Origin of the sequence: [Mycobacterium] fortunisiensis (assembly GCF_019050325.1) — a bacterium.
Taxonomy (GTDB): domain Bacteria; phylum Actinomycetota; class Actinomycetes; order Mycobacteriales; family Mycobacteriaceae; genus Mycobacterium; species Mycobacterium fortunisiensis.
The window spans coordinates 1-56,424 of the sequence record NZ_VOMB01000023.1 but is presented as its reverse complement, the minus strand read 5'-3'; the positions used below and the strand labels follow the sequence as shown (position 1 = coordinate 56,424).

Genomic DNA, 56,424 nt, shown 5'->3' with positions numbered 1-56,424 from the left:
GCCCGACGCCGTCGCCGAATTCGTCGGCGACATCTACGACCTGGCCTGCCGCCGACCCGAACACGTGCGCATGGTGACCTGGGCCCAACTGGAGGGGTTCACCCTCGATCGGCCAGAGTTCGAGGGCGCGCCGCCCGACGCCCAGGCGGTGGCTGCCATCGAAGCGGCCCAGGCCGATGGCTATATCGACCCGGCCTGGGATCCCACCGACCTCATCGTGTTGCTCTTCGGTATCGGGCTGGCCTGGGCGCACCTGCCGCATCCGGATGCCGTCACCGACGATCCGGTCGTCCTGGCCACGCGCCGGGCGGCCGCCGTCGAGGCCGCTGCCCGGGTGGTGGCTCACCAGAGGTAGGGCAGCAGCCGGTAGCGGACCGTGCGGGCGTATTCGTCGTAGCCGTCGAGCTCGGCGCGCAGCATCTTCTCCTCGTCGGCGATGCGGGCGCCGAAAATCGGGACGGCTGCCACGGATGCCAACAGGCCCCAGTACGAGCCCAGCGCCGGTGGCGTCCCGAACATCATCATCACCGCGCCGAAGTACATCGGGTGCCGAACCAGACCGTAGAGACCCGTCGAGACAAGCGGTTGTTCGTCCTCCACCTGGATGCTGGCGCCGGCGAAGCTGTTCTGGAAGACCACCGCCTGCGCGAGGACGAGCCCGACCGCCACCAGGATGTTGCCGAGGACGACGACTGCCACCGGCACACTCGACCAGCCGAACCGGTGGTCGAGGGCGCTGAGGACGAACGCCGCGAAGGCCGAGCCCGTGATCGCCCAGATGATGATCTTCTGCACGATCCTGGTTTCGGCGGTCGGGCCGGCATGCAGCCGGCGCTGCAGGGCGGCGGGGTCCCTGACCGCGAGATAGATGCTCGGGGCCAGGGTGGTGGCCATGAACACCGCGATGAAAACCCAGGCCTGCCAATAGTGGAACGTGCCGGCCGGCCAGAACAGCGCCACGGCGAACAGTGCCAGGCCGAGCACGCCCGACGCGATCGTTTGAAGTGCGAGTTTCATCAGCTGCCTCCTGTTCGTTTCACACCGCGTCTCGGTTGCGGTAGATCCAGCCTGCGATGCCCGCCAAAACCGTTGCCGCAATGAGCATCACCAGCAGCGCCAGGGCGGGGAAGTCCTTGGGCACGGTGGTCTGGCCCACCGGGGACAGGTCGAGGAGCCACTGCGGCAAGCGCAGCAGCGCCCCCAGGTACAGCGCGGTGATCACGAACGTCACCGTCAGCCAGGCCAGCCACGGCGCCCGCAGCGCCACGCCCAGCGCCGCGATCGAGGCCACCACGGCGAGGGCAGGAAGGTACGCCAGGGCGGCCACGGTCAGGCGCAGCACCGTGCCCGGCTCGCCCAGCGTCAGCCCGGCACCCAGGCCGTTGCCCAGGCCCGCGCAGAACATCAGGACCGTCGCGCCGGCCAGCGCACCGCACACCGCGCCCAGCAGCCAGCGCCACCGTGACACCGCACCGGCCAGCACCGGCTCGCCCAGCCGGTTCTGCTCGTCGGCGTACACCCGCAGCACTGCCGATGCGACGTAGGCGGTGGCCGCCGCGGCCAGGAACTGCGTCATCGTGGTGTAGACGCCGTCGTTGCCCGTCGCGGCCAGCACCCGGGCGATCACCTCGTTGGTCTCGGCGGCATCCATCAGCGATTTCGTCATCGAACCGAACACCAGCCCGGCCACGAAAAGCCCTACCGCCCAACCGATCGTCTGGCCGCGCTGCAGCGCCAAGTGCAGCCGCAGCGGTCCGCTGATGGCGGCCGCGTCGGGTTTGTCGCCGGCCGACGCGATGGTGCCGGCGTCATATTGCCGACGGCTTTCCAGCACCGCGGCCAGCACCATCAATCCCACGGTCAGGGCCACCAGCAGGCCCAGCGGCCACCACCGCACCGCGACGAACGGCCGCATCTGTTGCGCCCAGGCGATCGGGGAGAACCAACTCAGGATGCTGCCGGAGTTGTCGATGACGTCACCGGCGCCGCGCACCAGTGCGGCCACCGCCAGCCCCGCCATCGCCGCGCCGGTCGCGGTGCGGGCCTGCCGCCACAACTGGGCGGTGACCGCGGCGAGCGCGCCGAACACCATCGCCACCGCGGTGATGCCAACACACATCGCGGCGGTGTCGACCACCGCGAATCCGCACGACGCCATCGCCAAAGTCATGGCCAGAGCCAGCACTGCGTTCAGTCCGCCGACCAGGATCAGGGCCGCGGAGGTCCGGGCGTAACGGCCCACCACCGACGACAGCACGAGCTCGGTCGCACCGGACTCCTCCTCGGCCCGGGTGTGACGAATCACGGTGAGAACGGCCAGGATCGATGTGGCGATCACGAGTGTGAACGTCAGCTCGTTGGCCATCATCACGCCCAGATCGGTCTCGTTGACGCCGAACATCGGGCCACCGAGCATCATCCCGGCCGGCGTCTTGAGCAGGTTGACCCGAGCCAGCCGTTGTTCCTCCCCCGGATAGGCCAACCGAATGGCGTTGGGGGCGTACACCATCGTCAACGTCAGTACTGCGAGCCATACGCTGAGCCGGACCCGGTCGCGGCGCAGCGCCAGGCGCAGCAATGCGCCGGTGCCGGTGAACGGTGCGGTGACCGGCCGGGGTGTGGCCCTCAGCGTGGTCATCGGCCGGCCCCCTGGTATTCGCGCAGGAACATGTCCTCCAGCGAGGCCGGGGCCACGGTGAGGTCGTCGATCCCGAGATCGGTCAGGTGTTCCAGGGCGAACTCCAGATCGGTACGATCCACCGAGAAGCTCACTGCGCCATCGTGGCTGGTGAAGTCATGCACGTACGGGGTGTCGCGCAGGGCGTGGCCGTCGGCGCGGGTGCGTGCGCTGACCTTGGTGCGCATCAGATGCCGCAGCTCGGACAGGGTGCCGGAGCGCACCGTGCGTCCGGACCGGATGATCGTCACGTTGTCGCACAGCTTCTCCACCTCGGCCAGGATGTGACTGGACAGCAGCACCGCGGCGCCCTGGGCGGACACCTCGCCCACGCATTGCTGAAAAGCCTGTTCCATCAACGGGTCCAGACCGGAGGTCGGCTCGTCGAGGATGTAGAGCTCGGCGTGGCAGCTGAACGCCGCGACGATGGCGACCTTCTGCCGATTTCCCTTCGAGTAGGTGCGGGCCTTCTTGTGCGGGTCCAGTTCGAACCGTTCGATCAACGCGTCGCGGCGGTTGGTGTCCACGCCATTGCCGCGCAGCCGGCACAGGAAATCGATGGCCTGCATGCCGGTCAGATTGGGCCACAACGTGACGTCGCCGGGCACATAGGCGATTCGGCGATGCAGGGCCACCGCGTCGTGCCACGGGTCGCCGCCGAGCAGGCGCACGGTTCCGCTGTCGGCGCGCAGCAGGCCCAGCAACACCCGGATGGCGGTGGACTTTCCGGCTCCGTTGGGGCCGAGGAAGCCGGTGACATCGCCGGGGGACACCGTCAGGTTCAGCCCGTCGAGGGCTTTGGTCCGGCCGAAAGATTTTGACAGTCCTCGGATTTCGACGGAGTGGTTCACGCTGGCTCCTTGGTGTCGGGGTGGGTGAACGGGATGCCCTCTTCGCGCTGGTGCAGGAATGCGTCGTACATGGTCGAGTCGGTCATCAGCCCCTGGGAATACACCTCCAGCGCGGGCAGCATCATGTCCTCGCCGTAGTCACGCAGCACCCGGCGCAGATCGGTCGGGTCCTCGTGCATCTGCAGATAGAGCAGGAATGACCCACCGCCGGAGATCGCCAGGAACTTGGCCCGTGCCTCGGGGTCTCGGCTGGGCTTGAGCACGCCAGTGCGCACACCTTCGGCGAGGTACTCCTTGGCGTTGTCGACCATGGTGCGCCAGAACGTCTTGGCCAGCTCGCTACCGGATTGCATGCTGCGGACCAGGTAGGCCATCAGCGGGGCGTACGACTCGATCTCGGCCATCTGGGCCAGCCAGGTCGCGGGGTCGGTGCTCTGCATCGACTCGGTCTTGGATTCGCGCACCACCTCGGCCACGTAGGCGTCGCAGGCTTTGCGCAGTCCTTCCTTGGAACCGAAGTGGTGGATCACCAGGGCCGCGCTCACTCCGGCGGCTTCGGCGATGGTGCGCAGCCCCACGCTGAAGCCGTGTTGGCCGTACTGCTCGATCGCGGCGTCGCGGATCCGGGCAATGGCCGTTCGATCATCGACTGAACGCATGTTTAATACACTAAACGTGCGTTCAGCTCGCGGTCAAGGGGGTCACCAGACCTGCCGAACAGACGCAAAACTGCCCATTTTCCCGCGAAAATGGGCAGTTTTATGTCTGCTGGCGAAAGAAAATCAGTCGCGGGCGGCGGCCAACAACCCGTCGCCCAGCGGGATCAGCACGGGGGTCAGCCGCTCGTCCTCGGCGATCAGCCGGGCAGCTTCGCGCACGGCGTTGACCTCGGCGTCGTTGGCCGAGGCGTCCCCGGCCCGGCCGCCGAGGGCGGCGCGATGCAGCACGATCGCCCCGCCGGGGCGCAGCAAGCGCACGCCTTCGGCCACGAACTGCGGCTGATCAACCGGCTCGGCATCGATGAACACCAGGTCATAGGACTCGTCGGCCAGCCGGGTGAGCACCTCCTGGGCGCGACCGCTGATCAGCCGGGTCCGCCCCGGGCCGACCCCGGCCTCGCTGAAACCCTGCTTGGCGATGCGCTGATGCTCCGGTTCGACGTCGATCGTCGTCAGCACGCCGTCGTCACTCATCCCGGACAACAGCCACAACCCGCTGACGCCGGCCCCGGTGCCGACCTCCACGACCGCCCGGCCGCCGGTGAGGCGCGCGAGCACACTCAGCAACGCCCCGACCGCGGGAGTGACGGCACCGGCGCCGATGTCGTCGGCCCGTTCCCGCGCTGCCGCGACGATCTCATCCTCGGAGATCGAGCGTTCGGCATGCGTGACGATCGCCTCGGCGCGACCGGGGTTGGAGCTGGCCATGCCCGCAGCGTAGGCCAGAGGTCAGTGGCTCGGTTGCGACACGCCCGGGGGTGGCGTTGATCACGGGGGTAAAAATTCGCTGGTCCACCCAGGTAACCCGGCGTATCGTCGGGTTTCTCAGGGAAAGTTCAGATTGCTCATATACCTGGCACACCGGGATCGGGAACGGTATCTCGCATGGAACATGGCGCCCGCTGGCGCACCGCCCAGCACAACCCGGACAGCAATCGGAATATCGAAGACGTCAGTCGTGTTGAGCACAACGAAAACTGCGATCAGGAGGATCCTACGAGCGCACACATCGTGACCTCGAGCCCCGCAACCCAGGCCGCCCCGGTGACCATGGCGCATCTGGAGCAATTCACCGCAGGTGAATGGGTTGAACCATCCGATGAGCCGACCGGCACCGCGGTATTCGACGCCACCGGCGATCAGGCCACCATGCCGTCCTGGGACGAGTTGGTGCGCCAACACGCCGACCGGGTCTACCGGCTGGCCTACCGGCTCTCGGGCAACCAGCACGATGCCGAGGACCTCACCCAGGAAACGTTCATCCGGGTGTTCCGCTCGGTACAGAACTATCAGCCGGGAACCTTCGAGGGCTGGCTGCACCGCATCACCACCAACCTGTTCCTGGACATGGTGCGGCGCCGCAGCCGCATCCGGATGGAGGCGCTGCCCGAGGACTATGACCGGGTGCCCGCCGAGGACCCGAACCCCGAGCAGATCTACCACGATTCGCGACTGGGCGCCGATTTGCAGGCCGCCCTGGATTCACTGGCGCCCGAATTCCGCGCCGCCGTGGTCCTGTGCGACATCGAGGGTCTGTCCTACGAGGAGATCGGCGCCACCCTCGGCGTGAAGCTCGGCACCGTCCGGAGCCGGATCCACCGCGGTCGCCAGGCGTTGCGCGACTATCTGGCGAAGAACTCGCCGGAGACCGCCAAGACCGCCTGAGTGGTGGTTGGTGTTCGGCGCGCCCGGTCGCGCTACATTCGGTGCAGGACAGGTGCGCGTTTCGAGAGGAGCTGGGTGATGGTCGACCCGGGACATGTGTTCCGTCGGGCATTCTCCTGGCTGCCTGCGCAGTTCGCCTCCCAGAGCGACGCTCCGGTCGGCGCACCCCGCCAGTTCCGCTCCACCGAACACCTCTCGATCGAGGCCATCGCGGCCTTCGTCGACGGTGAGCTGCGGATGAGCGCACATCTGCGCGCCGCGCACCACCTGTCCCTGTGTCCCGATTGCGCGGCCGAAGTCGACGCTCAGGGCCAGGCGCGGGCGGCGTTGCGGGATTCCTGCCCGATAGCCATTCCGAACTCGCTGCTGGGGTTGTTGTCGCAGATACCGCACCACAGCCCGGAACCGTCGGCGGAGGCCGACGACGAGCCCCAGTTGGCTGATGGCCCGCCGCGGAATCGGCGTAAGCGCCGGTAGGCTGGACCACCAAGGCGATCAGTGACCGGCGCCGGCCTCCCTGGCTGGGGCAGGCGCTCCGATAGAGAGTGATACTCCGGTGACCAATCACGACCAGTCCGACGAGAGCGGCCGTCTGGAGCCGCGCCCTGTCGAGCGGCCACCCGTCGATCAGTTGTCGCAGCGCACCTTCGGCCGCCCCGCGGGTGTCGATGGTTCGTTCCAGGACGCCGACAAGTACCAGGACCAGGGCGAATACGCCCCCCACGATCAACCACCGGACCCAGTGCTGGCCGAGGCCTTCGGCCGCCCGGCCGGGGCCGGTGCCACACTGCAGCGCCATCCCACCGACGCCGGCGCCCTGGACACCGAGCGGATGCTCGACGACGAGTTCGACGACGATCCCTGGCGCGACCCGGGCGCCATGCCGACGCTGGGAACACCCGCCCAGGCCCCCGCGGCCCCGGCGGTGGTGGCCGCACCGGTCGGCAAGCTCGGTGCGCGCGAGGTGCTGTTCGGCGGCCGGGTGTCGTGGCTGTCGCTGCTGATCCTGTTCCTGATCGCCGGCTTCGTCGCCTTCATCGGTGGCTGGGTCGGGCAGAAGACCGCCGGCACCGTGCAGGCCTTCACCACCTCGAAGGTGACGCTGGAGACCGGTGACCTGCCGTCCCCGGACGCCGGCCGGTTCGCCACGGTCGCCGCGGCGGTCGAGGACTCGGTGGTGACGATCGAGGCCAAGAGCAAGACCGAGGGCTCCCAGGGCTCCGGTGTGGTGATCGACGGCAAGGGCTACATCGTCACCAACAACCACGTCATCTCCGATGCCGCCGGTAAGCCCGCGGACTACAAGATCACCGTGGTGTTCAACGACGGACACGAAGAGCCGGCCAACCTCGTGGGCCGCGACCCGAAGACCGATCTGGCCGTGCTCAAGGTCGACAACGTCGACAACCTCACGGTGGCGCGACTCGGCGACTCCGAGAAACTGCGTGTCGGCGAGGAAGTGATCGCCGCCGGCGCCCCGCTCGGCCTGCGCAGCACGGTCACCCACGGCATCATCAGCGCGCTGCACCGGCCGGTGCCGCTGTCGGGCGAGGGCTCCGACACCGACACCGTGATCGACGGTGTGCAGACCGATGCCTCGATCAACCACGGCAACTCGGGTGGACCCCTGATCAACATGTCCTCCGAGGTGATCGGGATCAACACGGCCGGAAAGTCCCTCTCCGACAGCGCCAGCGGCCTGGGCTTCGCGATCCCGGTCAACGAGGTCAAGCAGGTGGTCGAGACCCTGATCAAGGAGGGCAAGGTGGCACACCCGACCTTGCTGCTCAGTGCCGTGACGGTGAGCAACAGCGACGCCTCGGGCGCCCAGGTCCGCAACGTCAACGCCGGTGGCCCCGCCGACAAGGCCGGGATCCTGGAGAACGATGTGGTGATCAAGGTCGGTGACCGCGAGGTCGCCGACGCCGATGAGATGGTGGTCGCGGTGCGTCAGCTCCACATCGGGCAGGAGGCGCCGATCGAGGTGCTCCGCGACGGTCGGCCCATGACATTGATGATCACGCCGATCGGCGACGATCAAAAAGCGCAGTAACGATGTTCGCGAACATCGGGTGGGGCGAGATGCTGGTCCTGGTCATCGCCGGCCTGGTGATCCTGGGGCCCGAGCGTCTGCCCGGTGCGATCCGGTGGACTTCCGGGGCGTTGCGGCAGGCCCGCGACTACGTCAGCGGTGCCACCAGTCAACTACGCCAGGATCTGGGACCGGAGTTCGATGATCTGCGTGAGCCGCTGGCGGAGTTGCAGAAGTTGCGGGGTATGACCCCGCGCGCCGCGATCACCAAGCACCTGCTCGACGGCGACGATTCGTTCCTCACCGGTGCGTTCGAGGATCGCAAGCCACCGCAGCAGCCGTCGGTACCGGGCAACCCCGCGGTGAAGCCGGTGGGTGAGACCAGTGCCAAGCCGGCGGGGCCCACATTCGATCCCGACGCCACGTAGCGCTCGGGTCAGCGGCGCGTGGTGTCCAGACCCAGTGACATCCCGGCCAGGCCGCGTTTGCGGGCCGACAATCCCTCGGCGATCTTGCGCAGCTCGGCGCCGGCCGGGGAATCCGGTGCCGACAGCACCAGCGGGACCCCGGAGTCGCCGGCCGTCACGAGCGCCGGATCCAGCGGGACCTGACCCAGCAACGGCACCTCGGCGCCGACCGAGCGGGTCAGGGAATCGGCCACCTGCTGGCCACCGCCCTCGCCGAACAGCTGCATGACCGTGCCGTCGGGCATCAGCAGGCCCGACATGTTCTCCACCACGCCGGCGATGCGCTGACGGGTCTGCAGGGCGATCGCGCCGGCCCGCTCGGCCACCTCGGCGGCAGCCATTTGCGGAGTGGTGACCACCAGGATCTCCGCACCCGGGATCAGCTGGGCCACCGAGATGGCGATGTCGCCGGTGCCGGGCGGCAGATCGAGCAGTAGCACGTCCAGATCGCCCCAGTAGACATCGGCCAGGAACTGCTGCAGCGCGCGGTGCAACATCGGCCCGCGCCACACCACAGGCGTGTTGCCCTGGGTGAACATCGCGATCGAGATGACCTTCACGTCGTGGGCGATCGGCGGCAGGATCATCGAGTCGACCTGGGTGGGCCGGTCGACGGTGCCCATCATCCGCGGCACCGAATGACCGTAGATGTCGGCGTCCAGTAGCCCGACCGACAGCCCGCGGGCTGCCATCGCGGCGGCCAGGTTGACCGTGACGCTGGATTTGCCGACGCCGCCCTTGCCGGAGGCCACCGCGTACACCCGGGTCAGGGAGTTGGGCTGGGCGAACGGGATCACGGGTTCGCGGGAATCACCCCGCAGCAGTTTGCGCAACTCGGCCCGCTGCTCGTCGTCCATCACATCCAGGCTGACCTTGACGGCACCGGTGCCGGGAACGTCGGTTACCGCGGCCGACACCAGCTCGGCGATTTCGTTCTTCTTCGGGCAGGCCGCGGTGGTCAGGTAGATCTCGACGTGCACGGCGTGGTCGGCCTCGATCGAGATGTTCTTGACCATGCCGAGTTCGGTGATCGGTCGCCGTAATTCGGGGTCGATCACCTTGGCCAGCGCAGCGCGAACTGCGGATTGCAGCTCAGGGGCAGATTCGGACATCACCGCCGAGTCTACGGCGGCGGCGCAGCTGTCTGGATCCAGGCCGGGCTCAGGCTGGGCCGGGGGCCGGCCCGGGGGCGGGACCCGCACCGAGAACCGGAGCCGGCGGAGCCGCCTCGACCGGCGGGCCCATCGGTGCCGGTGCCGGTGCCGGAGCTGGTGCCGGACCGAGGACGGGTGCCGGTGCTGGTGCCGCCTCGATCGGCGGGCCCACCGGAGCCGGAGGTGCCCCGAACGGCGGAGCGGGTGGCGGCGGCGGACCCAGGGGTGCAGGCGGAGGCGCCTGCTCACCCAGACAGAACACCACGCAGGCGGGTTGACGTGGCTGTTCCCACGGCGGAACCCACGGCGGCGGGGCGGCCGGGGTCTGCGGCGTGATCGCTTGAGCCGGCCCGGGCAGCGGCCCCAGGACCTGCCCGGGAGCAAAGCCGGGAACGTTCTGGGTGCCGGTGGAATTGCGGTTGAGCAGCGGAATCAGCGCCAGCGGATCGCCGGCGGGCAGTCCGGTGGCATCGGCGGGCAGTCCGGGGCCGAGGCCCTCGGGATTGTCGAGATGGGAATCGCCGATCGGCGGAATCGATCCGGTGATCGGGGGCAGGTCCACCGGCACCACGCCGGTGGCATATGCCGCGGCCCAGCCGAGCACGTTGCGGGCGTAGGCGACGGAGTTGTTGTACCGCAGGATGGCCATCATGACCTGGGACTGGTCCCGCAGGTTGAGCCCGCCGCTGCACAGATAGCGGGCCGCCGCCAGCGCCGAGTCGAACACGTTCTGCACATCGGCCTTGCCGTCGCCGTCGCCGTCGGAGGCATAGCGGGCCCAGGTCCCGGGCAGGAACTGCATCGGCCCCATGGCCCGGGCATAGGTGACCCGCCCGGCCTGCGCGTTCTGCACGATCACCTCGTTGCCCGGCAGGGTGCCGTCCAGCGCCGGTCCGTAGATCGGGCGCACGGCGGTGCCGCGGGCATCGGTGGCGCCGCCGTTGGCGTGCCCCGATTCGATCCGGCCGATACCGGCCAGCAGGTTCCAGCTGATTCCGCAGTCTGGATACGCCGCTGCCATCATCCGCTCGGCGGTCCGGTAGGCCTTCAGTGACGTTCCCGGAATGCCAAGGGCGCCAGGGGTATTGACGACGAACGCGGGCGGGGGAGCCGAGATCGTGCCGATCGCGGCGATGCGGAATTTGGTGGGTGGTTTGGTGGCGGTGACCACCGCGGGACCCGACCGGTCGATCTGGGGTTCGACGGCGGCCAGCGGGGTGACCGCCGGATCGGTGGGGGCGCTGCGCGGCGCGGCGGACCCGGCGCCGGCCACCAGCACGATGGGGGCGAGCACCGCGACACCGAGCGCGGGGGAGCGCACGAAATCACTGACGCGGCGCCGAGCGGTCCGGAACACCGCTCCTCCCCCTACGCGCACGTACCCGTCCTTAGGTCAGTTTTGGCCAAATACCATGTGGTGAACCAAGTCACCATACATAGTCCAGGTTTCCGTTGTTGCGACAATGCTCGACAGCGCGATCAACCCCCGCGTTTGGACCGGCGTTCAGACCCGTCGGCTTTGCTCGGGGCGGCCCGGTCGCCGTCCGGCGCAGAGCCCAGGTCGGTGATCAGTTCACGCAGTTCCTCCAGCTCGCGGCGCAGGTAGTCGCGGGTCACCACCTCGCCGACCGCCAGCCGCAGCGAGGCCAGTTCGCGGGCCAGGAACTCGGTGTCGGCCTTGGTCTGTTCAGCCCGGCGCCGGTCCTCCTCCAGCGAGACCCGGTCCCGGTTCTCCTGGCGGTTCTGGGCCAGCAGGATCAGCGGGGCGGCGTAGGCGGCCTGCGTGGAGAAGGCCAGGTTGAGCAGGATGAACGGGTACGGGTCCCACTGGAAGGCGAAAACCCCGATGTTGAGCGCGATCCAGACCACCACCACGATCGTCTGGATGGCCAGATAGCGCCCGGTGCCCAGGAACCGCGCGATCCGCTCGCTGAAGGCGCCCACCGCCTCGACGTCGAAGCGCAGCCCGAAGCCACGGGTCGCGCGCGGGGTGTCCAGCCGCTGACGCGCCGACGATTCGCTCATGAACCCACCGCCGGGAGGTCGGGCTCGTCGCGTTCACGCCAGTCGTCGGGCAGCATGTGGTCGAGTACGTCATCGACGGACACCGCGCCCAGCAGGTGGTTCTCCTCGTCGACCACCGGGCCGCACACCAGGTTGTACGCCGCGAAGTAGCGGGTGACCGCGGCCAGCGAGTCGGCCGGGCTGAGGCTGGGCAGGTCGGTGTCGACGATGCCGCTGACCAGTGTGGCGGGGGGTTCGCGCAGCATCCGCTGCAGGTGGACGCAGCCCAGGTAATGCCCGGTCGGGGTGGCGCTGGGCGGCCGGGTGACGAACGCCATCGAGGCCAGCGCCGGGGTGAGGTCCGGATCGCGCATCCGCGCCAGTGCCTCGGCCACCGTGGTGTCGGGTGCCAGGACCACCGGCTCGCTGGTCATCAGACCACCGGCGGTGTCGGGCGAGTGCGCCAGCAGGCGCCGGACGTCCTCGGAGTCCTCGGGGTCCATCTTGCGCAGCAGGGTTTCGGCGTCGGCCGGGGTCATCGAACCGAGCACGTCGGCGGCGTCGTCGGGATCCATCGCCTCCAGCACGTCGGCGGCCCGTTCGGTGTTCAGTTGACGCAGCACCGCGGCCTGTTCCTCTTCGGGTAGTTCCTGCAACACGTCGGCGAGGCGCTCGTCGTCGAAGGCCCGGTACAACTCGTAGCGCCGCTTGACCGGCAGTTCGCGCAACGCCTCGGCCACCTCGATCGGGCGCTGCCCCTCGAACTGCTCCAGCAGCGAGGCCACGCCCTGGTCGGGCATCGCCAGCCCGGACGGGGTGAGGCCGTGTACGTTCTGCCAGTCCACGACATGGATGTTGGTGCGCCGTCCCAGACGTCGTTGCGGGCGCACCGCCACCCGGGTGACCACCCAGTCGCGGGTCCGGGTCTGTTCGATGCCCATATCGACTACCACGACGTCGATTCCGGCCAGCTGCGGTAGATCGGGATCATCGACCCGCACCCGGGTTTCCAGCACCTGGCCCAGCACCAACACCTCGCCGGGCCGCTGGGCGAACCGGCGCAGCGACACGCTGCCGGTGGCCAGCGTCACCGAGCCGGGCTCGATCGCGGTGACCCGCAGGATGGGCACGAAAATCCTTCGCCGGGTGAGCAATTCGACGACCAGGCCGAGAACCCGCGGCTGCTGACGGACGATGCTGATGCTGATCACCACATCGCGGACGCGGCCGATGGACTCCCCATCGGGGCCCAGCACCACCATCCCCGCCAGCCGGGCCGCGTAGACCCTGTTCACCGCCGCCATGAGTCAAAGGGTAGAGACTGTGGGGGTGGAGAACACGTATCGACCCCGGAGAACCTGCCTCTCGGTTCCGGGAAGCAGCCTGAAGATGATCGAGAAGGCCAAGGCACTGCCCGCCGATGAGGTGTTCCTCGACCTGGAGGACGCGGTCGCGGCCGAGGCCAAGGAAACCGCCCGCGCACAGGTGGCGGCCGCACTGGCCGGTGACGGGTGGGGCGGCCAGCTGCGCGGGGTCCGGGTCAATGACTGGACCACCCCATGGACCTATGCCGATGTCATCGAGGTGGTCTCCACCGCAGGAGCCGCGCTGGACATCATCGTGTTGCCCAAGGTGACCGAGGTGGCCCACATCCAGGCCCTGGATCTGTTGCTCAGCCAGTTGGAAACCACCTGCGGCCTCGAACCCGGCGGCATCGGTATCGAGGCGCAGATTGAGAATGCCCAGGGGCTGACCAACGTCGACGCGATCGCGGCGGGCCCGCGGGTGCAGGCGTTGGTGTTGGGGCCCGGCGACATGGCGGCGAGCCTGAACATGCGCACGCTGGAGGTCGGCGGCCAGCCCGAGGGCTACGACCTCGGCGATGCCCACCACCACGTGCTGATGCGGATTCTGATCGCGGCGCGCAACCGCGGCATCAACGTGATCGACGGGCCCTACGTGAAGGTGCGTGACGTGGACGGGTTCCGTCGGGTGGCGGGCCGCTCGGCGGCGTTGGGCTACGACGGCAAATGGGTGTTGCACCCGGACCAGATCGCGGCGGGCAACGAGATCTTCAGTCCGCGCCAGGCCGATTACGATCACGCCGAGTTGATCCTGGATGCCTACGAATGGCACACCTCGCACGCCGGTGGTGCCCGGGGAGCGGTGATGCTGGGCGACGAGATGATCGACGAGGCCAGCCGCAAGATGGCGCTGGTGGTCGCGGGGAAGGGGCGGGCGGCCGGGATGCGTCGGCTGGCCGAGCCGTTCCGTCCGCCGGCCTAGACCGTGGCGTCGGACCCAGAGTTGCCCGGTCTGCCTGCGCCGCACCGTAATTCGGTGCGCCACGGGTCAGGCCGCGAACAGCGCGGCGACGAAGAGCAGTAACCAGCCGCCGTTGAGCACGATCCCGATCGCGCCGACGACGATGCCGGCGACCGCCAGACCGTGACCCTGCTCGCCGCGCTGTTTGATCTGGCCGAGGGCGGCGATGCCGAGACCGACGCCGACGAACGCCGCGAGCAACCCGAGCGCGCACATGAACAGCAGCGGCAGCGACAGGATCGAGGCCACCAGCGAACCGATCGCCAGGTTGTTCGTGACGGCGCCCGGTGCCGTGTGATAGCCGACGGGATAGGGCCCGGGCATCCCGAAGCCGGGCGGCGGCGGATAGCCCGGGGGCGGTGGGAAACCCGGCGGCGGGAAGCCCGGCGGCGGTGGGGGATAGCCGGGATCGGCGCCGAACGACGGCAGATAACCCGGCGGGGGCGGGTAGTCCTGTGGGAAGTCGGCGGGGTAGTCGACCGCGGGTGGATAGGGGTCACTGACCTGCCCGTCCAGCGGCGCGAACTCGTATGACGGTTGCGCCGGACCGCTTTGCGGCCGATCCTGAGACTGTTCGATGGACGGCGCTTCGTAGCCGCCGGATGACGGTTCCGACGGCGCGGCGCCGGATGGCGGCGTTTCGCCCGCGTTGCCGTCCGCGTTTGTCATGCTGATCAACTTAGCGCAGGGCGTTGCGGTAACGAGAGCAGCCGCCGAGCAGGCGGCGGAGGAGAGTGAAGGTCGATGACGAGTCCATTTCAGTCCGGTCAGACGCCGGGTGCCGCTGCCGCTGCGCGCGGCGCGTTGCCGACCCCGCCGAAAGGCTGGCCGATCGGGTCCTACCCGACGTACGCGGAGGCCCAGCGTGCCGTCGACCACCTGTCCGACCAACAGTTTCCGGTGCAGCAGGTGACGATCGTCGGGGTGGATCTCATGCAGGTGGAGCGCGTCACCGGACGGCTCAGCTGGCCCAAGGTGCTCGGCGGTGGTGTGCTGTCCGGGGCCTGGCTGGGTCTGTTCATCGGTCTGATCCTGGGCTTCTTCAGCCCCAATCCGTGGAGTGCACTGCTCACCGGTTTGATCGCCGGTGTCTTCTTCGGTCTGATCACCTCGGCGATCCCGTACGCGATGGCTCGCGGCACAAGAGATTTCAGTTCGACGATGCAGCTGGTCGCCGGTCGTTACGACGTGCTGTGCGATCCGCAGAGTGCTGAGCAGGGCCGGGATCTGCTGGCGCGCTTGACGATCTGACCCGCCACCCTGCCGGTGGCCGAGATCGGCAGGTCACGATTGGGACGCGCGCGGCCCGGCACTGTTGCACATACCTGCGCATGGCTCTACGGTTTGCGCGCGGGTGGTTCCCCGCCGGAGTCGCCGCGGCGGCGACTCCGCACCTCGACGGGAGGCAGAGCGGTGCGGGCTCGGCGGCTGTGTGCTGCGGCAGTGGCCGCGTTGACGACGGCCTCGGTGGTGTCGGCCTGTGGCAGCGACGGCGACGGGATCGTCATCAACTACTACACCCCGGCCAACGAGATGGCGACTTTCACCGCGGTGGCCAAGCGCTGCAATGCCGAACTCGGCGGCCGCTTCACCATCAAACAGGTGAGTTTGCCCAAGGGCGCCGACGACCAACGGCTGCAGCTGGCCCGCAGGTTGACCGGCAACGACAAGACTCTCGACGTCATGGCGCTCGACGTGGTCTGGACCGCCGAGTTCGCCGAGGCCGGCTGGGCCGTCCCGCTGTCGGAGGACCCGGCCGGCGCCGCCGAATCCGATGCCCGGGACAACACCCTGCCCGGCCCGCTGGAGACCGCCCGCTGGAACGGTGAGCTGTACGCATCGCCGATCACCACGAACACCCAATTGCTGTGGTACCGCGCTGATTTGATGGAGGAGCCGCCGTCCACCTGGGACGCCATGGTCAGTACGGCGACCCGGCTGCACGCCGCGGGCAAACCCAGTTGGATTGCGGTGCAGGCGAAGCAGTACGAGGGCCTGGTGGTGTGGTTCAACTCGCTGCTGGCCAGCGCCGGCGGCCAGGTGCTGTCCGACGACGGCAAGACTGTCACGCTCACCGACACCCCGGAGCATCGCGCCGCGACCGTCAAGGCATTGCAGATCATCAAATCGGTTGCTACCGCGCCCGGAGCCGACCCGTCGGTCACCCAGACCGATGAGGCCACGGCCCGGCTCGCGCTGGAGCAGGGCAAGGCGGCGCTGGAGGTCAACTGGCCGTTCGTGCTGCCGTCGCTCCTGGAGAACGCCGTCAAGGGCGGGGTGAACTTCCTGCCGCTCGACCAGCGGGCCGATCTCGTCGATGCGATCAACGATCTGGGCACGTTCTCACCGACCGACGAGCAGTTCCAGTCCGCGTATGAGGCGAGCAAAGAAGTGTTCGGGTTCGCCCACTATCCGGGTGTGCGCGAGGGGGAACCGGCCAAGGTGACCCTGGGCGGGCTAAACCTGGCCGTGGCCAGCACCAGCCGGCACAAGGCCGAGGCCTTCGAGGCGATCCGGTGTCTGCGCAACGTCGAGAACCAGCGCTACACCTCGGTGGAGGGCGGGTTGCCCGCGGTGCGTGAATCGCTGTACGACGATCCGGCGTTCCAGGCGAAGTACCCGCAGTACGCCATCATCCGTGAGCAGCTGACCAACGCCGCGGTCCGTCCCGCGACCCCGGTGTATCAGGCTGTGTCCACCCGCATTTCGGCCACCCTGGCGCCGATCACCGACATCGACCCGGAGCGCACCGCCGATGAGCTGACCGAGCAGGTACAGAAGGCCATCGACGGCAAAGGGCTGATCCCATGACCCCGCTCGGTCCGATCACCGACAACCGCAGATCCGAACGCAGGCTGGCGTTCGCACTCATCGCGCCCGCGGTGATCCTGATGATGGCGGTGACGGCCTACCCGATCGGCTACGCGGTCTGGCTGAGCCTGCAGCGCTACAACCTGGCCGCGCCCGACGACACCGCCTTCGTCGGATTCGCCAATTACCAGACGATCCTCACCGACCGGTACTGGTGGACGGCGTTCGCGGTGACGCTGGGGATCACCGTCGTCTCGGTGGCCATCGAGTTCGTGCTCGGCATGGCGCTGGCACTGGTCATGCACCGCACGATCTTCGGTAGGGGCGTGGTGCGCACCGCGGTGCTGATCCCGTACGGCATCGTGACCGTGGCGGCCTCCTACAGCTGGTATTACGCCTGGACGCCGGGCACCGGCTATCTGGCCAACCTGCTGCCCGACGGGAGCGCCCCGCTCACCGAGCAACTGCCCTCGCTGGCGATCATCGTGCTGGCCGAAGTGTGGAAGACCACGCCGTTCATGGCGCTGCTGCTGTTGGCCGGTCTGGCCCTGGTGCCGCAAGACCTGCTGAACGCCGCCCAGGTGGACGGGGCCGGCGCCTGGACGCGGCTGGTCAAAGTGATTCTGCCGCTGATCAAACCGGCCATCCTGGTGGCGTTGCTGTTCCGTACGCTCGACGCGTTCCGGATCTTCGACAACATCTACGTGCTGACCGGGGGAGCCAACAACACCGGCTCGGTGTCGATCTTGGGCTACGACAACCTGTTCAAGGCCTTCAACCTCGGACTGGGTTCGGCCATCAGCGTGTTGATCTTCCTGTCGGTGGCCGTCATCGCGTTCGTCTTCATCACGATCTTCGGTGCCTCGGCGCCCGGTGCAGACGTGGAGAGGACCTGAGCATGGCTGAGCGGGTGAGTGCGCAACGTGCGACCGGGTGGACGGTCGTCAACATCCTGGTGGTGCTGTACGCGTTGCTGCCGGTGTTGTGGATCCTGTCGCTGTCGCTCAAGCCGACGTCGAGCGTGAAGGACGGCAAGCTGATTCCGGCAGAGATCACGTTCGAGAACTACAAGGGCATCTTCACCGGCAACATCTTCACCTCGGCACTGATCAACTCGATCGGCATCGGGTTGATCACCACGGTGATCGCGGTGGTGATCGGCGGGATGGCCGCCTATGCGGTGGCGCGGCTGGACTTCCCGGGTAAGAAGTTGCTGGTCGGGGTGGCCCTGTTGATCGCGATGTTTCCGCAGATCTCGTTGGTGACACCGATTTTCAACCTGTGGCGCAGCGTCGGGTTGTTCGACACCTGGCCGGGCCTGATCATTCCCTACATCACCTTCGCGCTGCCGCTGGCGATCTACACGCTCTCGGCGTTCTTCCGGGAGATCCCGTGGGACCTGGAGAAGGCCGCCAAGATGGACGGGGCCACCCCGGCGCAGGCGTTCCGCCGCGTGATCGCCCCGCTGGCGGCCCCGGGTATCGTCACCGCCGCCATCCTGGTGTTCATCTTCGCGTGGAACGACCTGCTGCTGGCGCTGTCGCTGACCGCGACCCAGCGTGCGATCACCGCTCCGGTGGCCATCGCGAACTTCACCGGCAGTTCGCAATTCGAGGAGCCGACGGGTTCGATCGCCGCGGGTGCCATGGTGATCACGATCCCGATCATCATCTTTGTTCTGATCTTCCAGCGGCGGATCGTCGCTGGCCTGACATCCGGTGCGGTAAAGGGGTAATTGGATGGCCGAGATTGTGTTGGACCGGGTGACCAAGAGTTACCCCGACGGCGCAGGGGGAGTCAGGCAGGCCGTCAAGGAATTCTCGATGACGATCGCCGACGGGGAGTTCATCATCCTGGTCGGACCGTCGGGCTGCGGTAAGTCCACGACGCTGAACATGATTGCCGGGCTTGAGGACATCTCGTCGGGCGAGCTGCGGATCGGTGGCGAGCGGGTCAACGACAAGGCGCCCAAGGACCGCGACATCGCGATGGTGTTCCAGTCCTACGCGCTCTATCCGCACATGACCGTGCGGCAGAACATCGCCTTCCCGCTCACCCTCGCCAAACTCAAGAAGGACGAGATCGCGGCCAAGGTCGAAGAGACCGCCAAAATCCTGGATCTGAGCGAGCTGCTGGACCGTAAGCCCGCGCAGCTGTCCGGCGGGCAGCGTCAGCGGGTGGCGATGGGCCGGGCAATCGTGCGGCGCCCCAAGGCATTCCTGATGGATGAGCCGTTGAGCAACCTGGACGCCAAACTGCGGGTGCAGATGCGGGCCGAGATCGCGCGGCTGCAGAGCCGGCTGGGCACCACCACGGTCTACGTGACGCACGACCAGACCGAGGCGATGACACTGGGCGACCGGGTGGTGGTGTTGCTGGCCGGTGAGATCCAGCAGATCGGCACACCCGACGAGCTCTACAACAATCCGGCGAACCTGTTCGTGGCGGGCTTCATCGGATCACCGGCGATGAACTTCTTCCCGGCCACGTTCACCGATGTGGGGGTCCGGCTGCCGTTCGGCGAGGTCACTTTGACCCCGCAGGTGCATGAGCTGCTGGCCCGTCAACCCAAGCCGGACAACATCATTGTCGGCATCCGACCGGAACATCTGGAAGACGCGGCGTTGCTCGACGGGTACGCCCGCATCCGCGCGCTGAGCTTCGGAGTGCGCGCCGAATTCGTCGAGTCGCTCGGGGCCGACAAGTACGTGCACTTCACCGTCGAGGGCGCCGGCGCCGAAGCGGCTCAACTCGCCGAGCTGGCCGCCGATTCCGGGACCGGTGTCAACGAGTTCGTGGCGCGGGTGTCGGCGGAATCGGCGGCGGCCGACGGCCAGCAGATCCAGTTGGCGTTCGACACCGCCAAGTTGGCCATCTTCGATGCCGAAACCGGGGTGAACCTGACCCGTGTCGAGCCGCTTGAGCCCGAAGCCGCGCCCGAGCCCGAGCCCGAGGCCGAAGCCGCGTCCGCGTCTGACACCGACTCGCCCGCAGAACCGACAGAACAGTGATCGACGTCCTGGCTGCGGTCCGTGCCCAGGTGTCCGAGCACTTCGCCGCGGCGGGGATCACCGCCGAACCGGTCAGCGCCAGCGTCACTTTCCTGGGCACCGAGCGTATCGACGTGCTGCGGTTCGGGCCGGATCTCGGTGCCGAGGCGGGCGGCGGGACCGGCCCGGACCTCTATCACTATGTGACACTGGGCTGTTCGCGGCACCCGATGTTCGATCCGACGGAGCTGGTCTCCGATCCGATCCACGGCCCGCGGGCGGAGGTGGTGCTGTCGCTGCGCGGACCCACCCCGGGTGGGCTGGCTCGTTCCCTGGCGGTGCTGGCCGCCGCCCCCGCGGTGGAAGGGCTGGTGCTGGAGGCCGACGCCCTCATCGACCTCGAGACGCCACTGTTCGACGCCGCGCCGTTCAGCGCATTCCTGTTGGGGCCCAGCGATATCGGAGAGGTGAGCCTGCCCGAGCCGTTGTCCGCGGTGACGGTGCTGTCGGCCACGCCGATCACCGCCACCGAGGCCGCTTGGGTGCGGCTCAAGGGTGCCGATGCGATGCGGGAGGCGTGGCAGGCCGACGGGGTCGACGTGCTCGATCCGACCCGGCGGGCGGCCAGCCCGAGCTGATTGCGGCTAGAGCCAATCGTTGTGGCGGAACGTGCGGTACAGCACGAAGCAGACCGTGGCCATCAGCAGCAGCACCGCGGGATAGCCCCAGGTCCACGCTAATTCGGGCATGTGCTCGAAGTTCATCCCGTAGATCCCGGCCATGGCGGTCGGCACGGCGGCGATCGCCACCCACGCCGAGATCTTGCGCATGTCCACGTTCTGCTGCATCGCGACCTTGCCGAGCGCGGCCTGCACCAGCGAGCTGAGCATCTCGTCGTAGCTGGTGACCCGGTCGGAGGCCTGCACGTTGTGGTCGTGCACGTCGCGCATGTACCGGCGCACCTCCACGGAGATCAGGTCGTTGTGGTCGCTGAGCAGGCGGGCCAGCGCCAGGGTCAGCGGGGCCACCGCGCGGCGCATCTCGACCACCTCGCGCTTGAGCAGGTAGATGGACTCGATGTTGGTGCGGGTGCGCGGGGAGAAGATGTCCTCCTCCATGGCGTCGATGTCGGTTTCCATCAGGTCGGTGACGTCGAGGTAGCTGTCCACCACGTGGTCGGCGATCGCGTGCATCACCGCGAACGGCCCCAGCTTGAGGATCGCCGGTGCGGAATCGAGCCGCCTGCGCACGCCGGCGAGTCCGCCGTGTTCGCCGTGGCGCACCGTGACCACGAAGTCCGGGCCGACGAAGATCATGATCTCCCCGGTCTCGACGATTTCGCGGGCCAGCGCCACCGACTCGTGTTCGACGTAGGTGATGGTCTTGAGGACCAGGAACAGGGTGGTGTCGTAGCGCTCCAGCTTGGGGCGCTGATGCGCGTGCACGGCGTCTTCCACTGCCAGCTCGTGCAGGCCGAAAACGTCTGCCACCGCCTGCATCTGGAACTCGTCGGGTTCGTGCAGGCCGATCCAGACGAACGCCTTCTGCCCCGCCCGCTGCAATTCGCGGACCTTGTTCAGCGCTGCGGCGTGGGTGTACTTGCCGGGGAGCCGGTCACCGCCGCAGTACACACCGCAATCGACCATGGCCTGTGCCACCGGAACGTGGATCGACTTGGGGTCAGGTGGTGTGGGCCGGGTGCGGGTGGTGGGGCGCAGGCCCGGCGGCAGGGCGCGGAATGAGGGCATGGACTGCGACCTTCCTTTGCGGCGACCTTACCGATGCGGCACCTATGCGGTGTGCTCCCAACCTGATCAGCGCACATCGAATGCTACGCGAAGTTACTGTTGCGTAACGCTCACGGCTGGGGAACCCGACCCGGTGAGATTGGGGCTTGAAGTACCCTTGCGCGGTGTCGGAAAGTACAGTCGTGTCCTCGCCCGAGCGCTCGGAGCGCACCCCGCAAGTTGTCATCGATGACGCCGAGATCTTCGATGCTCATGAAGGCGGAAAACTCTCGGTCGAGTTGAAGGCGCCGCTGGACACCCAGCGGGCGTTGTCGATTGCCTATACCCCGGGCGTGGCCCAGGTCAGCCGGGCCATCGCCACCGATCACACCCTGGCGGCCAAGTACACCTGGGCCAATCGGTTGGTGGCGGTGGTCAGCGACGGCAGTGCGGTGTTGGGCCTGGGTGACATCGGCCCGGCCGCGTCGCTGCCGGTGATGGAAGGCAAGAGTGCGCTGTTCAAGACGTTCGGCGGGTTGAACTCGATCCCGATCGTGCTCGACACCAAGGATCCTGATGAGATCGTCGAGACCCTGATCCGGCTGCGTCCGACGTTCGGCGCGGTGAACCTGGAGGACATCTCGGCACCGCGCTGCTTCGAGATCGAGCGCCGGGTCATCGAGGCGCTGGATTGCCCGGTGATGCACGACGATCAGCACGGCACCGCGATCGTGGTGCTCGCCGCGCTGATCGGTGCCACCAAGGCGCTCCAGCGTGACATCCATTCCCTGCGGGTGGTGATCTCCGGTGCCGGCGCGGCGGGGGTGGCATGTGCCAACATTCTGCTGAACAAGGGCATCAACGACGTCGTCGTGCTTGATTCGCAGGGCATCGTGCACACCGGCCGCGACAACCTCAACAGTTTCAAGGCCGAGTTGGCCGGGCGCACCAATCCGCGCAAGCTCACCGGTGGGGTGGCCGAGGCGCTACAGGGTGCTGATGTATTCCTCGGGGTGTCGGCCGGTGTGGTGCCCGAGGAGCTCATCGCCACGATGGCGCCGAACTGCATCGTGTTCGCGTTGTCGAACCCGGATCCGGAGATCCATCCGGATGCGGCGCGTAAGTACGCCGCGGTGGTGGCGACCGGGCGCAGCGACTTTCCCAATCAGATCAACAATGTGCTGGCCTTCCCGGGGGTGTTCCGCGGTGCCCTCGATGCGGGTGCGCGGCGTATCACCGAGGCGATGAAGGTGGCCGCGGCCGAGGCGATCTTCTCGGTGGTCGGTGACGATCTCGCGGTCGATCACATCGTGCCCAGCGCGCTGGACCCGCGGGTCGGCCCAGCGGTGGCAGCCGCAGTCGCGGCGGCGTCTGAATCCTGAGTTCACGCATGCGCCGCACCCTGGCGTTGGCGCTGGTGGTGCTGTCTGCCCTGGTGACAGCCGGGTGCGGCGGCCATTCGGGCCCGGCTGCGGTGACGGTCGGGGCGGGGCCGACGCCGGAGTCGGCGCTGCTCGGCCATCTGTACGCGGCCGCGCTGCGCTACTACGGCACCCCGGCGGCGGTCAGCGACAGCGATGGCTCGCTGGGGGTACTGGATTCCGGGTCGATCACCGTGCAACCGGGATTCACCGGCCGGTTCCTGACCGCCTTGAACCCGGGTGCCACGGCCCGGTCGGACGAGCAGGTCTACCGGGATCTGGTGGCGGCACTGCCCGAGGGCGTTGCGGCCGGTGACTACACCATGTCGGCGCAGGACAAACCGGTACTGGTGGTCACCGAGGCCACCGCGTCGAAGTGGGGCGGTACCGATCTGAGCGTGGTGCGCCGGCATTGCGCAGAGGTCCGCCCGGGCGCACTGGCCACGGCACAGGTTCCCACACAGATCGGTCTGTGCGAGCCGGCCGCGCCTCGTACGTTCCCCGACCGCAAGAGCCTGTTCGCGGCACTGAATGCCGGGACCGTCAATGCGGCCTGGGCGACGACGGCTGATCCGGCCATCCCGTCGGAGCTGACCGTGCTGTCGGACAAGACCGCATTGGTCCGCGGCGAGAACGTGGTGCCGCTGTACCGCCGCAACACGCTCGACGAACGTCAGGTGCTGGCGCTCAACGAGATCGCCGGGGTGCTCGACACCGGTTCGTTGGCCGACATGCGCCGCCAGGTTGCCGAGGGCGCCGATCCCGGTGCGGTGGCCGACGAGTTCCTGCAGGCCAACCCCCTCGGCCACTGACCTCCCCCTGGCACCGTGATCGTGCGTGTCTGCTGCCCGCCACGCCGCAAATCAGCGGCAATCTGCGCACGCTCGCGGCCCACGAGTGCGCGTCAGCGCGGCATGGCCCGCCCGACCACCGAGGCGAACAGCCGCTGGTATCCCGAGCCGGTGATCCGCACGATCACGTCGAGGATCTTGGCGTCGGGCCCGACCAGCACGCGTGCCTTGTCCTTGCGCACCGCTTCCAGGATGATCTTCGCCGCGCGCTGCGGCGTGGTGTTGGCCAGCTTCTTGTCGAAGGCCTCCGCGAGTGCCTTCTGGTCGAGCCCCTCGGCCGCGGTGGAGTTGCGCGCGATGGCGGTCTTGATGCCGCCGGGGTGCACGCACGTCACCTTGACCGGATGCTTGGCCATCGCCATCTCCTGGCGCAGCGCCTCGGTGAAGCCGCGCACGGCGAACTTGGCCGAGTTGTAGGCGGCCTGGCCGGGGACCGAGAAGATGCCGAACAGGCTGGAGACGTTGACGATGTGACCGTCGCCGGAGGCGATCAGGTGCGGCAGGAACGCCTTGGTGCCGTTGACGACGCCCCAGTAGTCGACGTCCATCACCCGCTCGATGTCCTTGAACTGGCTGACCTCGACATCGCCGGTGAACGCGATGCCGGCGTTGTTGTAGATCTGGTTGACCTTGCCGAAATGTTCTTTGACGGCGTCGGCGTAGAGCAGGAACGCCTCGCGTTCGGTGACGTCGAGCCGGTCGGCTTTCACCTCGGCGCCGATCGCCTTGAGCCGCTCCTCGGTGACTGCCAGGCCCTCGGTGTCGACGTCGCTGATCGCCAGTTTGGCGCCCGAGCGTCCGAGTTCGATGGCCAGTGCCTGTCCGATGCCTGATCCGGCGCCCGTGACGACGGCGACTTTTCCGGCGAAGCCTTCCATGCCCACTCCCTTGTGTGTCGTTCGACTTGTGTCGAGATTAGCCGGTACCCGCGGTTCCGTCTGAGCCGGCCGGTGTGGTCGCGGTGGGCTAGGACGCTGCCGCGGCCGTCGGTCGCCACACCTCGGCCAGGGCGTCCAGCGGGATGTCGAGGGCGTCGCTCAAACCGATGATGGTGCCGAATGCGGGGGAGGGCAGCCGACCGGTTTCGATCTTGCGCAGCGTCTCGGGGGAGATGCCGGCGCAGTGTGCGACGTCGTCGAGGGTGCGGTCACCGCGTGCGCTGCGCAACGCCGCGCCGAGCCGGCGACCCGCGGCGATCTGGGCGGGCGTGAGCGGGGTGCGGACCACGACACCACGGTAGCGTCGGTATTTATATACCGCTAGGGTTGGTATTTAAATACCGCACCGAAAGGGCCGGACGTGATCGAACTGAAGACCGCTGCCGAGATCGAGAAGATGCGGGTCACCGGCCGCTTCGTGGCCGAGGTGCTCACCACGTTGAGTGGGCTCGCCGACGTCGGGGTCAACCTGCTCGACCTCGAACACCATGCCCGCACCATGGTCACGCAACGCGGCGCCGAGTCGTGCTACTGGGACTACGACCCGTCGTTCGGCCGCGGCCCGTTCCGCAACGTCATCTGCCTGTCGGTGAATGACGCTGTGCTGCACGGTCTTCCACACGACTACCGGATGTGCGACGGTGACGTGCTGAGCATGGACTTCGCGGTGTCCGTCGACGGCTGGGTGGCCGACGCGGCGCGCACCGTGATCGTCGGGACGCCCGCGGCCGCCGACGTGCGCCTGGTCCGCGCCACCGAGGAGGCCCTGACCGCGGGGACCGCGGCGGCCCGGCCGGGCAACCGTTTGGGCGACATCTCGGCTGCCATCGGAGCCGTCGCCGCCGATTACGGCTACCCGGTCAACGTCGAGTTCGGCGGCCACGGACTGGGCCGCACCATGCACGAGGATCCGCACGTGCCGAACCGGGGCACACCCGGCCGCGGCATGAAGCTGCGCGCGGGGATGACGCTGGCGCTGGAACCCTGGCTTGCCGCCGGCACCGACCGCATCGTCTACGACCCGGACGGCTGGACCATCCGGTCAGCCGACGGCTCGCGCACCGCCCACACCGAGAACACCGTGGCGATCACCGAGACGGGCCCGCTGGTGTTGACCGGCTGAGCGTCGCTGACACCCATCAGTACTCGGGCCGCAGCAGCCAGGTGGCGACGACGCTGATGGCCGCGGTGGCCACCAGATACCCGCACGCCAACCAGGGCGAGCCGCCGCCGACGGCGATCAGCGCGGTGAGGATCATCGGGGTCAGTCCCGACGCGTACACCCCGGAGAGCTGGTAGACCGTCGAGAGTCCGGTGTAACGGGTGCGGGTCGGGAACAGCGACGCGTACAGCGTGCCCTGGGCGCCGTAGAACCACGCGTGAATGATGCCGAACGCCAACACCATTCCGATCGCGTACGCCGTGATGCTGCCGGTGTTGAACAGTGCGAAGGCCGGGAACACCGCCAGGCCGTAGGCGGCGATGCCGGTGCCGTACACCGCACGTGGACTGAACCGGTCGGCCAGCCACCCCGACACCGGCAGCAGGGCGGCCATCAGCAGCGCCGCGACGGTGACGACGATCAGCACCGGCACCTTGTCCAGGTGCAGGGTGGTGGTGGCGTAGGCGATGGTGAACACGCCCCAGGTGTTGTATGCCGCGCCCTCGCCCCAGCGTGACAGCAGCCCGAGCACGGTCGTCCGCAACGTCGGAGGCCGGAAGATCTCCTTGACGGGGACTGCCGCACGGGCGTCGTCACGGCGGATCTTCTCGAACGCGGGCGTCTCGGCCACCCGGAACCGCACCACGACACCGAAGATCACCAACGCGATGCTGAACAGGAACGCGATGCGCGAGCCGTAGGCCAGGAACGCCTCGGGCGAGAGCCACAGTTGCAGGAGCACGAACACGCCGGTGCCCAACGCCAGACCCAGCGCCAGCCCAATCTGCGGAATGCTGCCGAACAGCCCACGTCGCCCCCGCGGGCTGTGTTCGACGGCCAGCAGCACCGCGCCGGCCCACTCACCGCCGAGCGCGAAGCCCTGCACGATGCGCAGCAGCAGTAACAGGATGGGGGCCAGCACGCCGATCTGCGCCGCGGTGGGCAGCAGCCCCATGAGCGCGGTGGCACCACCCATCAGCAGCATCGTCAGCGCCAGGGTGCGTTTGCGGCCGATGCGATCCCCGACGTGCCCGAAGACGAAACCGCCGATGGGTCGCACCAGGAAACCGACGGCGAACGTCGCGAAGGCCAGCATGGTTCCGACGAACGAGCTCTGGTCGGGGAAGAACGCATGGTTGAACACCAGGCTGGCCGCTGTGGCGTAGAGGAAGAAGTCGTACCACTCGATCGTGGTGCCGACGACGCTGGCGAGGACGGCGGTACGTACGGTCTGGCCAGGGGCAGCCGTCGCCTCATCGGCAACCAGCTCCGGTGCGATAGTCACCCTAGTTGAGTAGTTGCCCTACGGCCGGGGGACCACCATTGCGCGCGCTGTGAGTCAAACCCGGGCCGCGAGCGTGCGCAGAATGCTGACGTACACCGGCGTGCTTACCGGCAGACGCGCACGCTCGCGCGGCTGGGTTACCCGAAGGCCAGGTCGATGATCTCCTGCTGCTCGACAGCGTGCACCTTCGACGAACCCGAGGACGGCGCCGACATCGCGCGCCGCGAGATCCGCTTGATCGGGTTGAAGTACTCCGGCAGCACCTCGGGCAGCGTCAGCCCGATCGAGGGCCAGGCCCCCTGGTTGGCCGGTTCCTCCTGCACCCAGAACTTCTCGGTGGCATTCGGGTAGCGGTCCAGCGTCTCGGCCAGCCGGCGCCGTGGCAGCGGGGCCAGCTGTTCCAGCCGCACGATCGCCACGTCCTCGCGGTTGTCCTTGTTCTTGCGGGCCACCAGGTCGTAGTAGATCTTGCCGCTGCACAGCAGGACCCGGGTGACCTTGCTGCGGTCGCCGTCGCCGTCGGTGTAGGTGGGCTCCTCCAGTACCGAGCGGAACTTCTGCTCGGTGAAGTCCCGGATATCGCTGACCGCGGCCTTGTTGCGCAGCATCGACTTCGGCGTGAACACGATCAGCGGACGCTGGATCCCGTCCATGCCGTGCCGGCGCAACAGGTGGAAGTAGTTCGCCGGGGTGGACGGCACCGCGATGGTCATCGACCCCTCGGCCCACAGCTGCAGGAACCGCTCGATACGTCCCGAGGTGTGGTCGGGCCCCTGGCCCTCGTGGCCGTGCGGCAACAGCAGCACCACGTCGGAGAGCTGGCCCCACTTGGCCTCACCGGAGCTGATGAACTCGTCGATGATCGACTGGGCACCGTTGACGAAGTCGCCGAACTGGGCTTCCCACAACACCATTGCGTCCGGATTGCCCACCGAGTAGCCGTATTCGAAGCCGACTGCGGCGAACTCCGACAGCGCGGAGTTGTACACCAGGAACTTGCCGCCGGTGGCGGTGCCCTCGGTGGTGGTGGCCAGCAGCTGCAGCGGGGTGAACTCCTCGCCGGTCTTGCGGTCGACGATCACGGCGTGCCGCTGGGTGAAGGTGCCGCGCTGGGTGTCCTGGCCGGACAGCCGCACCAGCTTGCCCTCGGCGATCAGCGACCCGAGCGCCAGCAACTCGGCGAACGCCCAGTCGATCTTGCCCTCGTAGGCCATCTCGCGACGCTTCTCCAGCACCGGCTTGACGCGCGGGTGCACGGTGAAGCCCTCGGGGATGGCCAGGTGGGCGTCACCGATGCGGGCCAGCAGCGACTTGTCCACCGCGGTGGCCAACCGTTGCGGGATCTGCTGGTCGGCCTCCACCGATTCGCTGGGTTCGGCCGCGTGCTTCTCCAGCTCACGCACCTCGTTGAACACCCGCTCCAGTTGACCCTGGTAGTCGCGCAGGGCGTCCTCGGCCTCTTTCATCGAGATGTCGCCGCGGCCGATCAGGGCTTCGGTGTAGGCCTTGCGGGAGCCGCGCTTGGTGTCGATGACGTCGTACATGTAGGGCTGGGTCATCGACGGGTCGTCGCCCTCGTTGTGACCGCGGCGGCGGTAGCACAGCATGTCGATGACGACGTCCTTCTTGAACGCCTGGCGGAAGTCCACCGCCAGCCGCGCCACCCAGGCGCAGGCTTCCGGGTCGTCGCCGTTGACGTGGAAGATCGGCGCGCCGATCATCTTGGCGACGTCGGTGCAGTACTCGCTGGAGCGCGAATCCGTTGGCGCCGTGGTGAACCCGATCTGGTTGTTGACCACGATGTGGATGGTGCCGCCGGTGCGGTAGCCGTCCAGCAGGGCCAGGTTCAGCGTCTCGGCCACCACACCCTGGCCGGCGAAGGCCGCGTCGCCGTGCAGCATCAGCGGGACGACGGGGTATTCGCCGGAGCCGTCGGCGTCGCGGCCGGGGTCCAGCAGATCCTGCTTGGCCCGAACCAGGCCCTCGAGCACCGGGTCGACAGCTTCGAGGTGGCTGGGGTTGGCGGTCAGCGACACCTCGATGTCGTTGTCGCCGAACATCTGGATGTAGGTGCCCGACGCCCCGAGGTGGTATTTCACGTCGCCGGAGCCGTGGGCTTGGCTCGGATTGAGGTTGCCCTCGAACTCGGTGAAGATCTGGCTGTAGGGCTTGCCGACGATGTTGGCCAGCACGTTGAGCCGGCCGCGGTGCGGCATGCCGATGACCACCTCGTCGAGCGCATGCTCGGCGCACTGGTCGATCACGGCGTCCATCATCGGGATCACGGTTTCGGCGCCTTCCAGCGAGAACCGTTTCTGCCCGACGTATTTGGTCTGCAGGAAGGTCTCGAAGGCCTCGGCCGCATTGAGCTTGCTCAGGATGTACTTCTGCTCGGCGACCGTGGGCTTGTCGTGCTTGACCTCGACGTGTTCCTGGATCCAGCGCTGCTGTTCGGGTTCGAGGATGTGGGTGTACTCCACCCCGATGTGGCGACAGTAGGCGTCGCGCAGTACTGAGAGCACGTCGCGCAGCTTCATGTACTGCTTGCCGGAGAACCCGTCGACCTTGAATTCCCGGTCGAGGTCCCACAGTGTCAGCCCGTGGGTGTTGACGTCGAGGTCGGGGTGACTGCGGAAGCGGGTGTTGTCCAACCGCAGGGGATCGATGTCGGCCATCAGGTGGCCGCGGTTGCGGTAGGCGGCGATGAGCTCGATCACCCGCGCGTTCTTGTCGGCGATCGAGTCCGGGTTGTCGGTGCGCCAGCGCACCGGCTCGTAGGGGATGCCGAGTTCGCGGAAGATCTCGTCGAAGAACTCGTCGTCGAGCAGTAGCTGGTGGATGGTGCGCAGAAAGTCGCCGGACTCCGCGCCCTGGATGATGCGGTGGTCGTAGGTGGAGGTGAGCGTGATCAGCTTGCCGATGCCCAACTCGGCGATGCGTTCCTCACTGGAGCCCTGGAACTCCGCCGGGTACTCCATGGCGCCGGCGCCGATGATGGCGCCCTGGCCCTGCATGAGCCGCGGCACCGAGTGCACGGTGCCGATCGTGCCCGGGTTGGTCAGCGAGATCGTCACGCCGGAGAAATCCTCGGCGGTCAGTTTGCCGTCGCGGGCCCGCCGCACGATGTCCTCGTAGGCGGCGATGAACTGACCGAAACGCATTGTCTCGCAGCGCTTGATGGCGGCCACGACCAGTGAGCGGCTGCCGTCCTTGCCGGGCAGGTCGATGGCCAGGCCCAGGTTCGTGTGGGCCGGGGTGATGGCGGCGGGCTTCCCGTTGACCTCGGCGAAGTACCGGTTCATGTTCGGGAACTTCTTGACCGCCTGCACGATGGCGTAGCCGAGCAGGTGGGTGAAGCTGACCTTGCCGCCGCGGGTGCGCTTGAGGTGGTTGTTGATGACGACGCGGTTGTCGATCATCAGCCTGGCCGGGATGGCCCGCACGCTCGTGGCGGTGGGGACCTCCAGCGAGGCATTCATGTTCTTGACCACGGCCGCAGCGGCGCCGCGCAGCACCTGCGACTCGTCGCCCTCGGCGAGGGTGGGGCCCGACTTGGCCGACTTGGCCGACTGCGCCGGCTTTGCCGGTGCGGCCTTGGTGGGTGCCGGAGCGGCCGGGGCGGGAGTTGCTGCCGGCGGGGCCGCGGGAGCGGTCGGGGTGGCGGCCGGGGCCGAAGCCTGACCGTTGGCGACGGTGTTGTCGGTGGTCGGTTCCGGGGAGTAGTCGACCAGAAATTCGTGCCAACTCGGATCCACCGAAGAGGGATCCTCGCGGAACTTGCGATACATCTCCTCGACCAACCACTCGTTCTGACCGAATGGTGAAGGTGAACTGCTCACGGCAGACACTCGCCTCGATTCTTGTGTTCGGCGAGCCGCCACAAGGAGGCTTGCCGCTTGTGTTCTTCGTGTGGGCGGCTGATCCCGCTCGACCGCCTCATAAAGGCTATCGCCTTTCGGCGTTGCCCGAGGTCGGCATCGGCCTCAGGACCGAGCGGGCGGCAGCACATGCAACGTTGCAGGCCACCGCGGCGGGGGCGCACCGAACGCCTTGCGGGCGTTGGCGACGATCTTCTTACCCATCAGCCGGTTGCCGATCGCGCCGATGACAGCGCCGATGCCCACCGGTAGCAACTTTCCGAAGGCCATCGCGCCGCGTTTGAGCGTATACCGCCTGGCGAAGTACTTGACCAGCCGGGAGTTCAGCTGCGAGACCGCCGGCAACGGCAGTGTCGCCGCGCCGTCGGAAAGCCACGCTCCGCTGGTGCGCCCGGTGCCGAGCAACTCGCCGATGGCTTGCTTGCTGTCGTCTCCGACCAGGACGGAGAGCACCAGCGCGCGGCGTCGCTCCCGGTGCTCGGCAGGCACGCCGTACACCTCGGCGAGTGCCAGCACGAACAGCGAGGTGGCTTCCAGGAACACCGCCGTCTCGCCGGCCAGGGCCGACAGCGCCATCAGGGTGCCGATGCCCGGGAACGCGGCAGCGGCGCCGACGGCGGCGCCGCTGGCCATCACCGCGGCCAGGTAGCGCTTCTCCAGCCGGGTCACGATCTCGGCCGGGGTGGCATCGGGTTGCCGACTGCGCAACCGGTCCACATAGGCCTTGACCGCGGGGGCCTGCACGCGTGAACTCCCGGCGATGATGGCCGAGAGCGCCTTGGCGGCGGCACTGGGATTTTCGGTCTCCTCGACCGTGGCCGGCAATTGGGCCTTGGACCGCGCACGCACTTCGGGGCCTCCCAGGTGTGAACCCATCGTTGACTGCCAGGCTAACCCGTGACCTGACGTGGATGGAACGAACGAGGCCCCGCCGCCGGTGCCCGAGGGTGACCGCCGTCACGGTTCCCGGCCGCGCGGCGCGCCGGGAACAAAAAACCGATGTGCGGGGCTGTTCTGCTTCATGGCAACATCGCCCGTCGTGGACGAGACGATTTCGGGGACGGAAACATCGGGAGCGGCGCCGAGCCGGCTCCGGATGATTCTCGTGCCGGGCGCCCTGATCGCGCTGGGTCCGCTCACGATCGACATGTATCTGCCCGCCCTGCCGAAGATCGCCGACGAGCTCTCGGTCTCCTCGTCGGTGTCGCAGCTGACGCTCACCGGCACCCTGGCCGGCCTGGCGCTGGGCCAGCTGATCGTCGGGCCGCTGTCGGATTCGCTGGGGCGCCGGCGCCCGTTGATGGCCGGGATCGTGCTGCACATGGCGGCGTCGGTGCTGTGCGTGTTGGCACCCGACATCCTCACCCTCGGGGTGGCCCGCGCGCTGCAGGGGATGGGTGCGGCGGCGGCCTCGGTGGTGGCCGTGGCCGTGGTGGGTGATCTGTTCACCGGAACGATGGCGGCCACCGTGATGTCGCGGCTGATGCTGGTGCTCGGGGTGGCCCCGGTGCTGGCGCCGTCCCTGGGTGCGGCGGTGCTGCTGTACGGATCCTGGCATTGGGTGTTCGTCGCGCTGGTGCTGGTGGCCGGTGCCCTGTTGGCGATGGCCGCACTCGCGCTGCCGGAAACCCTGCCGGTGTCACACCGGCGCCCGTTGGCGGTGCGCGGCATCGTCGGCACCTACGTCGAGCTGCTGGGCGACGCGCGGTTCGTGATCCTGGTGCTGGTGGCCGCGTTGGGCATGTCCGGGCTCTTCGCCTACATCTCGGCGGCACCGTTCGTGCTGCAGGGCCGCTACGGCTTGGACCAGCAGGCGTTCGCCCTGGTGTTCGCCGCCGGCGCGATCGCGCTGATCGGCTCCACACAGTTCAATGTGGTGCTGCTGCGCCGGTTCGCCCCGCAGGCGATCACCGTCGCGGCGTTGACCTGGTCGCTGCTGGCCTCGCTGGTGTTCGTCGGGCTGACCATCGCGCAGGTGGGCGGTCTGTACGGGTTCGTGGTGCCGGTGCTGGCGATCCTGGCCGGAATGGGGCTGGTGATTCCCAACGCTCCGGCGATCGCGTTGTCACGCCATCCCGACGCGGCCGGGACCGCGGCTGCGCTGTTGGGCGCCGCTCAGTTCGGGCTCGGTGCCGCGGTGGCCCCGGCTGTCGGGGCGATGGGCAACGGCGCGCTGGCGCTGGCCGCGGTGATGACGACGGGTATGACGATCGCGCTGATGGCGCTGCTGCTGGTGGGGCGTCGTAACGGCGACGAGGCAGCCCGCGAAGAACCAGACGACTCGGCAGACGGCGTCCTGCAGGTGGTTGCCGAGTCGGCTTGATCCGGCCCGGGGTAGCGTCGGCTGGGCCCGCCATCATCCCTGCACAGTCGAACCCGAGGCCCTACCCACACATTCGCCATGTCCCCAGCGTCGAACGCCCGCACCCCGATCCGCGACGGCACTGTGCCTGCGCGCGTGGAGAATCCGTGGCCCGCGCTGTGGGCCATGATGGTCGGCTTCTTCACGATCCTGGTCGACGCGACGATCGTGGCGGTCGCGAATCCGACGATCATGGATGTCCTGGGTGCCGACTACGACGGCGTGATCTGGGTGACCAGTGCCTACCTGCTGGCGTATGCGGTGCCGTTGCTGGTGGCGGGTCGGCTCGGCGATGTGTACGGACCCAAGAATCTCTACCTGGGTGGGCTGGCCGTGTTCACCGCCGCCTCGTTGTGGTGCGGTCTGGCCGGCAGCATCGGGATGCTCATCGCGGCCCGCGTGGTGCAGGGTATCGGTGCGGGGTTGTTGACGCCCCAGACGTTGTCGACCATCACCCGGATCTTCCCGCCCGAGCGGCGCGGCGTGGCGATGAGCGTGTGGGGCGCCACCGCCGGGGTGGCCACGCTGGTCGGCCCGTTGGCCGGGGGTGTGCTGGTCGGGGGACTGGGCTGGCAGTGGATCTTCTTCGTCAACGTGCCGATCGGGATCGCCGGCCTGGCGTTGGCGGCGTGGCTGGTCCCGGTGCTGCCCACCCAACCGCACCGGTTCGACCTGCTGGGTGTGGCGTTGTCCGGTGTCGGCATGTTCCTCATCGTGTTCGCGCTGCAGGAGGGCCAGTCGCGGGACTGGGCGCCGTGGGTGTGGGCCACCGGCGCGGTCGGCATCGCGGTCATGGTGGCGTTCGTGTGCTGGCAGGCGGTCAACACCCACGAACCGCTGATCCCGTTGCGGATTTTCGCCGACCGCGATTTCGGCCTGGCCAATCTCGGCGTGGCGACGATCGGGTTCGCGGTGACGGCGATGATCCTGCCGTTGATGTTCTACGCGCAGACGGTGTGCGGGTTGTCGCCGATCCGGGCGGCGCTGTTGACGGCGCCCACTGCGATCGCCAGCGGGTGCCTGGCGCCGCTGGTGGGCCGGATCGTGGACCGGGCCCATCCGACGCCGGTGATCGGGTTCGGCTTCTCGGCGCTGGCGGTCGGGCTGACCTGGCTGGCCGTCGAGATGACCCCGGCCACGCCGATCTGGCGGCTGCTGCTGCCGCAGTTCGTGATGGGCGTGGGCATGGCGTTCATCTGGTCGCCGCTGGCGGCGACGGCCACCCGCAACCTGCCGCCGGATCTGGCTGGTGCCGGCTCGGGTGTGTACAACGCCACCCGCCAGGTCGGCTCGGTGCTCGGCAGCGCCGGGATCGCGGCGTACATGACCGCGCGGATCGGGGCCGAGATGCCCGGGGGGGCCGCCGCGCCGCGCGGCGAGGGGTCGGCCGGCGAGCTGCCGCAGTTCCTGCACGTGCCGTTCGCCGCGGCGATGTCGCAGTCCATGCTGCTGCCGGCATTCGTCGCGCTGTTCGGGGTGGTGGCGGCGTTGTTCCTGCTGGGTTTCGGTACCGTCCCGCCGACGCCCGGCGCCGACCCGGAACCGTACCTGGACCCCCGTGACGACGATGACGACGATTACGTCGAGTTCCTCGTGGACCGCCATGACGACACCCGCGCTGACGACACCCGCGCTGACGACGAGGCGGTGACGGACCCGTTCCGAGTGGCACCGGCTCCGGAACACCCCGATCAGTGGAAGGACATCTACGCCGAGTTGATGGCCGACAGCGACGAGTGATCGGTTTTCCCCTGCTCGCGCAAGGGCAGTCGGCCCAAGGGAGGTCAGCGGAACAGCACCGCCGGGTTGAGGTAGCCGGCCGGATCGAACGCGGCCTTGACCGCGCGCATGGCGGCGATGTCGGCGTCGGTGCGTGACATGGACACGTAGTCGCGTTTGCGTGAGCCGACACCGTGCTCGGAGCTGACGTTGCCGCCGTGCTCGGCGATCAGCGTCATCATCGCGGCGTACAACTCCGGTTCGGCCTCGGCGCCGCAGCGCAGCACGTTGAGGTGCAGATTGCCCTCGCCGATATGGCCGAACAGCACCGGGATGGCCGCCGGGGCATGGGCGGCGACAATGGCGCCGGCCGCCTCGGCGAACCGTTGTATCGCCGAAAGTGGCAGTGACACATCGAATTTCAGTGGCGGGCCGAACAGCCCCAGCACTTCGGCGACCGATTCGCGGACCTGCCACAGCCGCTGCTGGGCGGCGGTGTCCACGCCGACGGCCGGCTCGCCGCAGATCTCGGTGCCCTCGATCGCCTCGGCCAGGCGCTCGGTCAGGTCATGTTCGCCGGCCAGCTCGATCAGCAGCTGCCAGGTGCCCTCGACCGGGGCGGCCACCCCCAGATGTTCGGCGGTCAGCGCGCTGGCCCGGGCATCGATCAACTCCAGGGCGGCGATGCCGTCGAGATCGCGGAAAACGCGGCCGGCGTCGACCAGTGCGTCCAGGTCGGCGAACCCGCAGATGGCGGTCACCCGGTGGCCCGGGGTGGGATACAGCCGCAGATCGAGCGCGGTGATCACCCCCAGGGTGCCCTCGGCGCCGACGAACAGCGAGGCCAGGTCGTAGCCGGTGTTGTCGCGACGGACCTGGCTGTGCCGGTGCACCACCGACCCGTCGGGCAGCGCGATGTCCAGGCCCAGCACCTGCTCGCCCATGTTGCCGTACCGCACCGTGCGCAGACCGCCGGCGTTGGTGGACGCCATGCCGCCGACCGTGGCCGTTTCGCGGGCGGCCAGGTCCACCCCGAACACCAGCCCGGCATCGGTGGCGGCGCGTTGCACCGCGGCCAGCGGGACTCCGGCGCCCACGCTGACCCGGCGTTCGACGGTGTCGACCACCCCGATCTCGGTGAGCCGCTCGGTGGACAGCAACACGTCGTCGTTTTCCGGCACGGTGCCCGCCACCAGCGAAGTGCGGCCGCCCTGAATCGTCACGCAGGCCCCGGCCTCGTGGCAGGCCTGCAGCACCGCGGCCACCTCGTCGGCGGTGCCCGGACGTACCAGGGCGGTGGCCCGGCCGCGGTACCGCCCGGTGTGATCGACGCAGCGGCCGTCGAGCACGTCGGGGTCGGTGGTGACATATCCGGCACCGACGATCCCGGCAAGCGTTTCAGTAAGCGTTTCAGTCACCGGATGGGTGTACCACAGGATCGGTCAGGGCCAGGAAGGCCCCGAGCGCGATCAGGCTGTTCGGCTGCGCCGGGAGATAGTCGGTGAGCTGGGGTGAGCGCACGATGTATGCGACGTATTTGGCCCGGCTGATCGCCACGTTGAGCCGGTTGCGGTTCAGCAGGAACCCGATGCCGCGGGGCACATCGGCGGCGGAGGACGCCGTCATCGACACGAACACCACGGGCGCCTGTCGCCCCTGGAACTTGTCCACGGTGCCGGCCTGCACCTCGGTCAGGCCGGCCGCGTCGAGAGCCCGTCGCACCGTGGTCACCTGGGCGTTGTACGGCGTCACCACCAGGACGTGGTCCTGGCCCAGTGGAACGCTGCCGTGCTCGTCGGTCCAGGTGGTGCCGAGCAGTCCGGTGATGGCCGCCACGATCGCGTCGGCTTCTTCGGGGCTGTCGGTCGAGTTACCCAGGTGCGGCACCTCAAGGGCCCGCACCCCGGGCTCGATGCCGTCGAGTGTGCGTGCGGCGCTGACCTTTTCATGTGACTGCAACCGGCCGTCATACGACAGTCGCGACACCGGCCCACACACCGCCGGATGCATCCGGAACGAGCAGTCCAGGAAGTAGCCGCGCTCGGCCGGCAGCGTGTGCGCGCCCTCGACCAGCCAGCCCAGGGCGGAATCGTCGACCGGCGCCGGGTGGGTGCCCTGGCAGACCTGGGGCAGCTGCTGCGGGTCGCCCAGGAGCAGCAGATTGCGCGCGGCCGGGGCCACCGCAATGGTGTTGGCCAGGTTGAACTGCCCGGCCTCCTCGATCACCAGCAGGTCCAGGCAGTGCCGCGGCACCCGGGTCTCGTTTGCGAAATCCCATGCGGTGCCGCCGATCACGCATCCGGGATGGTCGGCGATGAACGAGGCGTAGGCGTTCTCGCCGATCTCGGTCCACCGCGGGTCGGCGCCCTTGCGTTTCTTGGCAACGTGTTCGGCGGCCACGCCGGCGTCGAGCACCTGCTCCAGCAGATGCTCGATCACCGCGTGTGACTGCGCGACGATGCCGATGCGCCAACGATGTTCGTTGACCAGCCGGGCGATGATCCGCGCCGAGGTGTGGGTCTTGCCGGTGCCGGGTGGCCCGTGCACCGCGAGGTAGGAGCAGTCCAGATCCAGCAGGGCCGCGGTGATGTCGGCGGCGGTCTCGCCGCTTCGGGACAGGGGGCGGCCGCTGACGGTGCGCGGCGGGCGCCGCAGCAGCACATCGGTCACCGCATCGGCGGGCAGTGTCGGCAGGCCGGCGCTCACGATGGCCGCGGTGCTGTCGATCGACACCTGCAGCGGCTTGGTGTTGATCGGCGGCCCGGGGGTCAGGGCGAACGGCACCTGGGTGAAGATCTCACCGCCGGTGGGCTGGCGTTCGGTGATCACCACCTCGGTGGGGGCGTCCGGGTTGTCGCAGCCGACGACCGTGGCGCTGCCGAAGCCGCGGCGGTCCGGGTCGTCGGACAGGCCGACCGGGGCCGGCGGGGTGTACAGCGCGTAGACCTCGGTACCCAGTTCGCCGGCGTCGATGGCGCCGGTCAACCGGACCTGACGCTGCGGTTTGCGGGCTCGCGGCGGGGTGTGCCAGTCGGTGACGATCTCGACCTTCTCGGCGACGAAAACGCCTGTGCTGTCGGCCCATTCGTCGACCGGGTTGTTGAGCCGGTCGAAATGTCCCCACCAGAACGGTTTGTCCTCACGTTTGTGGAAGCCGCGGGCCGCGGCGATCAGCGCGACCGCCTGCTGCTCGGCGGTGCGAGGTTCCACTCCGTCGCCGGCGAAGCGCAGCAGCTTGCGGTCGACGGCGTCGGCCTTTTCGATCGGCGCTCCGTCGCGCACCGGCTGCGGGCCGCGCGGTGGCACCTCGGCTTCGAACGCCCGGTTGATCAGCCAGTCCCGCAAGCGGTGGGTGGACCGGCAGTCGTAGCGGTTGTAGTCCTCGATCTCCTTGAGCACGGTGGCGGCCTCGTCGTGCTGACCGGCCTCGCGCAGTGCGCAGTAGCGGGCGTATTCGGTGATCGAATCGGTCGCCTTGGTGACCTCGCCGTCGCGCAGCTCGTTGCCCATGTACAGCGGTTCCAGCGACTTGATGCTGTAGTTCTCGGTGCCGACGCGAATGCTCTTGCGTACCAACGGAAGCAGGTCGACCAGAATGCCGTTGCGCAGCAGGTCGTCGACGTCGTTCTCGCCCACCCCGTAGCGGCCGGCCAGCCGCAGCAGGGTGCTGCGCTCGTACGGCGCGTAGTGGTAGATGTGCATCTTGGGAAAACGCCTGCGCCGCTTGCGGACCAGGTCCAGGAAATCGATGAGGACCTGGCGTTCACTGGCCCGGTCGTGCGCCCACAACGGCTGGAAGTTGCCCTCCGCGCCCAGCACCCCCCACAGGTATTCCAGGCCCCAGTCCTGGCCGTTGGCCGTCCACAACGGGTCGCCCTCGTAGTCGAAGAACAGGTCGCCCTTGTCTGGATCCGGCAGCAGCATCAGTGGTTGCGGATCGATGACTTCGTACGGCGGCTTGCCGTCGGGCCGCGCTGCCACCTGCAGGCGGGCCTGACCGCTCAGCGCGGTCAGGGCGCGCTGGGCCAGCCCGGGCACCGCATCGGTGTGGCCCGCGAGTTGACGGGTGGTGGTGACACCGGCCTCGATGAGCCGGGCGCGCTGGCCGGCCCGCATTCCGGCGACCAGGAACAGGTCGTCGGTGGCACGGATCTGCTGCTCGCATTCACCGCAGCCGAAACACGCCCGCACTGTGTCGTCGGACCAGTGCACCGCTGTCCCGGCAGCCAGATGGTCGTCGAGCAGCGCCTGCAGCGCGGCGCGCCGGGGCCGATAGACCGCCAGCAGTTCGTCGACGCGGTAACTGGACATCGCGCCGTCGCCGAGCACCAGGTCGACCTCGTCGGCGACCGGCACCCCGGCGCCGGACAGCACATCGGCGTAGGCGGCCAGCTGCAGCAGCGCCTCCACCTTCACCGAGCGGGACAGTTTGGTGTCGCGCAGGCGGTAGCGCGCACCGTCCCAGATCAGGAAATCGGCGAACCCGGCGAACCGTCCGTCGAACATCGCGGCCTGGTAGATCACCGGGTCGCGGCGGTGCACTGCGTCCAGGGTGGTCGCGGCCGCCGCCGTCAGCCCGGGCGCGGTGTAGGCGGGCCGGGCGATCACGGTCACCTCGGACGGTGCCGCCTCGGCGCGCAGTTCCTCGAGATGGCGCTGCTCGTGGTCCCCGCCGAGTTGTGCGGTGCGGGCCAGCAATTCGTCATCGGAGGACACCGCCGGGCCGCGGCCGAGCTGCGCGTCGAACGAGCGCAGCAGGGCGTACTCGCAGCGGGCCGCGGCGGCCAGATCCGAGGCGCTGTAGATGACCGTCGGCCCCGACGCGCGGTCCTCGGTGACGAACACGCTGCCACTGTAGGTGAGGCCACCGACGGAACGATGAAACTCAGGTGTTGCCCATCAATTCCACGCCGCCGCCGTTCCAGCGGAACTTCACGGTGCTGGCCAGCCCGTGGAATCCACCGGAGTACTGCAGGGCCACCGTGTCGCCGGTGCTGGCGGACTTGTCGATGCCGTTGAAGCCGTAGGTGTCGGGCACCCCGGTGGGGATGAACTTGCCTAGGTGGAAGAGCACAGCCCGGGTGTTGGGGTGCTCGGCGTTGGTGTTGGCCCGCACGATCACCGCCGAGAGCTGCGCGCACTCGTTGTAGTTGCCGGCGATCGGCTCGGGGCTCCACGGCTGGTTGCTGCGCGGGTCGCGGGGCAGCTCCGAGACGGCCTTGGCGATCTCGGGGGCGGCCAGGTTCACCGCGCAGGGATCGGTCTGTGGCGGCGTCGAACTCGGGGCCGCGGCTTTGGGGGCGGGCTTGGCCTTCGTGGTCGGTGCCGGACTGGCGCTGGCCGCGGGGGTTTTGGAGACCGTGGAGTCGCCCGACCCGCACCCGACGAGTGTGAGCACGGTCGTCAGGCTGACCGCCGGGGCCATCACAACCATCGCGACCCGTTCCACAGTTGCGCAACCTACCGCGACCCCGCGGCGGGGTGGTTCAGGCGCGCGGCGGGGAAACCGCCCGATTGGCACTAGACTTCTGAACCGATGAGCTCGCCAGACCCGGATCCGGGGGATGCCGCCCCGACATTTGCCGACCTGCAGATAAAGCCTGCGGTGTTACAGGCCGTCACAGATGTCGGTTACGAATCGCCTTCGGCGATCCAGGCCGCCACCATCCCGGCCATGCTGGCGGGCTCCGACGTCGTCGGGCTGGCCCAGACCGGCACCGGCAAGACCGCGGCATTTGCCATACCGATCCTGTCGAAGATCGACACCACCAGCCGCAAGACCCAGGCGCTGGTGCTGGCGCCGACCCGTGAGCTGGCGCTGCAGGTCGCCGAGGCCTTTGGCCGCTACGGCGCGCACCTGCCCGAGATCAACGTGCTGCCGATCTACGGCGGAGCGTCCTACACCGTGCAGCTGTCCGGGCTGCGGCGCGGGGCGCAGGTGGTGGTGGGCACGCCGGGCCGGGTGATCGACCATCTCGAGCGCGGCACCCTGGACCTGTCGAACCTGGACTACCTGGTGCTCGACGAGGCCGACGAGATGCTGACGATGGGCTTCGCCGAAGAGGTCGAGCGGATCCTCGCCGACACCCCGGAGTACAAGCAGGTGGCGTTGTTCTCGGCGACCATGCCGCCGGCGATCCGCAAGATCACCACGAAATACCTGCACGATCCGGTCGAGGTCACGGTCAAGGCCAAAACGGCCACCGCCGAGAACATCACCCAGCGGTTCATCCAGGTGGCCGGCCCGCGCAAGCTGGACGCGCTGACCCGGGTGCTCGAGGTCGAAGAGGGCGACGCGATGATCGTGTTCGTCCGCACCAAGCAGGCCACCGAGGACGTCGCCGATCGGCTCAAGGCCCGTGGTTTCGCGGCCGCGGCCATCAACGGCGACATCAACCAGTCGCAGCGCGAGCGCACCATCACCGCGCTCAAGGACGGCACGATCGACATCCTGGTCGCCACGGATGTGGCGGCCCGCGGTCTCGACGTCGAGCGCATCAGCCACGTGGTCAACTACGACATCCCGCACGATGTCGAGTCGTATGTGCACCGGATCGGGCGCACCGGGCGGGCCGGCCGCTCCGGGCATGCCCTGTTGTTCGTCACCCCGCGGGAACGTCACCTGCTCAGGTCGATCGAGAAGCACACCCGCTCGAAGGTCATCGAGGCCGAGCTGCCCAGCGTCGACGACGTCAACGCGCAGCGGGTGTCCAAGTTCCGCGACTCGATCACCGATTCGCTCAACGGCTCGGGCCTGGAGTTGTTCCGCAGGCTGATCGAGGACTACGAGCGCGAGAACAACGTGCCGATGGCCGATATCGCCGCGGCGCTGGCGCTGCAATCGCGCAACGGCGAAGAGTTCCTGATGACCGAGCCGCCGCCGGAGAAGCGTCGCGAGCGCGAGCGTGGGGAGCGCCGCGGCGAGCGGGCGCCGCACCGGGAGCGCCCGCCGCGCGAGGGGCTGGCGACGTATCGGATCTCGGTGGGCAAGCGGCACAAGGTCGGACCGGGGCACATCGTCGGCGCCATCGCCAACGAAGGTGGCCTGCACCGCAACGAGTTCGGTCACATCACCATCCGTGGCGACTACTCGTTGGTCGAGCTGCCCGAGAAGTTGCCCAAGAAGACGCTCAAAGCACTGGAGAACACCCGGATCTCGGGCATGTTGATCAACCTCACGCCGGACCGGGGTGAGCGTGCAGACCGTGGTGACCGGGCGCCGCGCCGTGAGTACAAGGAGCGTTCCGGGTATCGGGACCGGCCGGGGAAGCCGCACCGGAAGGTCAAGTGACGGTTTCCAGAAGCGTGGCGGGATCGTCGGATCAGGGTGGTCTTGAGTCGGTCGACGCGCCGTCGTCGCGCTCTGCCCGCGTCGCCTCGCTGACCGGGATCCGGGCGGTCGCCGCGATTCTGGTGGTGGTCACGCACGCGGCCTACACCACCGGGAAGTATCCGCAGGGATATCTGGGACTGGTGTATTCGCGTGCCGAGATCGGGGTTCCGATCTTCTTCGTGCTCAGTGGTTTTTTGTTGTTCCGGCCGTGGGTGAGGTCTGCTGCATCCGAAGGCGGCCCGCCGTCGGTGCGCCGCTATGCCTGGCACCGGGTGCGACGCATCATGCCGGCCTACGTGGTCACGGTGCTGCTCGCCTACCTGCTCTACCACTTTCGTACCGGCGGCCCGAATCCCGGCCACACCTGGATGGGGTTGTTCCGCAACCTGACGTTGTCCCAGATCTACACCGACAACTATCTGTTCTCCTACCTGCACCAGGGCCTGACGCAGATGTGGAGCCTGGCGGTGGAGGCGGCGTTCTACGTGGTGCTGCCGCTGATGGCCTATCTGTTGCTGGTGGTGTTGTGCCGGCGGCGGTGGCGTCCGGGGCTGCTGTTCCTCGGGCTGGCACTGTTGGCCGCGGTGTCCCCGGTGTGGCTGTGGATCGTGCACGATTCCACGAATCTGCCCGACGGCGCCCGGTTGTGGCTGCCCACCTATCTGGCGTGGTTCGTGGCGGGGATGGCGCTGACCGTGCTGGGGCAGCTGAAGGTGCGTGGCTACGCGGTGGTCTGTGTGCCGCTGGCAGTGGTGTGTTACTTCATCGCGTCGACGCCGATCGCGGGGGAGCCCACCACGTCGCCGGCCAAGTTGAGTGAGGCACTGGCCAAGACGTTCTTCTACGCGGTGATCGCGGCGTTGCTGGTGGCGCCGCCGGCGCTGGGCGATCGTGGGTGGTACAACCGGTTCCTGGCGTCGCGGCCGATGGTGTTCCTCGGCGAGATCTCCTACGAGATCTTTCTGATCCATCTGATGGTGATGGAACTCGTGATGGTCGAGGTGATGCGCGAGCCGGTGTACACCGGATCGATGTTGAGCCTGTTCGTGCTGACCATGGTGTTCACCATTCCGGCGGCGTGGCTGCTGCACCGGTTCACGCGCGTCCGCTCCTGAGCCATTAGTTAGGGTATGCTTACCTAATAAGTATCTGGGAGGCATGCATGGGTGAGCTGAAGGCATCACGCGGACTGGAAGGGGCCCTGGTCAAGCTCTGCCGGGGCGGCGATTACGAGCTGACGGTGGTGGGGCGTACCGAGCTCACACCGAACTACCTGAGGCTGCATTTCCGCGCGGAGAAGTTGCTCGCCGAACAGCAGGTGCATCCCACCATGTGGGTGCGGGGCTGGTTCCCGGACGGCGGCAAGGCCCATCAGCGCGGCTACACGTTGGTCAATCCCGATGCTCAGGCCGGCACGGTGGACATCGATTTCGCCATGCACGACGGCATCGCGACCCGCTGGGCCCAGGCGGCCCAGCCCGGCGACGTCCTGGACGTGACGGTGCTCGGCAGCAACTTCACGCTGCCCGAACCGGCGCCGGCCGGCTACCTGATCGTCGGTGACACCGCGTCGCTTCCGGCGATCAACTCGCTGCTGGATGCCATCGGCGACATCCCGGCCTGGGTCTTTCTGGAAGCCGGGTACGACGACGATCGTGAGCTACCGGTCAGCGGGGGTGCCGAGATCGTCTGGGTGGACCGGTTCGACGAGGATCTGCTGGAGACGCTCAGCGCTTCGGCTTTCGACGCCTCCGATCACTTCGGCTGGGTCGCCTGCAACAACCGCACCACCCGGGCGGTGGCCCGGGTGTTCCGCGAGGAGTACGGGATCCCGCGCAAATCCATCAAGGCGCAGGCCTACTGGGTGGCCTGAACCGGGATCATCAGCGGCGCGACGAACTCGGCCAGCATGGTGCGTTCGTCGGCCTCGTCGTCACCGGGGAACACCAGCAGTGACACCATGACCCGCACCAGCCAGCGGGCCTGCCGGCCCACGTGGTCGGCGCTGTCGCCTCCCGCGGCGCCGGTGCCCAGTGACCGCACGAAACCCTCGACAAGGGCCCGGATCACCTCGGACTGGTCGGCCATCTCGCCACCGATCGGCGGCTGGGCGGTGGCGAACCAGGACGACAGGGCCGGGCTCTCCCGCACGGCGTGCAGCGCGGTGATCACGCCCTCGATGAGCCGCTGAGCCGGATCGGAGACGGTGGCGACCTGCTCGCTGACCTCCTCGTACAACCGGCGCGCCTCGCGGTGCACGTAGGCGGTGTAGAGCGCCTCGCGATTCTCGAAATAGCGGTACAGCGTGGCGCGGGAACACCCTGCGGCCGCGGCGATTTCGTGCATCCCGACAGTCGCTGCCTCCTGCCGGGTGAACAGTTCGTCGGCGGCGTCGAGGATGTGGTCGGCGGCCACTTCGGACCGCCGGGCCGACAACCAGTCGCGGGCCATCAGGTCCCGGCCCGGAACGGCACCGACAACGGCCGTCGGACGTAACTCCCACCGGCCCACACCACGGCGTCCACATCGACCTCGAATTCCGGATAGCGTGCCAACAATTCGGTCAACGCTACCCGGGATTGCATGCGCGCGGCGGCCGCGCCCAGGCAGAAGTGCGCGCCGTGGCTGAACGTGAGGATGTTGCGCGGCTTGCGACGCACATCGAGTTCGGCTGCGTCGGCACCGAATTCGCGTTCGTCGCGATTGCCCGAACCGTACAGCAGCAGCGTCCGGCGGCCGGCCGGGATGGTGGTGTCACCGATGGTGACGTCGCGGGCGGCGGTGCGGGCCAGCCCCTGTACTGGCGAGGTCAACCGTAGGAATTCGTCGATCGATTCCGGGATCAGCTCCGGATCGTCGATGAGCAGCTTGCGCTGATCGGACCGCTGCTGCAGCAATTGCACTGCGCCGCCCAGCATTCCGGTGGTGGTGTCGTTGCCGCCGGTGACCATGGTGAACGTGAAGGCCAGGATCGACAGCACGCCGGAAATGTCCCCGTCCGCGCCCACCCCGGCGGCCACCAGGTGCGAGATGGTGTCGTCGCCGGGGTCGACGCGCCGGCGCTCGATGAGCTCGGTGAAGTAGCCCATCATCGAGGCCACGGCGTCACCGACGGTTCCCAGCGCCGCGGTGATCCCGCCGGCGGCCGTATTGGCCGCGACGATGGCCTCGGTCCAGCCGTCGAACTGGTCCCGGTCCTCCTCTGGCACCCCGAGATAGTGCGCGACGACCATCGACGGCAGCGGCTTGAACAGTTCGGTGACGATGTCCCCGCCGCCGTTCGAGCGCAACCCCTCGAGGCGCTCGATGACGAATTCCCGGACTTTCGGTTCGACGGCCTCGACCTGCCGCGGTGTGAACCCGCGTGCCACCAGCTTGCGGAACTGCGTGTGCACGGGCGGGTCCTGCATGACGAACGGCGGGTTGTCGGCCAGCCCGATCATCTCCAGGTCGCCGTAGGTGACCGTGAGGCCCTGGGCCGACGAGAACGTCTCGTGGTCGCGGGCGGCCGCCCAGATGTCGGCGTGCCGAGAGAGTACGTAGTAGTCGTGCTCCGGGTGGTCCTCGGGCACGACGTGGTGCACCGGATCGTGATCGCGCAACGCGGTGTACATCGGCCAGGGGTTGGCCCAGGTGTCGGCGTTGGCGAGTTCGAACCGGGCCGCCGCGTCGGTCGATGTGTGAGACAAATGGGCTGTCATGTCTTATTCGTACGACGTATTACTGTTCAGTGTCAATAGCCAATTCGCTGGGTAGGCTCAGGCCCGATGAGCATCCCTGGCACGCCGCAGCTTCCTGCCCAGACGCCGACGTGTTACCGGCATCCGGACCGCCCCACCTATGTGCGCTGCACGCGTTGCCAGCGCCCCATCTGCCCGGAGTGCATGCGTTCGGCCGCCGTCGGCCACCAGTGCGTGGAGTGCGTGAACGCCGGCGCCAGGACGGTGCAGGCGCCGCGCACCCAGTTCGGTGGTGTGGCCCGCACCGGAGCGCCGATCCTGACGTACTCGTTGATCGCCGTGAACGTGCTGATGTTCGTTCTCGAGCTGGCGGCGGGCAGCCTGAAGGCCGAGCTCACGCTGTGGCCGCCGGGTATCGCGGCACACGATGAGTACTACCGCCTGGTGACGTCGATGTTCCTGCACTACGGCGCCATGCACCTGCTGTTCAACATGTGGGCGCTCTATGTCGTCGGGCCGCCGCTGGAGCAGTGGCTGGGCCGGCTCCGATTCGGGGCGCTCTACGCGTTGAGTGGTCTCGGTGGCGCGGTCCTGGTGTACCTGCTGTCCCCGTTGAACAGTGCGACGGCGGGGGCCTCGGGCGCGATCTTCGGGCTGTTCGGCGCGATCTTCGTGGTGGCCCGCAAGCTCAACCTCGACGTCCGCTCGATCGCCGCGGTGGTCGTCATCAACCTGGTCTTCACCTTCGTCGGGCCGATGCTCGGGACCGGGGCGATCAGCTGGCAGGGTCACGTCGGTGGTCTGGTCACCGGGGCCGGGATCGCCGCGGCGTTCGTCTACGCTCCCCGCGCGCACCGGACCGCCGTTCAGGCCGGCGTCGCGGTGGGTGTGCTTGTGGTCTTCCTCGCGCTCATCGCTTGGCGCACAAACAATCTGCTGTACCTGCTCGGGGTGGGTTAGATCTGGGTTAGATCGCCGCGCCGGGGTTGAGGATGTTCAGTGGGTCCAGCGCCTGTTTGATCCGCTGATTGAGGGCAAGCGCGTCGGGCCCGATCTGCCCGGCCAGCCACGGTCGCTTGAGCCGGCCCACCCCGTGCTCGCCAGTGATGGTGCCGCCCAATCCGATGGCGAGATCCATGATCTCGCCGAACGCCAGCTGTGCCCGCTGCGCCTCATCGGCGTCGGACGGGTCGAACACGATCAGCGGGTGGGTGTTGCCGTCGCCGGCATGGGCGATCACCGAGATCAGCACCCGGCGCTGCGCGGCGATCTCGGCCACCCCACCGACCAGTGCGGCGAGCGCCGGCAGTGGCACGCCCACGTCTTCGAGCAGCAGTGTGCCCTTGGCCTCCACGGCCGGGATGGCGAAGCGGCGCGCGGCCACGAAGGCTTCCCCCTCATCGGGGTCGGCGGTCGAGAACACTTCGGTGGCACCGTGTTCGGTGAACACCGCGGCCATGAAGGCGGCGTCGTCGGCGCCGGCGGCGCCCCTGTCGTCAGAGGCCGCCACCATCATCGCCGCGGCCGTGCGGTCCAGGCCCATTCTCAGTTTGTCCTCGACGGCGTTGATCGCCACCGAATCCATGAACTCCAGCATGGCGGGCCGGATCGTGCCGGTGATCTTCACGACCGCGCTCGCGGCGGCTTCCACCGAGTCGAACGTGGCGACGACGGTGCACGGCGGGTGCTGTGGCGGCAGCAACCGCAGTGTCGCCTCGGTGACCACTCCCAGAGTGCCTTCGCTGCCGACGAACAGTTTGGTCAGGCTCAGTCCCGCAACATCTTTGAGCCGGGGACCGCCCAGGCGCACCGCGGTGCCGTCGGCCAGCACCACCTGCAGGCCCAGGATGTAGTCGGTGGTCACGCCGTACTTGACGCAGCACAGCCCGCCGGCGTTGGTGGCGACGTTGCCGCCGATGCTGCAGATCTCGTACGACGACGGATCGGGCGGATACCACAATCCGTGTGCAGCAACGGCTTTCTTCACCTCGGCGTTGAGCAGGCCGGGTTGGACGACGGCGGTGCGGGTGATCGGGTCAACCACGATGTCGCGCATCTTCTCGGTGGACAGCACCACACCGCCGTCGAGTGCGGTGGCCCCGCCGGACAACCCGGTACCCGCGCCGCGGGGCACCACCGCGATGCGGTGCGCGCTGGCCCACCGCAGCACGGTCTGGACTTCTTCGGTGCGGGTGGGCCGGACCACCGCCAGGGGGGTGCCCGCACTCGGATCGGCGGCCCGGTCCTGCCGGTAAGAGGCCAGGATGTCGGGGTCGGTGACGACGACACCTTCGGGCAGTTCGGCGATCAGCTCTGACAGCACACCGCGATCCTACGAGCGGGCCCTACTGCACAGCGAACACCCGGTAGTGCACCTCGCTCAGCGATACCTGGTTGATGGCCACGGTGTGGACTGCGTTGAGCCAACGGTAGCGCTCGTCGTCCGTCTCGAACAGTGGGCTGGACCGTGCCGTCATCTCGTCGTGGCGGATCAACTCGCCGGCCATGAACCGGTCGGTGGTCTGGCGGTCCATCCGGACCCGGCCGGTGTTGGTCAGGTGGATGAAGGCCCCGTCGTCGGTACGCATGGTGGCGCGGACGTCCAGGCGAGCCACCCCGTCGGTGCCGAGCAGGATCCAGTCTCCGCCGCCGGGTAGGACGTCGGCCGCGATGCGCGGCCCGACGCAGCGGCCCTGCTCGACGACATAGGTCATGCGGGTGCCGAGCGGGGTGGCGAACATGTGGACCGATTCGAAGCCGATGCGGATGTCGAGCAGGTGTTCGCAGCTCGGGACGGCGTCGATGTCGACGAGGGGAGTTGTCGATGTCATTGCAGGGCTCCTAGAGCGGGCGAATCGCCGCGGCGACGAGATCGTCGGCCGCGACCCGGCGCAGCATGAGCCGGGCGATGGTGTCGTCGGAACCCTCGACGCGGTGTTCGTCGGCTCCTGCGCCCGCAACCCAGTGCGTCCCGGTCCAGGTGATCGCCATCGACTTCGAGGGCGCGGTCAAGCGCAACGTGACGGGCCGGCTTTCCACCGGCTGGGCCTGACGCAGCAGGAACAATTCGCCGAAACCGAAGAGCGCGTCCACGGTGGCCGGGGAGAGCGTCGGGCGCCGATCACCGCGGGCGATCTTCAGATCGTCGAGGTGTACCCCGAATTCCAGGATCAGTGAGCGCAGCGCGGCGGCGACCGGAAATTCGCCGAACGGGGTCGGGATCACGGGCCAGCGATCGGGCGCCTGGTCGAATGCGGCGCGCAGATGGGCGACCCCGAGCCGGATGGCGTCGGGCAGATCCGGATTCACGAGAGTGAGTTCTCCTGGCGGAGTGCTGGTTTGGATCCGGGCGCGGTGAAAGGCCTCGGCGTCGCGGAAGCAGACGACAGCGACGTGGGTGGCCAGATCATCGATGGTCCAGCCGGCGCACGGGGTGGGTGCCTGGCGCTGCGCGGGGGCGAGGCATTCGAGGAGGTCGGCGAAGGCCAGCGCGTCTCGTGCGGCGGTGGCAAGGAGGTCGGAGAGGGTCATGTTCTCGACGGTAGGCGCATATGCTTGGAAAAAACAAGTAGATGGTTGGAAATTCCAACTTCGACTAGTCTGGAGCCATGGCATCACGGTCATACGGCCAGCACTGCGCACTGGCGAAAAGCCTCGACATGGTCGGGGATCGCTGGACCTTGCTGGTGGTGCGGGATCTGCTGGACGGCCCCAAGCGCTACGGCGACCTGCTCGCCTCGCTGGCGCCCATCGCCACCGACATGCTGGCCGGCCGGTTGCGTGATCTGGAGACGCACGGTCTGGTGCGCAAGCGCACGCTGCCCAAACCCGCCTCCACGACGGTGTATGAGCTCACCGCCGACGGCCGGGCGCTGGAGGACGTGATCAACGCCTACATCCGCTGGGGTCGGCATCTGATCGAAACCCGGGCGCCGGGGGACACCGTGCGCCCGGAATGGCTGACCTGCGCGGTGCGGGCCTTCGTCCGCGAGGATCGCGTCGGGCCGCCGGTCACGGTGCGACTGGTCACCCCGGAAGGGCAGGCGGTCATCGAGATCGGACCGGAGCGCGTCGACGCGTGCGAGGACGGCACGGCGGCCGACGTGACCCTCACCGGAGAGGCCGAGGCGTTGGCCGCGGCGATGGATCCCGCTCACGTGCCGGGGTTGTTGGCCGATGGCCGACTGGCGATCGACGGCGAGCCCGATGCTGTCAACAGACTGGCGAAAGTCTTTGCCCCACCCCGGATCAGAGGCTAGTCGAGCTCAGCCCACGGCCCGATGGTCTGGTCCTGCGCAGGGTGTGCCACAAACCGATCGAGTAGGCCCAGTCCGCCGGGGCCTCGCCTTCGGCGCCGACACCCATCGCGTGCCAGCCGTGGTCGGTCACGTTCCCGGCGATCCGGTTGTCGCGTTCCTCGGTGGCGTCGCTCACCCGAAAAGGTTACGTCGAACCGGGTCCCACTTCTGCCAGCCGGTCCAATGCACGCAGCGGCGTCAGGAACACCGCGACCACGCCGAGTGCCAGCATCGGCAGCGACAGCGCAAGGAACGTCGCGTGCAGTCCGGCGGCGTCGGCCAGCGGGCCGGCCAAAATCAGTCCCAACGGGCCCGCGGCGTAGGCCAGCGAACCCATCACCCCGACCACGCGGCCCCGCAGATGGGCCGGGGCGGTGGTCTGCATGACGTAGTTGTAGATCGGCGCGATCGGCCCGTAGACGAAGCCGACGATCGCGCACAGCACCAGGATCACCGGCAACGGTGGAAGGAACGCCACCCCCGTCATCGCCACGCCCAGGGTGAGCACCGCGGTCAGCATGGTGGCGCGTCGGCTCATGTACTTGCTCATCACCGCGTAGCCGAGCGCACCCAGCAGCCCGCCGATACTCAGCGCCATCAACACCCAGCCCAGCTCGGTGGGTTCGTCGCGGTCGGTGAAGTACTTGGGGAACAGCACGCTCTCCATCGGCATGTACAGTCCGGTGGCCACCAGGTCGATGATCGCCAGGGTGCGCAGAACCGGTGTGCGCCAGACGAATCGCAGTCCCTCGATGATGCCGGCCCACACCCCGTCGGCCAGTACCGAGCGGTCCGGGGCGCCCGCGCCTTCCAGCCGCAGCGCCGAGATCGCCAGGATCGAGCAGCAGAACGCGGAGGCGGTCACCCACATGGTGTTGATGCCGCCGAGGGTGGCGATCAGCAGGCCCCCGATCCCGGGGCCGACGATGTAGGCGAGGTTGAAGACGCACTCGTACACGCTGTTGGCGTGGTCCAGCGTCCAGCCCGCCCGGCCCGCCGCCTCGGGCAACATGGTTTCCCGCGCGGTCATCCCCGCCGGATCGAAGAACGCCCCCAGCGCGGCCAGGGCCGCCAGCACCGCGACGTTCACCGCGTCCACGCCGAAGATCAGGGCCAGCGTCGGCACCGCCGCCACCGACAGGGCCGAGAGCAGGTCGGAGATCATCGAGACGCGCCGGCGTCCCACATAGTCGACCGCTGCCCCGGCGATCAGGGTGGCAACCAGCAGCGGCAGCGTCCCGGCCATCGCGACGATCGAGGCGTCCAGCGCGGATCCGTTGCGCTGCAGCACCAGCCACGGGAACGCGACGATCGTGATGCCGTTGCCCGTGCCGGCCATCAGTGCGGCGAACAGGATGAGCAGCAGGGGGCCGCGCTTGGTGTCGGTCATGGGCGTGCCCGGAATCTAACAGTGTGGCTTGGCACGTGGCGACCGATTTTGCGGCACAGTAGATCAAGTGTTGCTGCCTCATCCCAGGACCGGGGAGCTGTTCGGATCGCCGGTGCCGCCGGGCACCGGTTGGCCCGGCGACCCGGCGGACGCGTCGACCCCGGTGGCCAAGACCGCCGCGCAGGTGCGGCGACTGGCAGCCCGGGCCGCCGCGGTGGGTGAGGTGGATGCCGAGATCTCGGTGTGCCGGGCCTGCCCCCGGCTGGTCACCTGGCGCGAAGAAGTGGCGGTGGCCAAGCGGAAATCCTTTGCCGATCAACCTTATTGGGGTCGGCCGGCCACCGGCTTCGGGGCGGAGCGGCCCGGCATCTTCATCGTCGGGCTGGCCCCGGCGGCGCACGGCGCCAACCGCACCGGGCGGGTGTTCACCGGGGACCGCTCCGGGGATTTCCTGTTCGCCGCCTTACACCGGGCCGGGCTGGCCAATCAGTCCGAGTGCGTCGACGCCGCCGACGGCATGCAGCTGTTCGGTACCCGAATGGCCGCTGCGGTGCGCTGCGCCCCGCCGGCCAACGCACCGACCCCGGCCGAACGGGCCACGTGTGCACCGTGGCTGCAGGCCGAGTGGCGGCTGGCCGGGCCGTCGGTGCGGGTGGTCATCGCGCTGGGCGGGTTCGCCTGGCGGGCGGCACTCGACCTGCTCGGGACCCCCAGACCGGCACCCAAGTTCGGGCACGGTGTCATGGCCCCACTGGCCACGGCATTCGGGCCGGTCACGCTGCTCGGGTGCTTCCATCCCAGTCAGCAGAACACCTTCACCGGCCGGCTCACCCCGGCCATGCTCGACGACATCTTCGCCACCGCCAAACAGCTGGTGGCGCAGGCAGGTGGGAACGAACCGGACGGGTCGTGACGTTGAGGCTGTCATGCGGCTTTCTGTCCTCGATCTCGTCCCGGTGCGCACCGACCAGTCCACGGCCGATGCCCTGACCGCCACGACTCACCTGGCGCAGACCGCCGACCGGCTGGGATACACCCGCTACTGGGTCGCCGAGCACCACAACATGCCCGCGGTCGCGGCCACCAGCCCGCCGGTGCTGATCGCGCACCTGGCCGCCCACACGTCGCAGCTGCGGCTGGGTTCGGGCGGGGTGATGTTGCCCAACCATGCACCGCTGGCGGTGGCCGAGCAGTTCGCCTTGCTGGAAGCCGCGCACCCGGGCCGCATCGACCTCGGCATCGGCCGGGCACCCGGCTCCGATCCGGTCACCTCATTGGCGTTGCGGGGCGCCGCCGGACGCGATGATCGCGACATCGAGGCGTTTCCGCAGTACCTCGACGACGTGGTGGCGCTGATGAGCGCGCGCGGGGTGCGGGTGCCGTTGCCGCGGGATCTGATGCGGGAGACCTACGTACTGAAGGCGACGCCGGCCGCGGTCACCGAGCCCCGGATGTGGCTGCTCGGTTCGTCGATGTACTCGGCGCACCTGGCCGCCGCCAAGGGGTTGCCCTACGTGTTCGCCCACCACTTCTCCGGGCAGGGCACCGCCGAGGCGCTCGCTGTCTACCGGGAGGAATTCCAGCCCAGCGATCTGGCATCGGAGCCGGTGACGTTCCTGACCGTCAACGCCTCGGTGGCCGAGACCAGGGAAGAAGCCGAGGCCTTGCTGCTGCCGCAGCTGCAGATGATGGGCCGGTTGCGCACCGGCCAGCCACTCGGGCCGCTCGACCTGGTCGAGGATGCCCAGGCCACGACGATGACCCCGCAGGCCGAGGCGGTCGTGGCATCGGGCCTGCGCCGGGCCGTGGTGGGTTCGCCCACCGAGGCGGCCGAGCAGGTCCGCGCACTGGCCGCGGAGTTCGATGTCGACGAGGTCATGGTCAACCCGGTGAGCTCGGCGCGGCGCGGTGCGGACCCGGCCACTGCGACGGCCCGCGACACCACCCTGGAGTTGTTGGCCAAAGAGCTGTTCTAAGCGGAGAGGACCACGATCGGGATCGGCCGGGTGGTTTTCTTCTGATAGGCCGCGTAGCGCTGAGAGTTGTTGTCGTTGACGATCTTCCACAATCGCTGGTAGTCCGGGTCCTCGGGCAGTACGGGTTTGGCCGTGACGCCGAGACGCTTTGTCCCGACGTTGATCTCGATGCGAGGGTGTGCCTTCAAGTTGTGGTACCAGCCGGGCGAGCGCGGCGCACCGCCCATCGAGGCGACCACCAGGTAGTCCTTGCCGTCGCGGGCATAGCTCAACGTGTTGATCCGGGGCCGGCCGGTCTTGGCGCCCGTGGTACGCAGCAGCAGGCTCGGGGGCATACCGGGGATCTTGTGCCCGATCAGCCCGTTGGACTTCTGGTAGATCAGGTCGTGAACGTGCAGCAGGCGCAGGCCGATCTTTTCCACCGGGGACAGATCACTCATGGGCTCAATCGTGCTCGGACGCGTCCAGTTGCGCCAATGCCGCACGTAGCAGCCGCCCTGATTCCTCCCGGTCCGGGTCGCGGCGCACCACCATGCCTTTGACGAACGACAGCTTGTCGCCGGTTTGCCGGGGCACCACGTGCAGGTGGATGTGGAACACGCTCTGGAAGGCGGCTTTACCGTCGTTGATCACGATGTTGTTGCCGTCGGCGTGCAGTCCGGACTGCCGGGCCGCGCGGGCGATGCGCTGGCCGATCGCAGCCATCGCGGCCACGGTCTCGGCCGGCGTATCGGTCAGATCGACGCTGTGGAGTTTGGGGATCACCAGGGTGTGGCCGCGGGTGAACGGCCTGATGTCGAGGATGCCCAGGTAATCATCGTCTTCGTAGACGCGGATGGCGGGGGCCTCCCCGGCGACGATGGCGCAGAACACACAGGACATGCCGCCACGTTAGCCTCCGGCGGTGGCCGCCCATTCGGCGACGCGGCGTTCCCGCTCCTGCGCAGTGATGTTCTCGACGCGGGTCATCACGGTCCAGCGCTGGCCGAACGGATCGAGGATGGAGGCGAACCGGTCGCCGGTGACGAAGGTCTGCGCCGGCTCGCGAATCGTGGCACCCGCCTGCTCAGCCCGGGCCACCACGTCGTCGACATCGGCGCAGTAGAACCCGATCGAATGCGTCGCGGCGGCTCCCGGCGCGGGGGCAGCGATCTGAAAGGCTGCCTGCGGGTCGCCGAGTTGCAGCCGACCGGCGCCGAAGTCCAGTTCGGCGTGTGCGACGGTGCCATCGGGTCCGTCCATTCGTTCGATAACTTCGGCGCCGAACACGTTCTGGTAGAACGCAATCGCCGCGGCGGCTCCGTCGACGCAGATGAACGGGGTCAGGCTCGTGTAGCCATCGGGAATTGCTGGGACACTCATGTCGCCCAGTTTCGTAGGCTTGGCCTGGTGTGTGCTTGTAAAAACGCGCCAGAGCGCGGCGTGGTGGGCCGTGCCGCCAACCCGTCGGCCTTCAACTTGCACCGCTGGGCACCGTCGGACGACGCCGCGAGGTTCGTCGAGCATTTCTGGTCGGTCGCCTGGGACCGGCGCGAGGCGGGGCCGTTCGAGAGCACGGTGATCTCGTTTCCGGCCATGCACCTCACCCGGGAGTGGGGCAACGATGGTGTGCGCCATGGTCATCGGTTGCCGGCCACGTTGCTGCACGGGGTGGTGCCCAGGGTCTTCCGGATCACCATCGGCGGTACAGGCGCTGTGGTCGGGGCACGGTTTCGGCCCGGTGGTTTCACGGCGAGGTTCGGTGGGGATGCCGCCACGATGACCGGCCGGGTGGTGCCGGTGGATGCCGAACTATTCAGTGCGCCGATCGATCTCGGCGAGGATACCGTCGTCGCCCAGGACCGTCTGGATGCCCTGATCGGTGCGTGGGACGGGCCGCCCGATGCCACCTACCGCGCGCTCACCGGACTGATCGACCGGATGCGTGACGACGCCACCCTGCTCCGGGTAGACCAGGTGATGGCGCTCTCGCCGTGGAGTACCCGCACCACACAGCGGGTGTTCCGCAGCTACGTGGGGGTGACGGTGAAGTGGGTGCTGTGCCGGTACCGGCTGCAGCAGGCGGCGCTGGAGATCGAGACGGTGTCCGACGTGGATTTCGCCGATCTCGCAGTGCGACTCGGCTGGTACGACCAAGCCCATTTCACCAACGACTTCCGATCTATGCTGGGGTGCACACCGGGTGAGTACGCCGCCGCAACTAGTCGTTGATGTGCGTCGGCGGGTCGGCGAAGACGAAATCCAGTGGGTAGTCATGGCCGGGGCCCATCGGGTCGCAGCGCTTGACCGGCACCAGGTGGGAACTGAAACCGCTTGGTACATGGCCCCACGTGCCCACGCAGCGCTGCCAGGTTCCGTCGGGCTGGATGGGCCCGTCGCACTTGCTGATGACCGGCCCGCCGTAGACGCAGCCCGCACTTGCCGAAGGTGCTGTGGCCATCAGTCCGCCGGCCGTCAGCATGACAGCCAAAACTCCGACGATGCAGAGCTTCATCAAGTTCTCCCGTCTGCCAATCTCTGACGCTACCGCTGATGGCGCCCGTCGATGGCGCCTTTGGCCCTTTCGCTCTTGGGCAGGCGGCCATGACTTCTGGTGCCACCAGAAGCGATCCTCACCCCGAGGGCTGAGGCCCACTGTTCAGAATGGTGGGGGTGGTGCGTAGTGTTCGGCGATCCAGGCTTGGTAGTCGTGTTCGACTTCGAGGGCGG

55 protein-coding genes (1 of these 55 only partly in view) are annotated in these 56,424 nt (G+C 68.3%); 25 read left to right on the top strand and 30 right to left on the bottom strand.

All coding sequences use genetic code 11. The annotated features are described in order from the left end of the window. A protein-coding gene (locus FR943_RS20560; protein ID WP_217160119.1) for a TetR/AcrR family transcriptional regulator crosses the window boundary here: on the top strand, positions 1-355 show its 3' portion. Its footprint begins 215 nt before the window's first position; only the last 355 of its 570 coding nucleotides appear in the window; its start codon lies off the left edge, out of view; it ends in the stop codon at positions 353-355. Here FR943_RS20560 and FR943_RS20555 read toward each other — a convergent pair. From FR943_RS20555 to FR943_RS20535, 5 genes are all read right to left on the bottom strand, one after another. Then, positions 343-1,017 (bottom strand): methyltransferase family protein, encoded by a 675-nt coding sequence (locus FR943_RS20555; protein WP_217160118.1) that lies wholly within the window; start codon positions 1,015-1,017, stop codon positions 343-345. The genes FR943_RS20560 and FR943_RS20555 overlap by 13 nt on opposite strands. Before the next feature lie 19 nt (positions 1,018-1,036). Then, a complete protein-coding gene (locus tag FR943_RS20550) occupies positions 1,037-2,638 on the bottom strand; it encodes an ABC transporter permease (RefSeq protein ID WP_217160117.1) in 1,602 nt (533 codons plus the stop codon). After that, positions 2,635-3,528: an ABC transporter ATP-binding protein gene (locus tag FR943_RS20545; protein ID WP_217160116.1), complete on the bottom strand. Its 894-nt coding sequence runs from the start codon at positions 3,526-3,528 to the stop codon at positions 2,635-2,637. The genes FR943_RS20550 and FR943_RS20545 overlap by 4 nt, the downstream gene beginning before the upstream one ends. Further along, positions 3,525-4,187: a TetR/AcrR family transcriptional regulator gene (locus FR943_RS20540; protein ID WP_217160115.1), complete on the bottom strand. Its 663-nt coding sequence runs from the start codon at positions 4,185-4,187 to the stop codon at positions 3,525-3,527. The genes FR943_RS20545 and FR943_RS20540 overlap by 4 nt, the downstream gene beginning before the upstream one ends. 123 nt (positions 4,188-4,310) lie before the next feature. After that, a complete protein-coding gene (locus tag FR943_RS20535) occupies positions 4,311-4,955 on the bottom strand; it encodes an O-methyltransferase (RefSeq protein WP_217160114.1) in 645 nt (214 codons plus the stop codon). Positions 4,956-5,132: 177 nt separating this feature from the next. On the opposite strand from FR943_RS20535, the gene sigE reads away from it, so the two are divergent. The 4 genes from sigE (at position 5,133) to tatB (ending at position 8,372) form a co-directional block, all read left to right on the top strand. Then, complete coding sequence (sigE, locus tag FR943_RS20530) at positions 5,133-5,912, top strand: RNA polymerase sigma factor SigE (RefSeq protein ID WP_217160113.1); 780 nt, start codon at positions 5,133-5,135, stop codon at positions 5,910-5,912. 78 nt (positions 5,913-5,990) lie between these two features. Continuing rightward, the gene (gene rseA, locus FR943_RS20525) at positions 5,991-6,389 is read left to right on the top strand and encodes an anti-sigma E factor RseA (protein ID WP_217160112.1); all 399 of its coding nucleotides are present in this window, start codon (positions 5,991-5,993) and stop codon (positions 6,387-6,389) included. A 79-nt stretch (positions 6,390-6,468) separates the two neighbouring features. Next, positions 6,469-7,965 carry a serine protease HtrA gene (htrA, locus tag FR943_RS20520; RefSeq protein ID WP_217160111.1) on the top strand — a complete coding sequence of 499 codons (1,497 nt, stop codon included), beginning with the start codon at positions 6,469-6,471 and terminating at the stop codon, positions 7,963-7,965. A 2-nt stretch (positions 7,966-7,967) separates the two neighbouring features. Next, a complete protein-coding gene (tatB, locus tag FR943_RS20515; protein ID WP_217160110.1) occupies positions 7,968-8,372 on the top strand; it encodes a Sec-independent protein translocase protein TatB in 405 nt (134 codons plus the stop codon). Between the two features lie 8 nt (positions 8,373-8,380). On the opposite strand, the gene FR943_RS20510 is transcribed toward tatB, so the two are convergent. The 4 genes from FR943_RS20510 to FR943_RS20495 form a co-directional block, all read right to left on the bottom strand. Further along, complete coding sequence (locus FR943_RS20510; RefSeq protein WP_217160109.1) at positions 8,381-9,523, bottom strand: Mrp/NBP35 family ATP-binding protein; 1,143 nt, start codon at positions 9,521-9,523, stop codon at positions 8,381-8,383. A gap of 49 nt (positions 9,524-9,572) precedes the next feature. Continuing rightward, positions 9,573-10,922 carry a lytic transglycosylase domain-containing protein gene (locus FR943_RS20505; RefSeq protein WP_308170617.1) on the bottom strand — a complete coding sequence of 450 codons (1,350 nt, stop codon included), beginning with the start codon at positions 10,920-10,922 and terminating at the stop codon, positions 9,573-9,575. Positions 10,923-11,044: 122 nt separating this feature from the next. After that, positions 11,045-11,590, bottom strand: a complete 546-nt coding sequence (locus FR943_RS20500; RefSeq protein ID WP_217160107.1) for a DUF1003 domain-containing protein — start codon at positions 11,588-11,590, stop codon at positions 11,045-11,047. Continuing rightward, a complete protein-coding gene (locus tag FR943_RS20495; protein ID WP_217160106.1) occupies positions 11,587-12,873 on the bottom strand; it encodes a magnesium transporter MgtE N-terminal domain-containing protein in 1,287 nt (428 codons plus the stop codon). The genes FR943_RS20500 and FR943_RS20495 overlap by 4 nt, the downstream gene beginning before the upstream one ends. Positions 12,874-12,898: 25 nt before the next feature. On the opposite strand from FR943_RS20495, the gene FR943_RS20490 reads away from it, so the two are divergent. Next, the gene (locus FR943_RS20490; RefSeq protein ID WP_217160105.1) at positions 12,899-13,855 is read left to right on the top strand and encodes an HpcH/HpaI aldolase/citrate lyase family protein; all 957 of its coding nucleotides are present in this window, start codon (positions 12,899-12,901) and stop codon (positions 13,853-13,855) included. A gap of 66 nt (positions 13,856-13,921) precedes the next feature. Here FR943_RS20490 and FR943_RS20485 read toward each other — a convergent pair whose 3' ends face one another. After that, positions 13,922-14,563, bottom strand: a complete 642-nt coding sequence (locus tag FR943_RS20485; RefSeq protein WP_217160104.1) for a DUF4190 domain-containing protein — start codon at positions 14,561-14,563, stop codon at positions 13,922-13,924. Between the two features lie 75 nt (positions 14,564-14,638). Here FR943_RS20485 and FR943_RS20480 point away from each other — a divergent pair, with 75 nt between their 5' ends. The 6 genes from FR943_RS20480 (at position 14,639) to FR943_RS20455 (ending at position 20,333) form a co-directional block, all read left to right on the top strand. Next, positions 14,639-15,145, top strand: coding sequence for a YflT domain-containing protein (locus FR943_RS20480; protein ID WP_217160103.1), 507 nt, complete (start codon positions 14,639-14,641; stop codon positions 15,143-15,145). A 162-nt stretch (positions 15,146-15,307) separates the two neighbouring features. Beyond that, positions 15,308-16,705 (top strand): ABC transporter substrate-binding protein, encoded by a 1,398-nt coding sequence (locus tag FR943_RS20475; protein ID WP_217160102.1) that lies wholly within the window; start codon positions 15,308-15,310, stop codon positions 16,703-16,705. After that, positions 16,702-17,601 carry a carbohydrate ABC transporter permease gene (locus tag FR943_RS20470; RefSeq protein WP_217160101.1) on the top strand — a complete coding sequence of 300 codons (900 nt, stop codon included), beginning with the start codon at positions 16,702-16,704 and terminating at the stop codon, positions 17,599-17,601. Before FR943_RS20475 ends, FR943_RS20470 begins: the two co-directional genes overlap by 4 nt. A 14-nt stretch (positions 17,602-17,615) precedes the next feature. Next, positions 17,616-18,440 carry a carbohydrate ABC transporter permease gene (locus FR943_RS20465; RefSeq protein WP_217160415.1) on the top strand — a complete coding sequence of 275 codons (825 nt, stop codon included), beginning with the start codon at positions 17,616-17,618 and terminating at the stop codon, positions 18,438-18,440. A 4-nt stretch (positions 18,441-18,444) separates the two neighbouring features. Beyond that, complete coding sequence (locus tag FR943_RS20460) at positions 18,445-19,716, top strand: ABC transporter ATP-binding protein (RefSeq protein WP_217160100.1); 1,272 nt, start codon at positions 18,445-18,447, stop codon at positions 19,714-19,716. Next, positions 19,713-20,333, top strand: a complete 621-nt coding sequence (locus FR943_RS20455) for a suppressor of fused domain protein (protein ID WP_217160099.1) — start codon at positions 19,713-19,715, stop codon at positions 20,331-20,333. The genes FR943_RS20460 and FR943_RS20455 overlap by 4 nt, the downstream gene beginning before the upstream one ends. 6 nt (positions 20,334-20,339) lie before the next feature. Here FR943_RS20455 and corA read toward each other — a convergent pair whose 3' ends face one another. Then, positions 20,340-21,443: a magnesium/cobalt transporter CorA gene (corA, locus tag FR943_RS20450; RefSeq protein ID WP_217160098.1), complete on the bottom strand. Its 1,104-nt coding sequence runs from the start codon at positions 21,441-21,443 to the stop codon at positions 20,340-20,342. Positions 21,444-21,607: 164 nt separating this feature from the next. Here corA and FR943_RS20445 point away from each other — a divergent pair, with 164 nt between their 5' ends. Beyond that, the gene (locus FR943_RS20445; RefSeq protein WP_308170616.1) at positions 21,608-22,804 is read left to right on the top strand and encodes an NAD(P)-dependent malic enzyme; all 1,197 of its coding nucleotides are present in this window, start codon (positions 21,608-21,610) and stop codon (positions 22,802-22,804) included. 8 nt (positions 22,805-22,812) lie between these two features. Then, complete coding sequence (locus FR943_RS20440) at positions 22,813-23,655, top strand: glycine betaine ABC transporter substrate-binding protein (protein WP_217160097.1); 843 nt, start codon at positions 22,813-22,815, stop codon at positions 23,653-23,655. Between the two features lie 92 nt (positions 23,656-23,747). Here the strand turns inward: FR943_RS20440 and FR943_RS20435 are convergent, their stop codons facing one another. Both FR943_RS20435 and FR943_RS20430 read right to left on the bottom strand, forming a co-directional pair. Next, positions 23,748-24,572: an SDR family NAD(P)-dependent oxidoreductase gene (locus FR943_RS20435; RefSeq protein ID WP_217160096.1), complete on the bottom strand. Its 825-nt coding sequence runs from the start codon at positions 24,570-24,572 to the stop codon at positions 23,748-23,750. An 88-nt stretch (positions 24,573-24,660) separates the two neighbouring features. Then, entirely contained in the window at positions 24,661-24,921 is a 261-nt protein-coding gene (locus FR943_RS20430) for a helix-turn-helix domain-containing protein (protein WP_217160095.1), read from the bottom strand. 72 nt (positions 24,922-24,993) lie between these two features. Between FR943_RS20430 and map the strand changes: the two genes are divergently transcribed. Next, a complete protein-coding gene (map, locus tag FR943_RS20425) occupies positions 24,994-25,755 on the top strand; it encodes a type I methionyl aminopeptidase (protein ID WP_217160094.1) in 762 nt (253 codons plus the stop codon). A 16-nt stretch (positions 25,756-25,771) separates the two neighbouring features. Here map and FR943_RS20420 read toward each other — a convergent pair whose 3' ends face one another. The 3 genes from FR943_RS20420 to FR943_RS20410 form a co-directional block, all read right to left on the bottom strand. Then, positions 25,772-27,079 carry an MFS transporter gene (locus tag FR943_RS20420; protein ID WP_217160093.1) on the bottom strand — a complete coding sequence of 436 codons (1,308 nt, stop codon included), beginning with the start codon at positions 27,077-27,079 and terminating at the stop codon, positions 25,772-25,774. Positions 27,080-27,216: 137 nt separating this feature from the next. After that, complete coding sequence (locus FR943_RS20415) at positions 27,217-30,918, bottom strand: multifunctional oxoglutarate decarboxylase/oxoglutarate dehydrogenase thiamine pyrophosphate-binding subunit/dihydrolipoyllysine-residue succinyltransferase subunit (RefSeq protein WP_217160092.1); 3,702 nt, start codon at positions 30,916-30,918, stop codon at positions 27,217-27,219. A gap of 144 nt (positions 30,919-31,062) precedes the next feature. Beyond that, positions 31,063-31,833, bottom strand: coding sequence for a hypothetical protein (locus FR943_RS20410; RefSeq protein WP_217160091.1), 771 nt, complete (start codon positions 31,831-31,833; stop codon positions 31,063-31,065). 145 nt (positions 31,834-31,978) lie between these two features. Between FR943_RS20410 and FR943_RS20405 the strand changes: the two genes are divergently transcribed. Both FR943_RS20405 and FR943_RS20400 read left to right on the top strand, forming a co-directional pair. After that, a complete protein-coding gene (locus FR943_RS20405) occupies positions 31,979-33,280 on the top strand; it encodes a multidrug effflux MFS transporter (RefSeq protein ID WP_217160090.1) in 1,302 nt (433 codons plus the stop codon). A 78-nt stretch (positions 33,281-33,358) separates the two neighbouring features. Then, positions 33,359-35,059, top strand: coding sequence for a DHA2 family efflux MFS transporter permease subunit (locus tag FR943_RS20400; protein ID WP_217160089.1), 1,701 nt, complete (start codon positions 33,359-33,361; stop codon positions 35,057-35,059). A gap of 44 nt (positions 35,060-35,103) precedes the next feature. Here the strand turns inward: FR943_RS20400 and FR943_RS20395 are convergent, their stop codons facing one another. From FR943_RS20395 to FR943_RS20385, 3 genes are read right to left on the bottom strand one after another with little or no spacing between them, the layout of a single operon-like run. Then, the gene (locus FR943_RS20395) at positions 35,104-36,456 is read right to left on the bottom strand and encodes an FAD-binding oxidoreductase (RefSeq protein WP_217160088.1); all 1,353 of its coding nucleotides are present in this window, start codon (positions 36,454-36,456) and stop codon (positions 35,104-35,106) included. Continuing rightward, positions 36,449-39,883 (bottom strand): TM0106 family RecB-like putative nuclease, encoded by a 3,435-nt coding sequence (locus FR943_RS20390; RefSeq protein ID WP_217160087.1) that lies wholly within the window; start codon positions 39,881-39,883, stop codon positions 36,449-36,451. Before FR943_RS20390 ends, FR943_RS20395 begins: the two co-directional genes overlap by 8 nt. Before the next feature lie 40 nt (positions 39,884-39,923). Beyond that, positions 39,924-40,472: an LppP/LprE family lipoprotein gene (locus FR943_RS20385; protein ID WP_217160413.1), complete on the bottom strand. Its 549-nt coding sequence runs from the start codon at positions 40,470-40,472 to the stop codon at positions 39,924-39,926. Between the two features lie 102 nt (positions 40,473-40,574). On the opposite strand from FR943_RS20385, the gene FR943_RS20380 reads away from it, so the two are divergent. The 3 genes from FR943_RS20380 to FR943_RS20370 are packed head-to-tail and all read left to right on the top strand — an operon-like array spanning position 40,575 to position 44,244. Further along, entirely contained in the window at positions 40,575-42,329 is a 1,755-nt protein-coding gene (locus FR943_RS20380) for a DEAD/DEAH box helicase (protein WP_217160086.1), read from the top strand. Further along, positions 42,326-43,486 carry an acyltransferase family protein gene (locus FR943_RS20375; RefSeq protein WP_217160085.1) on the top strand — a complete coding sequence of 387 codons (1,161 nt, stop codon included), beginning with the start codon at positions 42,326-42,328 and terminating at the stop codon, positions 43,484-43,486. The genes FR943_RS20380 and FR943_RS20375 overlap by 4 nt, the downstream gene beginning before the upstream one ends. Positions 43,487-43,533: 47 nt before the next feature. Then, positions 43,534-44,244, top strand: coding sequence for a siderophore-interacting protein (locus FR943_RS20370; RefSeq protein WP_217160084.1), 711 nt, complete (start codon positions 43,534-43,536; stop codon positions 44,242-44,244). On the opposite strand, the gene FR943_RS20365 is transcribed toward FR943_RS20370, so the two are convergent. Both FR943_RS20365 and FR943_RS20360 read right to left on the bottom strand, forming a co-directional pair. Beyond that, positions 44,229-44,822, bottom strand: a complete 594-nt coding sequence (locus tag FR943_RS20365; RefSeq protein ID WP_217160083.1) for a TetR/AcrR family transcriptional regulator — start codon at positions 44,820-44,822, stop codon at positions 44,229-44,231. The genes FR943_RS20370 and FR943_RS20365 overlap by 16 nt on opposite strands. Next, entirely contained in the window at positions 44,822-46,072 is a 1,251-nt protein-coding gene (locus FR943_RS20360) for a cytochrome P450 (RefSeq protein ID WP_217160082.1), read from the bottom strand. The genes FR943_RS20365 and FR943_RS20360 overlap by 1 nt, the downstream gene beginning before the upstream one ends. Positions 46,073-46,138: 66 nt before the next feature. Here FR943_RS20360 and FR943_RS20355 point away from each other — a divergent pair, with 66 nt between their 5' ends. Beyond that, positions 46,139-47,011 (top strand): rhomboid family intramembrane serine protease, encoded by an 873-nt coding sequence (locus tag FR943_RS20355; protein ID WP_217160081.1) that lies wholly within the window; start codon positions 46,139-46,141, stop codon positions 47,009-47,011. 7 nt (positions 47,012-47,018) lie between these two features. Here the strand turns inward: FR943_RS20355 and FR943_RS20350 are convergent, their stop codons facing one another. From FR943_RS20350 to FR943_RS20340, 3 genes are read right to left on the bottom strand one after another with little or no spacing between them, the layout of a single operon-like run. Continuing rightward, positions 47,019-48,374 (bottom strand): FAD-binding oxidoreductase, encoded by a 1,356-nt coding sequence (locus FR943_RS20350; protein WP_217160080.1) that lies wholly within the window; start codon positions 48,372-48,374, stop codon positions 47,019-47,021. 22 nt (positions 48,375-48,396) lie between these two features. Continuing rightward, on the bottom strand, positions 48,397-48,882 hold the full coding sequence (locus FR943_RS20345; RefSeq protein ID WP_217160079.1) for a DUF3237 domain-containing protein: 486 nt from the start codon (positions 48,880-48,882) through the stop codon (positions 48,397-48,399). Between the two features lie 10 nt (positions 48,883-48,892). Continuing rightward, entirely contained in the window at positions 48,893-49,582 is a 690-nt protein-coding gene (locus FR943_RS20340; protein WP_217160078.1) for a maleylpyruvate isomerase family mycothiol-dependent enzyme, read from the bottom strand. A 77-nt stretch (positions 49,583-49,659) separates the two neighbouring features. Between FR943_RS20340 and FR943_RS20335 the strand changes: the two genes are divergently transcribed. Beyond that, positions 49,660-50,310 carry a winged helix-turn-helix transcriptional regulator gene (locus FR943_RS20335; RefSeq protein WP_217160077.1) on the top strand — a complete coding sequence of 217 codons (651 nt, stop codon included), beginning with the start codon at positions 49,660-49,662 and terminating at the stop codon, positions 50,308-50,310. Here the strand turns inward: FR943_RS20335 and FR943_RS20330 are convergent. Next, on the bottom strand, positions 50,300-50,485 hold the full coding sequence (locus tag FR943_RS20330) for a DUF4262 domain-containing protein (RefSeq protein WP_217160076.1): 186 nt from the start codon (positions 50,483-50,485) through the stop codon (positions 50,300-50,302). The two genes, FR943_RS20335 and FR943_RS20330, sit on opposite strands and share 11 nt — an antisense overlap. Positions 50,486-50,494: 9 nt before the next feature. Continuing rightward, positions 50,495-51,739 (bottom strand): multidrug efflux MFS transporter Tap, encoded by a 1,245-nt coding sequence (gene tap / locus FR943_RS20325; RefSeq protein ID WP_217160075.1) that lies wholly within the window; start codon positions 51,737-51,739, stop codon positions 50,495-50,497. 67 nt (positions 51,740-51,806) lie between these two features. Here tap and FR943_RS20320 point away from each other — a divergent pair, with 67 nt between their 5' ends. Continuing rightward, positions 51,807-52,652, top strand: a complete 846-nt coding sequence (locus FR943_RS20320; protein WP_217160074.1) for a uracil-DNA glycosylase — start codon at positions 51,807-51,809, stop codon at positions 52,650-52,652. A 13-nt stretch (positions 52,653-52,665) separates the two neighbouring features. After that, positions 52,666-53,715, top strand: a complete 1,050-nt coding sequence (locus FR943_RS20315) for an LLM class flavin-dependent oxidoreductase (RefSeq protein WP_217160073.1) — start codon at positions 52,666-52,668, stop codon at positions 53,713-53,715. Here the strand turns inward: FR943_RS20315 and FR943_RS20310 are convergent. From FR943_RS20310 to FR943_RS20300, 3 genes are read right to left on the bottom strand one after another with little or no spacing between them, the layout of a single operon-like run. Next, positions 53,712-54,155, bottom strand: a complete 444-nt coding sequence (locus tag FR943_RS20310; protein ID WP_217160072.1) for a nitroreductase family deazaflavin-dependent oxidoreductase — start codon at positions 54,153-54,155, stop codon at positions 53,712-53,714. The two genes, FR943_RS20315 and FR943_RS20310, sit on opposite strands and share 4 nt — an antisense overlap. Before the next feature lie 4 nt (positions 54,156-54,159). After that, the gene (locus FR943_RS20305) at positions 54,160-54,597 is read right to left on the bottom strand and encodes an HIT family protein (protein WP_217160071.1); all 438 of its coding nucleotides are present in this window, start codon (positions 54,595-54,597) and stop codon (positions 54,160-54,162) included. Positions 54,598-54,606: 9 nt separating this feature from the next. Further along, positions 54,607-55,077: a VOC family protein gene (locus tag FR943_RS20300; RefSeq protein ID WP_217160070.1), complete on the bottom strand. Its 471-nt coding sequence runs from the start codon at positions 55,075-55,077 to the stop codon at positions 54,607-54,609. A 27-nt stretch (positions 55,078-55,104) separates the two neighbouring features. Here FR943_RS20300 and FR943_RS20295 point away from each other — a divergent pair, with 27 nt between their 5' ends. Then, complete coding sequence (locus tag FR943_RS20295; RefSeq protein WP_217160069.1) at positions 55,105-55,926, top strand: DUF6597 domain-containing transcriptional factor; 822 nt, start codon at positions 55,105-55,107, stop codon at positions 55,924-55,926. Here the strand turns inward: FR943_RS20295 and FR943_RS20290 are convergent. Beyond that, a complete protein-coding gene (locus tag FR943_RS20290; RefSeq protein ID WP_217160068.1) occupies positions 55,916-56,209 on the bottom strand; it encodes a CDGP domain-containing protein in 294 nt (97 codons plus the stop codon). The genes FR943_RS20295 and FR943_RS20290 overlap by 11 nt on opposite strands. Positions 56,210-56,424: the final 215 nt, after the last annotated feature.

Excerpts from the sequence above, each read along its gene's own strand:
- FR943_RS20555 (WP_217160118.1), bottom strand. The coding sequence starts at position 1,017 with ATGAAACTCGCACTTCAAACGATCGCGTCGGGCGTGCTCGGCCTGGCA.
- FR943_RS20550 (WP_217160117.1), bottom strand. The coding sequence starts at position 2,638 with ATGACCACGCTGAGGGCCACACCCCGGCCGGTCACCGCACCGTTCACC.
- FR943_RS20540 (WP_217160115.1), bottom strand. The coding sequence starts at position 4,187 with ATGCGTTCAGTCGATGATCGAACGGCCATTGCCCGGATCCGCGACGCC.
- FR943_RS20535 (WP_217160114.1), bottom strand. The coding sequence starts at position 4,955 with ATGGCCAGCTCCAACCCCGGTCGCGCCGAGGCGATCGTCACGCATGCC.
- sigE (WP_217160113.1), top strand. The coding sequence starts at position 5,133 with ATGGAACATGGCGCCCGCTGGCGCACCGCCCAGCACAACCCGGACAGC.
- rseA (WP_217160112.1), top strand. The coding sequence starts at position 5,991 with ATGGTCGACCCGGGACATGTGTTCCGTCGGGCATTCTCCTGGCTGCCT.
- tatB (WP_217160110.1), top strand. The coding sequence starts at position 7,968 with ATGTTCGCGAACATCGGGTGGGGCGAGATGCTGGTCCTGGTCATCGCC.
- FR943_RS20510 (WP_217160109.1), bottom strand. The coding sequence starts at position 9,523 with ATGTCCGAATCTGCCCCTGAGCTGCAATCCGCAGTTCGCGCTGCGCTG.
- FR943_RS20500 (WP_217160107.1), bottom strand. The coding sequence starts at position 11,590 with ATGAGCGAATCGTCGGCGCGTCAGCGGCTGGACACCCCGCGCGCGACC.
- FR943_RS20495 (WP_217160106.1), bottom strand. The coding sequence starts at position 12,873 with ATGGCGGCGGTGAACAGGGTCTACGCGGCCCGGCTGGCGGGGATGGTG.
- FR943_RS20485 (WP_217160104.1), bottom strand. The coding sequence starts at position 14,563 with ATGACAAACGCGGACGGCAACGCGGGCGAAACGCCGCCATCCGGCGCC.
- FR943_RS20480 (WP_217160103.1), top strand. The coding sequence starts at position 14,639 with ATGACGAGTCCATTTCAGTCCGGTCAGACGCCGGGTGCCGCTGCCGCT.
- FR943_RS20470 (WP_217160101.1), top strand. The coding sequence starts at position 16,702 with ATGACCCCGCTCGGTCCGATCACCGACAACCGCAGATCCGAACGCAGG.
- FR943_RS20460 (WP_217160100.1), top strand. The coding sequence starts at position 18,445 with ATGGCCGAGATTGTGTTGGACCGGGTGACCAAGAGTTACCCCGACGGC.
- corA (WP_217160098.1), bottom strand. The coding sequence starts at position 21,443 with ATGCCCTCATTCCGCGCCCTGCCGCCGGGCCTGCGCCCCACCACCCGC.
- FR943_RS20440 (WP_217160097.1), top strand. The coding sequence starts at position 22,813 with ATGCGCCGCACCCTGGCGTTGGCGCTGGTGGTGCTGTCTGCCCTGGTG.
- FR943_RS20435 (WP_217160096.1), bottom strand. The coding sequence starts at position 24,572 with ATGGAAGGCTTCGCCGGAAAAGTCGCCGTCGTCACGGGCGCCGGATCA.
- FR943_RS20410 (WP_217160091.1), bottom strand. The coding sequence starts at position 31,833 with ATGGGTTCACACCTGGGAGGCCCCGAAGTGCGTGCGCGGTCCAAGGCC.
- FR943_RS20405 (WP_217160090.1), top strand. The coding sequence starts at position 31,979 with ATGGCAACATCGCCCGTCGTGGACGAGACGATTTCGGGGACGGAAACA.
- FR943_RS20400 (WP_217160089.1), top strand. The coding sequence starts at position 33,359 with ATGTCCCCAGCGTCGAACGCCCGCACCCCGATCCGCGACGGCACTGTG.
- FR943_RS20385 (WP_217160413.1), bottom strand. The coding sequence starts at position 40,472 with ATGGTTGTGATGGCCCCGGCGGTCAGCCTGACGACCGTGCTCACACTC.
- FR943_RS20380 (WP_217160086.1), top strand. The coding sequence starts at position 40,575 with ATGAGCTCGCCAGACCCGGATCCGGGGGATGCCGCCCCGACATTTGCC.
- FR943_RS20370 (WP_217160084.1), top strand. The coding sequence starts at position 43,534 with ATGGGTGAGCTGAAGGCATCACGCGGACTGGAAGGGGCCCTGGTCAAG.
- FR943_RS20365 (WP_217160083.1), bottom strand. The coding sequence starts at position 44,822 with ATGGCCCGCGACTGGTTGTCGGCCCGGCGGTCCGAAGTGGCCGCCGAC.
- FR943_RS20360 (WP_217160082.1), bottom strand. The coding sequence starts at position 46,072 with ATGACAGCCCATTTGTCTCACACATCGACCGACGCGGCGGCCCGGTTC.
- FR943_RS20355 (WP_217160081.1), top strand. The coding sequence starts at position 46,139 with ATGAGCATCCCTGGCACGCCGCAGCTTCCTGCCCAGACGCCGACGTGT.
- FR943_RS20345 (WP_217160079.1), bottom strand. The coding sequence starts at position 48,882 with ATGACATCGACAACTCCCCTCGTCGACATCGACGCCGTCCCGAGCTGC.
- FR943_RS20340 (WP_217160078.1), bottom strand. The coding sequence starts at position 49,582 with ATGACCCTCTCCGACCTCCTTGCCACCGCCGCACGAGACGCGCTGGCC.
- FR943_RS20335 (WP_217160077.1), top strand. The coding sequence starts at position 49,660 with ATGGCATCACGGTCATACGGCCAGCACTGCGCACTGGCGAAAAGCCTC.
- tap (WP_217160075.1), bottom strand. The coding sequence starts at position 51,739 with ATGACCGACACCAAGCGCGGCCCCCTGCTGCTCATCCTGTTCGCCGCA.
- FR943_RS20315 (WP_217160073.1), top strand. The coding sequence starts at position 52,666 with ATGCGGCTTTCTGTCCTCGATCTCGTCCCGGTGCGCACCGACCAGTCC.
- FR943_RS20310 (WP_217160072.1), bottom strand. The coding sequence starts at position 54,155 with ATGAGTGATCTGTCCCCGGTGGAAAAGATCGGCCTGCGCCTGCTGCAC.
- FR943_RS20305 (WP_217160071.1), bottom strand. The coding sequence starts at position 54,597 with ATGTCCTGTGTGTTCTGCGCCATCGTCGCCGGGGAGGCCCCCGCCATC.
- FR943_RS20300 (WP_217160070.1), bottom strand. The coding sequence starts at position 55,077 with ATGAGTGTCCCAGCAATTCCCGATGGCTACACGAGCCTGACCCCGTTC.
- FR943_RS20290 (WP_217160068.1), bottom strand. The coding sequence starts at position 56,209 with ATGAAGCTCTGCATCGTCGGAGTTTTGGCTGTCATGCTGACGGCCGGC.